The sequence below is a fragment of the Streptomyces angustmyceticus genome, assembly GCF_040701845.1.
GTDB classification, from domain to species: Bacteria; Actinomycetota; Actinomycetes; order Streptomycetales; family Streptomycetaceae; genus Streptomyces; species Streptomyces angustmyceticus_A.
The window spans coordinates 56,135-107,791 of the sequence record NZ_JBFBHQ010000024.1; the positions used below are offsets into that span (position 1 = coordinate 56,135).

Here is a 51,657-nt window from a genome sequence, read left to right on the forward strand (position 1 = left end):
CCCGGGCAGCGGTGCGGTGGAGGCGTAGGTGACGGCCGGCGGGCAGCCGAAGGCGATGGCGACCGGCAGCTTCTCCCCGCGCTTGGCGGCGACCTGGTAGTGGTTGCGGCTGTCCTTGTGGATCTGCCAGTGCATGCCGATGGTGCGCTTGTCGTGGCGCTGCAGGCGGTAGAGGCCCAGGTTGCGCACGCCGGTCTCGGGGTGCTTGGTGTGCGTGAGGCCCAGGTTGAAGAAGGAGCCGCCGTCCTCGGGCCAGGTGAACAGCGCCGGGAGCAGGTCGAGATCGACGTCGTCGCCCCGGAGCACGACCTCCTGGACGGGCGCGTCCTTGATCTTCTTGGGCGGTACGTGCGTCATCCCCGCGAGCTTCCCGAACGCCTCGCGCACGCCGACGAAGCCCTGCGGCAGTTCCGGCTTGAGCAGCCCGCCGATCTTGCCGCTGATGTCCTCGTACGCCTTCAGGCCCAGCGCCTTCAGCAGGCGGCGGTCGGTGCCGTAGACGTTCATGGCGAGCGGCATCGCCGAGCCCTTGACGTTCTCGAAGAGCAGCGCCGGGCCACCGGACTTCTGCACCCGGTCCACGATCTCGCCGACTTCCAGATACGGGTCGACCTCGGCCTTGATGCGCTTGAGGTCGCCTTCCCGCTCCAGTGCACGCAGGAACGAGCGAAGATCGTCGTAAGCCATGCCTTCCAGTATCGGGTACGCACTACCCTGGACGGGTCACCGGGCCCCGGCGAGGGCCCGCCGTCGTGTGCTGGGGGCTCGTTCCGCAATGCTCAGGTATCTGCCGTTCCTCCTGGTGCTGGCGCTGTGGATCTACGCGTTCATCGACTGCCTCAACACCCCCGAATCGCAGGTGCGCGGGCTGCCCAAGGTGATCTGGGTGATCATCATCCTGCTCTTCGGCGAGGTGCTGGTCGGGCCGGTCGCCTGGCTGGTGGCCGGCAAGCAGCGGCAGCCGGCGGCAGGCGGCGGCTCCACTCCCTCCGCCTGGCACCGCAACCACCGCGCCACGTTCGTCGCGCCGGACGACAACCCCGAGTTCCTCGCGTCCCTCAAGAACGAGAACACCAAGGACGAGGCGCTGCTCAAGGACTGGGAGGCCGACCTGCGCCGGCGCGAGGAGGAGCTGCGGCGCAAGAGCCACGGGGGCGAGGACGGCGGCCCGGAGGACACCCCGCCGCCCGCCCGGGGTTAGGGCGCGCCGCCCGGGGTGAGGGCGCGCCGCCCGGATCGCGGCAAGCTCGCGTGCCTCGGCCTCGGCCTCGGCCCCGCCACCCGCCTGCCGCCGGCCCGTCACCCGCCCGTCCGCGCCGGGCAGGCCCCGGCCCGTCCGCCCGGCGTACGGTGAGCGCATGGACCGTACGCAGGACTGGGACCAGGGCCGCGACGCGTTCCGGCTGCACGGTCACGCCGACGGCGCCGGGGGCCCGAGCGGCCACCCCGCCCATGTCCAGGAGCAGGCCCGCGCCATGCTGGCCACGGCGCTCGCCGAGGCCCGCACCGGTCTCGCCGAGGGCGGCATCCCCGTCGGCGCGGCGCTCTACGGCCCGGACGGCTCCCTGCTCGGCCGCGGCCACAACCGCCGCGTCCAGGACGACGACCCGACCCTGCACGCCGAAACCGCGGCCTTCCGCGCGGCCGGCCGCCGCCCCGGCTACCACGGCACGACGATGGTCACGACCCTCTCCCCCTGCTGGTACTGCAGCGGCCTGGTCCGCCAGTTCGGCATCTCCCGCGTCGTCATCGGCGAGGCCCGCACCTTCCACGGCGGCCACGACTGGCTGGCCCAGAACGGCGTCCGCATCGTCCTCCTGGACGACCCCGAGTGCGCGGCGCTGATGCGGGACTTCATCGGGGCCCGCCCTGAGCTGTGGCACGAGGACATCGGGGGCGAGTGAGCGGCTGCCGGCGGCACGGGCGCTCAGCGCGGTCCGCCGGCCCGCAATTCGGTGGCCCGCGCCCTGGCCCTCCGCCAGGATGATCGCCCATGAGCACCGCCCCCGAAGCCCCCGAAGCCACTCCCGTCCACCCCGCCGAACCCCTCCGCCGTATTCGCGCCCGGTACACCGATACGACCGTGACCGTCTATCAGGCCTACTCCCCCGCGCTGGGGCTGCCGGCCGCGCGGGACGGGCGGTTTCCGGCTGCCTGGAAGCGGGAGCGGATGACCTGGGTCAAGCCGTCGTTCCTGTGGATGATGTATCGCTGCGGGTGGGGGCAGAAGACGGATCAGGAGACCGTGCTGGCGATCGAGATCGGGCGGGACGGGTTCGACTGGGCGTTGGGGCAGGCCTGTCTGTCGCACCATGACCCGGACGAGCATGCCGACCGTGGTGTCTGGCGGCGGGAGTTGAAGGGGGCGCCGGCGCGGGTGCAGTGGGATCCGGAGCGGGATCTGATGTTGCGGGCGCTGCCGTACCGGTCGTTGCAGCTGGGGCTGGCGGGGGAGGCGTCGCGGCGGTACGCGGACGAGTGGACGGTGTCGATCACGGATGTCACGCCGCTGGCCCACGAGGTCCGTGCGCGGGTGGGTGCCGGGGACCTCGCGGCGGCCGCCGAGCTGCTGCCGCGGGAGCGCCCCTACCCGGCACCCGGGGGAACTCCGGGGCTCGGCCGCGTGTCCTGACGGACCTGCTCAAACGCGTAAATCCCGGCCCCGCGCGGTCCGCCGGGCACTGCTTCGTGTGACGTACGGGACGTAGGGGTGATCGGCCAACTGACGTCCGTTCACAGCCAATTGATGCATCGTTCAGCAACCTCCCCCTGCCCGGGAAACTCGGCCGCCGCCACAGTCATGTCGGCCCACTGAGGGCTCACGCGACTCAGGGAGAGTGGCACATATGCCCGACATGACCCGACGCAGACTCCTCGGCTCGGCGGCCGGCGCGGTCGGCGGCGCCGCCGCGCTGTCGCTGCTGCCGCCCAGCGTGCAGAAGGCCGTCGCCGCCGGACCGGCACGTCACGGCTCGCTGCACGACGTCGAGCACGTCGTGATGCTGATGCAGGAGAACCGGTCGTTCGACCACTACTTCGGCACCCTGCGCGGGGTCCGCGGCTTCGCCGACCCGGACGCGCTGACGCTGCCGGACGGCCGGTCGGTCTTCCATCAGCCGGACGCGGAGAACCCGGACGGCTATCTGCTGCCGTTCCGCCTCAACACGCACACCACCAGCGCCCAGGCCATCCCCTCCACCAGCCATGCCTGGTCGGTGCAGCACGAGGCGTGGAACGGCGGCAAGATGGACCGCTGGCTGCCCGCGCACCGCAAGGCCGACGGGGTCAACGGGCCGTACGTCATGGGCTATCACACGCGGGCGGACATCCCCTTCCAGTTCGCTCTCGCCGAGGCGTTCACGCTGTGCGACAACTACTTCTGTTCGGTGTTCGGGCCGACCTGGCCCAACCGGCTGTACTGGATGACCGGGACCCTCGACCCGGGCGGCACCCGGGGCGGTCCGGTGCTGAACAACACCGCGCCCAAGCCGTACCGCTGGACGACGTATGCCGAGCGGCTGGAGGCGGCGGGCATCAGCTGGAAGGTCTACCAGGAGGAGGACGACTACGGCTGCAACCTCCTGGAGCAGTTCCAGACGTTCCGGGACGCCAAGCCCGGGGAGCCGCTGTACGAGCGCGGGATGCGGGCGCAGCCGGCCGGGACGTTCGAGGACGATGCCCGGGCCGACCGGCTGCCGGCGGTGTCGTGGCTGATCCCCACCAGTCACCAGTCCGAGCACCCGGACTACCTGCCGGCCGCCGGCGCCGACTATGTCGCGCAGAAGATCGAGGCGATCGCGTCCAACCCGAAGGTGTGGGCCAAGACCGTCTTCATCCTGAACTACGACGAGAACGACGGGCTCTTCGATCATGTGCCGCCGCCGGTGCCGCCCGCGGGGACGAAGGACGAGTTCGTGCGGGGCCTGCCGATCGGCGGCGGTTTCCGGGTGCCGTGCCTGATCATCTCGCCGTGGACGGTGGGCGGCTGGGCGGCGGGCGACCCGTTCGACCACACCTCGGTGCTGCAGTTCCTGGAGCGCTGGACGGGCGTGGCGGAGCCCAACATCAGCGACTGGCGGCGGTCGGCGTTCGGCGACCTGACGTCGGCGTTCGGCTTCCGGCACCGGGCGCACCGGCCGCCGCGGCTGCCGCACGACACCGCCGAGCGGCTGGTGGAGGCGCAGTGGGAGGTGGCCCATCTGCCGAAGCCGACGCTGCCGGGTGGCGGGCAGCGGCCGCCGCGGCAGGAGCACGGCCGGCGCCGGCGGCGGTAGCCGGCCGGATGTCCTTCTCTCCCCGGGAAACGACGGTGCCGTACGGGCCGGCCTCGTGTGGAGGCGTCCCGTACGGCACCGGGGGTGTGCGGATCAGACTCCCGCGTAGGAGTGCAGGCCCGTCACGAAGATGTTCACGCCGTAGTAGTTGAAGAGGTAGCAGGCGAAGCCGATCAGGCCCAGGTAGGCGGCCTTGCGGCCCTTCCAGCCGGCGGTGGCGCGGGCGTGCAGGTAGCAGGCGTAGGCGACCCAGGTGATGAAGGCCCAGACCTCCTTGGGGTCCCAGCCCCAGTAGCGGCCCCATGCGGCCTCGGCCCAGATGGCGCCCGCGATGATGGTGAACGTCCACAGCGGGAAGACGGTGGCGTTGACGCGGTAGGCGAACTTGTCGAGCGAGGCGGCGGAGGGCAGCCGCTCCAGTACGGACGAGGCGAAGGCGCCGGGCTGCTTGCCCGCGGGGTCGGCGAGCTTGCTCTCGTAGGAGTCGCGGAAGAGGAAGAGCAGGGTGGAGACGGCGCCGAGGTAGAGCGCCGCGCCGGAGATGATCGCGCAGCTGACGTGGATCCACAGCCAGTACGAGTGCAGTGCGGGCACCAGCTGGTCGCTGGCGGTGTAGAGCACCGAGACGGCCAGCCCGAGGTCGAGCAGGACGGTGGTGACCAGGGGCAGCCCGATCCAGCGGACCTTCTTCTTGAGCGCGAGCAGCAGCAGGTAGAGGCCCACGGCGACGGCGGCGAAGGTCGTGGAGAACTCGTACATGTTGCCCCAGGGGGCACGCTGTACGGACAGGGCGCGGGTGAGGACGCCGCCGACGTGCAGCGCCCAGGCCAGGACGGTCAGCGAGATGGCGATCCGCCCGTAGAGGTCGCCCTTCTCGGTGTCGCCGGCGGCGCCGGGGCCGTCGGGGACGTCGCGGCTGCCGGGGACGGACTTGGTGACGACCGCGGGCCGCTCTAGGACGGCCGTGCCGCCGGCGGCGGAGGAGGTCTGCACGGGGACCGTCGCGGGCGCCGTGGACCGTGCGGTCAGGGCGGCGGCGGTACGGCCGACCTTGCTGCGGCTGCCGAACACCCACTCGGCCATGTGCGCGAGGAAGGCGAGCGTATAGACCGCCATCGCGGAATAGACCAGCAGGTTGCTGTTGTGCGCCAGTGTCTCGTTGGCTGCGGCAGCGATGTTCACGCGCGCGCTCCTTCGGAGGGGTCAGCAGGTCCGTCAGAGTCAGTGGGCTCCGCGGGGTCTTCGGTGTCGGGGGCGGGGTCCGGGGCGGGCGGGGCGTCGGGCCACAGCTCCCCGGCGAGCTGGGCGAGTTCCTCCGGCAGCCGGGCGGACTCGCTGCGGCCGAGGGCGGCCATCTCGACGACGGTGACGCCGTCGGCGCCCGTCTCGGCACGGACCCACACCCGGCGGCGCTGGATGAACAGCGACGCGGCCAGGCCCAGCAGGGCGCCGACGGCGCCGGTCAGCGCCAGGCCGTTGCCGGGCTGGTGGGAGACCTTGAAGCTGGCCCAGCTCTTGACGCCCTCGAAGGTGATGGAGCCCTCGCCGTTCGGCAGCTTCATCGTGGTCTGTGCTTCGGCGGCGCGGACGGCGGCCTTGTTCTTGGCGCCCGCGTGCCGGTCCACGCGGTCCTTGGGCAGCAGCATCTTCTTCAGGATGTCGCCCTTGTCGTCCTGGTACTTCTTCAGGCGCTTGGTGTCGAGCTTGTAGACGCTCTGCGGCAGGCCGGAGTCGAGGCCGAGATCGCCGTGGTACGCGTTCACCGACAGCACGGGGAAGTCCAGCGCCGGGAACTGCGAGAACATCGAGCCGGTGCCGCGGCCGCCGAAGGTCGGCACGAACATGGCCTGGAAGCCGAGCTGGTTGCGCTTGCCGTCCTCGGTCTGCGCGCCGGGCACCTTCACCACGCCGGTCGAGGTGAGGTTCTTGGGGTCGGCCGGCAGGAAGGCCGTCGCGCCGTGGTAGACGGTCTTGCCGCGGCCGTCCTTGACGGTGACGACGGGCGAGTAGCCGTGCGAGAGCAGGTAGACCTTGTTGCCCGCGATGTCGAGGGGCTTGTTGACCTCGATGGCGGTGCGGTGCTGCTTGCCGTCCGCGCCCAGGAAGTAGGAGATCTGCGCGCGGTAGGTGCGCGGGGTGCCGCGCTGGGGTCCGGTGCGCTCGTAGGTCGCGTCGAAGCGGTCGAGCTTGAAGCCGAAGGGCTCCATGTCGTCGGTGTCGTAGAACGGTCCCGACTTGAACTCGTCGTACTGCGTGAGGCTGTTGGCGAAGCCGTCGCCCTCGGTGACGAGCTTGTTGCCCTCGGCCTTCCACAGGCCGCCGACGGCGAACGCCACCAGCATCACGATCAGCGCGACGTGGAAGACGAGGTTGCCGACCTCGCGGAGGTAGCCCTTCTCGGCGGCGACCGCGGTGGCGTCCCGGTGGGCGCGGAAGTGCCGCTTCTTCAGCAGCCGCCCGGCGGCGCCGAGGACGTCCTCGGGCGCCGCGGCGGTGCGCCAGGTGGTGTACGCGGGCAGCCGGGTCAGGCGGCGCGGGGCGGCCGGCGGGCGGCCGCGGAGCTGTCCGACGAACTGCCAGCTGCGCGGCACGATGCAGCCGATCAGGGAGATGAACAGCAGCAGGTAGATCGCGGAGAACCACACCGAGCTGTAGACGTGGAACATCCCGAGCTTGTCGTAGATGCCCGCGAGGGTGGAGTGGTCGGCCTTGAACTGGTCGACCTTGACGGGGTCGACGCTGGTCTGCGGGATCAGCGAGCCGGGGATCGCGCCGATGGACAGCAGGAAGAGCAGCAGCAGCGCCACCCGCATCGAGGTCAGCTGCCGCCAGAACCAGCGCACCCAGCCGAGGGGGCCGAGCGAGGGGAAGGTGATGTCTTCCGTGGGCGCGGTGGAGAGCTGGGATCCGGCCGCGCCGAGATCGCTGCCCGCGTCGGCGGAGCCCGGGTCGCGGGGGGTGTCGGTCTTGGTGGACATCAATCAGATCCCAACGGTGGAGCTTTGCGTCCAGCTCTGGAGCTCGGACATCAGGCTGTCCCAGATGCCGGTGACGAGGAGGAGGCCGAGGGCGACCATCATCCCGCCGCCGATCCGCATCACCCACAGATAGTGCCGCTTGACCCAGCCGAACGCGCCGAGCGCCCGGCGGAAGGCCAGGGCGACGGCGATGAACGGGACGCCCAGGCCCAGGCAGTACGCCACGGTGAGCAGGGCGCCGCGGCCGGCGCTGGCGTCGTAGTAGGCGAGGGCGTTGACGGCGGCGAAGGTGGGGCCCAGGCACGGCGTCCAGCCGACGCCGAAGAGCACCCCGAGCACCGGCGCGCCGGCCAGTCCCATGGCGGGCTTCATGTGGAAGCGCAGTTCGCGCTGCCCGAAGCGCTTCAGGACCCCGGCGAACGCCAGCCCGAGCAGGATCATCAGCACACCGAGGACCCGGGAGATGACGTCCTTGTACTCCTGCAGGTCCCTGCCGAAGAACCCGAAGAGCGCCCCGCCGGAGACGAAGACGGCGGTGAAGCCGAGGACGAAGAGGGAGGCGCCGGCCAGCATCCGGCCGCGCCGGGCCTCGCCGAGGTCGGTGCCGGTGACGCCGGTGACGTACGACATGTAGCCCGGCACCAGGGGCAGGACGCAGGGCGAGAAGAAGGAGACGAGGCCGGCGAGGAGCGCGAGGGGAACGGCGGCGAAGAGGGTGCCGTTGAGGACGGTCTGGTTCTCGGTGGCGGCGGCGAGCGCGATCACGTGATCACTTCTCGGCGATCAGCGGGGTGATCATCTTGCGCAGCTCGTCCTCGGCGAGCGGGCCGATCGAGCGGGCGGCGATCCTGCCGTGCCGGTCGATGGCGAGGGTGGAGGGGATGGACTGCGGGTTGAGGCTGCCCTTGGGGAAGCGCAGCATCAGCCGGCCGGTCGGGTCGAAGAGGCTCGGGTAGGGCACCTTGTGCTCTTCCTCGAAGGCCGCGGCCTGCGACTTCTCGGAGTCGCGGGTGTTGATCCCGACGAACTGGACGCCCTTGGCCTTGGTCTCGTTCGCGACCTTGGCGAAGTTCGGCGCCTCGGCGATGCAGGGGCCGCACCATGATCCCCAGACGTTGAGGACGACGACCTTGCCCTTGTAGTCGGCGATGTCCAGCTTCTTGCCGTTGATGGTCTCGCCGGAGAGCTCGGGCACCGGCTGCCGCTCGTCCTTCTTGACGGTGGCGACGCCGTTCTTGCCCTGGACGAACCGGGTCTGGGACGAGCCGCCGGAGGCGCCGTCGCCGCAGGCACTGAGCGTCAGCGACGCGGCCGCCGCCCCTGCGGCGAGCAGGGTGAGGCGACGGCGGCTCGTGAGGCGGCGTGGGGCGCGGCAGGCACTCATGTGAAAAGTTTCGCATGGGCCATTTCCGGATCTTCCGCGCCCCCCTGGGGCCCGTGCGGCGCGGCGTGTCAGGCCACCGACAGAAAGGCCTTCCAGCCCGCTGCGGGCTGCCGGCCGACGGGGAGCTCCTGGAGCCTGCGCACCATCTCCGGGTCCTGTGCGTCCAGCCAGTCGGTGAGCTGCCGGAACGACACCAGGTGGACGTCCCGGTTCTGCTCGTTGGCGATGTGTTTCAGCGCGTCCTCCACGGCATCCATATAGATGCCGCCGTTCCACTCCTCGAAGTGGTTGCCGATGAAGAAGGGCGCCCGGTTGGTCTCGTAGGCGCGGCGGAAGCCGGAGATATAGGCGTCGGCGGCCTGCTGCCGCCACCCGGGATAGTTCACCGGCGGGGCGTGCGTCGAATGCTTGGACTGGTTGGCGAGGATGTTGTAGTCCATCGAGAGCACCTCGAAAGAGTGGCCCGGGAACGGAATCTGCTGGAGCGGGTAGTCCCAGAGGCCCAGCTTCTTCCTCGGCCACCGCTGCAGGCCGCCGGGCGAGCTGGCGTCGTAGCGCCAGCCGAGTTCCCTGGCGGTGGGCAGCAGGTTCCGCTGGCCGAGGAGGCATGGCGTACGGCCACCGACCAGTTCCTGTCGGTAGTCGAAGGGCAGCGGGTCCAGGTCCGTGAAGCCGGTGTTCGTGCGCCATTGGGTGACGAAGTCCATGGCCTGGTCGATCTCGGACTGCCACTGGCGGGGGGTCCAGCGCTTGACGGTGCCCGGGCCGGTGCAGAAGTGCCCGTTGAAGTGGGTGCCGATCTCGTGGCCGTCGAGCCAGGCCGCGCGGACGTTCGCCAGCGTCTCCTTGATGTGCTCGTCACTGAGGTAGCCGATGGCGGAGGCGCCGGCGGGGTTGTTCGGCGGTTCGTAGAGGTGCTTTCGGGCTTCGGGCAGGAGATAGAGCCCGGACAGGAAGAAGGTCATCGCGGCGCCGTGGTCCTTGGCGAGCTTCAGGAAACGGGGGAAGAGGCCGTTTCCGACCTCTCCGGCCCCGTCCCAGGAGAAGACCACGAACTGCGGAGGGGTCTGTCCGGGCTCCAGCCGTTCGGGTTCTTTCGGCTGTTCGGGCTGCGCGCCGTAATTCGCTGTCGAACCGTCACCGATGAGCTTGGGGCGGGCCTGTACCGAACTCCGGACGCGCTGTTCGTCCACCGCGGCGCGCGGGTCCGACGACGAGCAGCCGGCGACGCCCAGTGCCGCGGCGGCACCGACTCCCATGCCCAGCAGGTCTCGCCGACTGATCGCGCGCATACCCTCGACCCCATCCGTGCTCGCCGAACTCAATATCCATATAAACGGACATTGGAGAGGAGGGCATGTCGAACGTGGGGGCACCGGGCGGTTCGCCTGACGGTGTCATCTCGGGCGGAATTGACGTTCCGCCACGTGACACGCCGTCAGGCCCCGAAAGCCTTGGCCTTTCCCTTGACGGGTTTGGCGCCCGCCAGGAGATGGGAGGGAACCAGGTCGCGGGCGGGCTCGCTGTACCCCACCGAAACGATCTTGTCGCCGTGGAAGGTGAAGGACGTCAGCGAGGCCAGCGTGCACTGCCGCTTCCGCGGGTCGTGCCACAGCCGGCGGCGCTCCGCGAAGCTGCGCACGATCCAGATCGGCAGCTGATGGCTGACCGCCACGGCCTCGTGCCCGCGCGCCGCGTCCCGCGCCGCGCCGAGCGCCGCCATCATCCGTACGACCTGTTCGAGGTACGGCTCGCCCCAGGAGGGCCGGAACGGATTCGTCAGGTACTTCCAGTTCCCCGGCTTCTTCAGCGCGCCGTCACCGACCCCGAAGGTCTTCCCCTCGAAGACGTTGCCCGCCTCGATCAGCCGCTCGTCGGTGGCCAGCTCCAGGCCGTGCGCACCGGCGATCGGCGTCGCGGTCTCCTGCGCACGCTCCAGCGGCGAGGCGACGACATGCGTGATGTCCCGCCCCGCGAGGTGCTCCGCCACCTGGTCGGCCATCTTCCGCCCCAGGTCGGAGAGGTGGTAGCCGGGCCGGCGGCCGTAGAGCACGCCGTCGGGGTTGTGCACCTCGCCGTGCCGCATCAGATGCACCACGGTGATGTCTTCGCTGCTCATGTCACCCATTCATTCAGTCGTCGGCAGGCGGTCGCCGGTCCGTGCGCCGGTGCTCAGGCCGTCGCCGCGGCGGCGGCGCGTGCGGCGGCCGGCAGGGCGGCGGCGATGCGCTCGACGGCCGCGGCGTCGTGCGCGGTCGACAGGAACCACGACTCGAAGGCGGACGGCGGGAGGTAGACGCCCTGCGACAGCATCGAGTGGAAGAAGGCGGTGAAGCGGAAGGACTCCTGCGCCTTGGCGCCGTCGTAGTCGGTCACCTCGGCGTCCGTGAAGAAGACCGTGAACATGTTCCCGGCGGCCTGGACCCGGTGCGCCACGCCCTCCTTCTCCAGCGCGGCGGCGACCAGGCCCCGCACCTCCGCCGAGACCGCGTCGACCTTCTCGTACGCGGCGTCGTCCAGCAGCCGCAGCTGCGCGACGCCCGCGGCGGTGGCGATCGGGTTCCCGGACAGGGTGCCCGCCTGGTAGACCGGGCCGGCCGGGGCCAGATGCGCCATGACGTCCGCGCGGCCGCCGAAGGCCGCGGCCGGGAAGCCGCCGCCCATGACCTTGCCGAACGTCATCAGATCCGGACGTACCCCATCAATGCCGTACCAACCGGCCTTGCTGACGCGGAAGCCGGTCATCACCTCGTCGGAGATGTAGAGCGCCCCGTTGCCGGCGCACAGGTCCTTCAGGCCCTGGTTGAAGCCCGGCAGCGGCGGCACCACGCCCATGTTGCCCGGCGCCGCCTCCGTGATCACACAGGCGATCTCGCCCGGGTGCGCGGCGAACGCGGCCCGCACCGCCTCGATGTCGTTGTACGGCAGCACGATCGTGTCGCCGGCCTGCGCGCCCGTCACGCCCGGCGTGTCGGGCAGCCCGAGGGTCGCCACGCCCGAACCGGCCGCGGCCAGCAGCGCGTCCACGTGGCCGTGGTAGCAGCCCGCGAACTTGATCACCTTCGGCCGGCCGGTGAACCCGCGCGCCAGCCGGATCGCCGACATCGTCGCCTCGGTGCCGCTGGAGACCAGCCGCACCTGCTCGACCGGCTCGATCCGGGCCACGATCTCCTCGGCCAGCTCGACCTCGCCCGCGCCGGGCGTGCCGAAGGACGTGCCGTGGGCGACCGCCTCCTGGACGGCGGCGATCACCTCGGGGTGCGAGTGCCCGAGGATCATCGGCCCCCAGGAGCACACGAGGTCGACGTACTCGCGGCCGTCGGCGTCGGTGAGGTACGGACCGGTGCCGGACACCATGAACCGGGGCGTACCGCCCACGGCCCGGAAGGCCCGCACCGGAGAATTGACGCCGCCCGGCGTCACGGCGGACGCACGGTCGAACAGCGACTGCGAAACAGGGGCTTCATAGGGAAAAGACACTGGGATCCTGACCTGCATAAACGGCGGGCGGGCGGCGTACGGACACGGCCCGGCTGACGACGGGTGCGGGAATCTCCCGCGCGATACGCCTGCGGGCGCCGCACGGTTCACTCTCGCTCCTTTTTTGATTCCTCTCGCTTTCGACCGGGCGTCAGCCCCCACTCGTCTGCGAAACTGGGCCGACGTACGAGTAAGTCACGCAAGCAATGGTCTCAGAGGCGCACGGGGGCGTGCGGCCGGGCGTTTCACGCGCCGGTGACGGGGGAGGTCTCTGAGACGATGATCGGGTTGCGCGGCTGGGGCTGCGAGTGGTCGGGTGGAGATATGCATCGCGGTGGCGAACTGGGCGAGGGAACCAATGACCGGGGTCCCGAGCGCGCCCAGCGCGGCCGTCACCGGCGCGAGGAATCCACGGGTGACCGGACCACGCGCGAGGAAACCACGGGCCACGAGAGCACGGGCGGGGAAATCAGAGGCGGCCGCATGGGGGTGACGTACAGGTACTTCGGCGCGCCGAACGGCGCGACCGCGGCCCGGGTCCCGGTCTCCATGCGTCCCGAGGAGCTCGGCGGTGACGAGCTCGGCATGGGCGGCATGTTCAGCAAGATCAAGCCGGAGACGATGGCCGCCATGGTCCTCACCGGTATAGAGGGCATACCGCTCCATAAGGTTCCGCCGCTCGAACTTGTCGTCCTCCACCCCGACTACGCCGTCGTCAAGCTCCCGATGACCGTGGTCGACCCGCTGCGCGGCGTCGGTGAGGAGTCGGTCGGCGCGGCCGCCTTCATCTGGTCCACCGTCCCCGACCGCGGCGGTCCGCGCGACGCCTTCACCGTCTACCAGCTGCTGCACGAGTGGCAGGACTTCAGCCACCGGCTGCACGAGGCAGGGCACCAGGCGTACTGCCTGGTCTGGCCGTAACGGTTCAGCGGGGCCCCGGGGCGCGGTGTACGGCCGCGCCCCGGCGGCACGGACTCCCCGGGTCACCACGTGGGCCGGGCCGAGACACCGCCGTCCACCACCAGCTCGTGCCCGGTGATCCAGGACGCCATCGGCGAGGCGAGGAAGACACAGGCATCGCCCACGTCCTCGGGCCTGCCCAACCGCCCCGCGGGCGCCGCCGCTTGCCAGCGGCGCACCCCCTCCGGCCAGTCCCCGGCCAGGCCGGGACGGTCGATCAGGCCCGGCGAGACGCTGTTGACGCGGATGCCGTCCGCCCCGTACTCCAGCGCCGCCGCGCGCGCATGCATCACCACCGCCGCCTTCGACGCGCAGTAGTGGGCGTGCTGCGGCGCGGGCCGGTCCGCCTCGATCGAGGCGATATGCGTCACCGACCCTCCCGAGCCCGCCCGCATCACGGCCGCCGCGGCCTGGGTGCAGGCGAAGACGCTGTGCACGTTCACGTCCGCCACCGCCCGCCAGTCGGCGAGCGACATCCCCGCCAGCTCCTGCGTCGGCTGCACCCCCGCGTTGTTCACCAGCGCGGTCAGCCGCCCGCGCCAGCCGGCCGCCTCGGCCACCAGCCGGTGGCACTCCTCCTCGACGGCCAGATCGGCGGCCAGCGCCAGCGCGCTCCCGCCGTCCGCCTCGATCCGCTCGACCAGGTCCCGCGCCGCCCCCGCGCCCGTGCGGTAGTGCGCCACGACCGCGGCTCCCGCGGCGGCGAACCGCAGGGCGATGCCCCGGCCGAGGCCGCCGGCGGCGCCGGTGACGAGGGCGACCTGTCCGCTGAGGTCGGGGAGCGCGGAGCGGCGGGTGGGGCCGGGCCCGTTCTCGGTCATGGGCGGCTCAGCGCGGCGATCCGCGCTGCCTCCTGGGGAAAGCGCGCGGCCAGTTCGGCGGCGTCCCCGTGCTCGTAGTCCGCGAAGGTGAAACCGGGCGCCATCGTGCAGCCGAACAGCGTCCAGGAGCCGCCCTCGGCGACCTCCGCGGCCATCCACGTACCGGCCGGCACCGTGAACTGGACGTGCTGGCCGGCGAGGATGTCGGGGCCGAGGAGGACGGTACGGGCGGGGGTGGGGGTGTCGGCAGGGGCAGGGGTGGTCGCGGGGGTGCCGGCGGCTGAGGCGTGGGCGCCCGGGGTGTCGGCGTCCGGGGAGCCGGCGTCCGGGGAGTCGGCGTCCGGGGAGCCGGCCTCTTCCGAGAGGAGGAGCAGGGTGAGCGGATCGCCGCGGTAGTAGTGCCAGATCTCGTCGGTGGGCAGCCGGTGCAGGGCGGAGAAGTCGCCCGGCTCGGCGGTCAGCAGCATCACGATCGCCGAGCCCTCGGGCCGTCCGTCGGGGCGCATCGGGCCCGCCCAGGTACGCCGGAACCGCCCGCCCTCACGGGGCAGTGGCGCCAGCCCGTAGAAATCGATCAGTGCTTCCGGGAGCCGGTCGCGGGGCGTCCGACGGTCGCGGGGCATCCGACGCTCGTCCATCCGCGGGCCGCCTTCCCGTCGTGTGCCGTGCGCCGGTCCTGGGGGCCGGGGCCGGTCTCCTGCACCGGTCTCGTGCGCTGTAGGCCGGTCTCGTGTGCCGTAGGCCGGTCTCGTGCGCCGTGTGCCCGTGGCGATCGAGACCGTGACCGTGACCGAGCCTAGGGGCGATGGCGGCGCGGCGCGGGCGGCATCAGGCCATCTGTCGGAGCGGGCGGCCGACGGCCCGTCAGGAGCCCGTCCAGTGCGGGTCGCGGCCGGTCTCCGCCAGCAGCGCGTCGAGGGCGCAGGCGCCGGGCGGGAGGGGGAACGGGTCGGCGAAGACGTTCATCTTCCGGGCGGTCGGGGCCATCTGGGCGACCAGCGCCCGCAGCTCGGCCACACAGCCGGCAGCCGGCGCGTACGGCAGGCCGGTCGCCCGCGCCACGTCCCAGGCGTGCACCGTCAGATCCAGCAGCACCATCGCGCCGACGGTCCGGGCCGGCAGGTTCATCCCGCCGGTCAGGCCCTCCTCCGCGCCCGGCGCCGCCCACGCCTCGACCAGCCGCGTGGTCTCCTCCGCGAACCGGTCCGGCCACCGCGCCCCGTACGCCCCGAGCCGGTCGGGGGTGGTGCTGAAGTCGACGTCCTTCTTGGCGGCCAGCTCCTGGAAGGCGACGACCACATGGAAGAGGTGGTTGAGCAGCGCCCGTACGTCGTACTCCGCGCACGGCGTCGGCAGCCCCAGCTGGTCGTCGCGCACCCCGCGCAGTACGGGGAGCGCCGCGGCGGCCGCGGCGTCGAGCAACGCGCTGATCGGTGGCGCGGGGGCCGGACCGGCGGGATCCGGGGCTGCGGCGGCAGCGTCCGGCCCGCCCGCGCGGGCCGGCGCACCTGGGAGGTTTTCATCCGTATTGTCTCGTCTGTCGGTCATGGCGACGACGCTACGGACCGGTGCCGGGGGTGGCTTGAAAAAACGCGACAGGCCCGGCACGCCCTGCGCCCCTAAAATTCCGGCATGGCCGCTCCACGGCGCGACACCCGGGGCATCGTCGATGCCCCCGGACTCTTCACGCGGGTGCAGTTCCGACGCCGTACCCCCGCCGTACCGCTGCGCCCCTACGTCGAGCACTACTGGCTGATCGACTGGGACCTCTCCGAGCCGTACGCCACGCATGTCGTTCCCCACCCGTGCGTGAACCTCGTCTTCCAGCGGTACGCCGACCGCCCCGGCTTCGGCGAGGTCACGGGCGCCGGGCGGGAGCTGTTCGCCCAGAAGCTGACGGGGCGCGGGCGGGTGTGCGGGGTGCAGTTCCGGCCGGGCGGGTTCCGGCCGTTCACCCCGGAGCGGCCCGCCACGGACTGGACGGACCGCCGGCTGCCGCTGGCGGCGGTGTTCGGGGCCGGCGAGGCAGCGGGTGCCGTAGCGGAGCCCCCGGACGCCGCGGCCGCCGTACTGGAGCCCGAGGACGAGGACGCCCGGGTGGCCGCGCTCGACGCCTTCCTGATCCCTCGCCTGCGGGCCGAGCCCCACACCCTGGCCCAGGCCGGCCTCGCCATGGCGCTGGCCGACCGGATCCGCACGGACCGCACGATCCGCCGGGTCGCGGACTTCGCGGCGTCCGAGGGCCTGACCGTACGGGCCCTGCAGCGGCTGTTCGCCGGGTACGTCGGGGTCAGCCCCAAGTGGGTGCTGCTGCGCTACCGGGTGCACGAGGCCCTGGAGCGCGCCGCGTCCGACGCGGAGGTCGACTGGGCCGCGCTCGCCGCCGAGCTGGGCTACAGCGATCAGGCGCATCTGATCCGCGAGGTCACCGCCACGGTCGGGGTCCCGCCGACCGCCTACGCACGCTGACCGCGGCCGAGCCGGCGCCCACGCCGGCGCCGGCAGCCCTGAGGGCCGCCCCCTCCGAGCAGTCCCGCCGTCAGGGCTGTTCCGCCGTCAGATAGCGCTGGACGGTGGGGGCCAGCCAGGCGACGAGTTCGTCGTGGCCGAGGTCCACGGCCGGCGGAATGTGCAGCACATAGCGGCACAGCGCCATGCCGAGTATCTGGGAGGCGATCAGCGCGGCCCGCGTCGGCGCCTCCTCGGGCACCGGACAGACCGCCGCCAGGACCGGCTTGATCTGCTCAGCGAACACACCGCGCATCCGCTGCGCGCCCGCCTCGTTGGTGACGCCGACGCGCATCATGCCGGTCAGCGTCTCGTCGCACTCCCAGCGCTCCAGGAAGTGGCGTACGAGCCGGGCACCGGCCTCCTCGCGCGGTACGTGGCTGAGGTCCGGGGCGTGCACCTCGATCTCGGAGGCGGCCGCGAAGAGGCCGGCCTTGTTGCCGTAGTAGCGCATCACCATCGACGGATCGATGTCCGCGTCCCTGGCGATGGCGCGGATGGTGGCGCGCTCGTAGCCGTCCGCGGCGAAGCGGTCCCGGGCCGCGGCCAGGATCGCGGCGCGGGTCGCGGCGGAGCGGCGGGGGCGCGCGGGATCCGCGGGGCCGCGGGGCGCGGCGTCGGTGGCGCTCCCGGACGGCACGTCGGACGCGTCGGACGCGGCGGGAACGGCGGTCACGGCAGGCGCGGCATCGGCGGCGGAGGGAGCATGTTCGGCCATGTCAACAACTGTAGGCCAACAATCGTTGACACACCAGAGCCGCGCGCCTTACGCTTGCCAACAAGCGTTGACCCACATGCGTTGACACGAGCACCGACACCGGCCCAGGCGCAGGCGCAGGAACAAGCACAGGCACGAGCAAGGGCACTGCTGCAGACCCAGACAGAGCCCGGCCCAGGCCCCGCACGGAACAGGCAACACACGGCACGACTAGGCGCAGGAGGCGGACAGCATGGATGCCACGAAGCACCGGACCGGCCACGGCGGCCCCGAGGAGGGCGAGGCGCCCGCGGCCCGCGAAACGGACGTCATCGTCGTCGGCGCCGGCCCCACCGGCCTGCTGCTCGCCGGGGACCTCGCCGAGGCCGGGCTCGGCGTCACGCTCCTGGAGCGCCGCCCCGCCACGATCAGCAACCTCACCCGCGCCCTGGCCGTCCACGCCCGCACCCTGGAGCAGCTGGACGCCCGCGGCCTCGCCGACGAGCTGGTCGCCGGCGGCCACCGGCTCTCCGCCCTCCGCCTCTTCGGGGACGCCGCCTTCGACGCGACCCGGCTCCGCTCCCGCTTCCCGTTCGTGCTGATCACTCCGCAGTTCGAGGTCGAGCGGCTGCTGGAGCGGCGGGCCCGCCGGGCCGGGGTCGCCTTCCGCTACGACTCCGAGGTGCTCGGCCTGGACCAGGACGCCGACGGCGTGACGGTGCGCTTCCGCACCGCCGAGGGCCTGGGCAGCCTCCGTGCCGTGTACGCCGTCGGCACCGACGGCGTACACAGCACCATCCGTGAGGCCATCGGCCTGCCGTTCCCCGGCAAGTCCGTGATCCGCTCCCTGGTCCTCGCCGATGTCCGGCTGGCCCAGGAGCCCGAGTCCCCCTTCACCGTCGACGCCAACGACGACGCCTTCGCCCTGATCGGCTCGTTCGGCGACGGCTGGTACCGCGCCATCGGCTGGAACCGCCACCGCCAGGCCGACGACGACGCGCCCGCCGACCTCGCCGAGGTCCGCGAGTGCGCCCGGCTCGCCCTCGGCAGGGACTACGGCATGTACGACGCCCGCTGGGTCTCCCGCTTCCACAGCGACGAGCGCCAGGCCCCCGAGTACCGCGTGGGCCGCGTCTTCCTCGCCGGCGACGCCGCGCATGTGCACTCCCCCGCCGGCGGCCAGGGCATGAACACCGGCCTCCAGGACGCCGCCAACCTCAGCTGGAAACTCGCCGCGGTGCTCCGGGGCCACTCCCCCGAAAGCCTGCTGGACAGCTATCAGGCCGAGCGCCACCCGGTGGGCAAGCAGGTCCTGCGCAGCAGCGGCGCGCTCATCCGGGTCGCCCTGCTGCACACCGCCCCCTGGCGCGTCGTCCGCACGCTCGGCGCCCGGCTCTTCAACCACCTGGGGCCGCTGGCCCGCCGCGCGATGCGCACCGTCTCCGGCATCGGCATCGCCTACGCGGCCGGGCCCGGCGCCCACCCCCTCGCCGGCCGGCGCGCCCCCGACCTCCACCTGGCCGACGGCAGCCGCCTCTACGCACTCCTCCGCCAGGGCAAGTTCGTCCTGATCACCCCCGCCGACGAGGCCGGCGGCCTGCGGCCCGCCGCCGACCGTGTGGTGACCGCCTCCTGGCGAAGCGACCGCCGTACGGCGCTCCTCGTCCGCCCCGACGGCTATATCGCCTGGGCCACCGATGCCACGGCCCCGGCCGAGCGCGCCACGGCCCTACGCTCCGCCCTCCTGCAGTGGACCGGCGCCGCGCCCGAGGACGGCGGCTCCATAGGCACCACCCGGACCGCCGCCCTCACCGCGCCAGCACATGCCGCAGATACGCCCGGGGGTCGTTGAGATAGCGCCGCCAGTGGTCGACGAGCCCCAGCTCCGCCCACTCCACGCGCCGCATCCCGTGCTCGCCGACCTCCACGATCGCCGCACCGGGCAGCGCCGTCAGCAGCGGCGAGTGGGTGGCGCAGACGATCTGTGCCCCGCTGCGCCCCAACTCGTCCATCAGCCCGACCAGTTCCAGGCAGGAGGAGAAGGACAGTGCCGCCTCCGGCTCGTCCAGCACATACAGGCCCCGCTGCAGGAACCGCTCCCGGAAGGCCAGCAGAAAGCCCTCCCCGTGACTGAGCTCGTCCGGGGACCGGGACAGCCGATTCGACCTCCGCTCCCCGTTCAACGCCTCCAGCGCCGTCTCGGCCCGCAGGAAGAACCCCCGCCGGCGGACCCTCGGCCCGCGCACCATCTGCCGCCCCTCCCGCGTCGGATCGAACCGCATCAGACCGCCGAGCAGCGAGGCCTCCCGCGAACTCGCGTACTTGTATCCCGCCGAGCCGCCGTACGAATCCAGCCCGAAGCCTTCCGCCAGCGCCTCGGCCAGCGTCGATTTGCCCGAACCGTTCTCCCCCACCAGAAAGGTCACCGGGGCGGGGAAGGTCAGCCCCTCCTCGGCGAGCTGGCGCACACACGGCACCGTCCAGGGCCAGCCGCTCCCGGCCGTCCCCTCCCCCTGCGGAACGTCCACGTAAGCCCGTTCGATCAGCATGCCCCGAAGCTCTCACACCCCACTGACAGCCACCCCCACGCGCGCCGCCGGCCGCCCCAGCCGGCTCCGGGCCCCGGTTCCGTAGGCTTCCCCCATGCTGTTCGCCCGGTCCGCCGCCCTCTTCGTCCTCGCCGGCCTCTTCGAGATCGGCGGCGCCTGGCTGGTCTGGCAGGGCGTCCGCGAGCACAAGGGCTGGGTGTGGATCGGTGCCGGAGTGATCGCGCTCGGGGTGTACGGCTGGGTCGCCACCCTCCAGCCGGACGCCGCCTTCGGCCGGATCCTCGCCGCGTACGGCGGCGTCTTCGTCGCCGGCTCGCTGGCGTGGGGCGCGGTCGCGGACGGCTACCGCCCCGACCGCTGGGACGTGACCGGGGCCCTGATCTGCCTGGCCGGAATGGCCGTGATCATGTACGCCCCCAGGGGCCGCTGACCACGCCTGCATATCCTGGCCGCGGACCACCCTCCCCCGGCCCTCGCGGCGCAGGGGGCCCCACCGCCCTGAGGAGTGTCATGACCGCCGAGGCCCGTACCGCCGTCGTCACCGGAGCGAGCAGCGGCATCGGAGCCGCCACCGCGCGCGCACTGGCCGCCGCCGGCTACCGCGTGGTGCTCACCGCCCGCCGCAAGGACCGGATCGAGGCGCTCGCCGCCGAGCTGCCGAACGCCGAGGCCCACGCGCTCGACGTCACCGACCGCGCCGCCGTCGACGCCTTCGCGGCCGCGCTCGACCGCTACCCCTCGATCGACGTCCTGGTCAACAACGCCGGCGGGGCCTACGGCGCGGAGCCGGTGGCCACCGGCGACCCCGCCGACTGGCGCGCCATGTACGAGGTCAACGTGCTGGGCGTGCTCCACATGACCCAGGCGCTGCTGCCCGCCCTCACCGCCTCCGGCGACGGCACGGTCGTCGTGCTCTCCTCCACCGCCGGCCACGGCACGTACGAGGGCGGCGGCGGTTATGTCGCCGCCAAGCACGGTGCCCATGTCATCGCCGAGACGCTCCGTCTGGAGCTGTGCGGCGAGCCGGTGCGCGTCATCGAGGTCGCCCCGGGCATGGTCAAGACCGACGAGTTCGCCACCACCCGCTTCCGCGGCGACACCACCAAGGCCGCCAAGGTCTACGAGGGCGTCGACCGGCCGCTGAGCGCGGAGGACGTCGCCGACACCATCACCTGGGCGATCACCCGCCCCTCCCACGTCAACGTCGACCTGCTGGTGGTCCGCCCCCGCGCCCAGGCCTCCAACTCCAAGGTGCACCGCACCACCTGAGCCCCCGGACGCGCGACCCGGCGCGCGGGACTCCGGGGCCCGCCCGGAGTCCCGCCCCCGCCCACGCACAAGGAGCGGCCCGCCACGCACCAAGGGCGGCCCGGCGCACACCGCGCCGGACCGCCCCGGGTATCAGCCCGCCGAACTCCCGCTCAGCCCTTCACACACACCACCTGCTTGAGCTTGGCCACGACCTCGACCAGGTCCCGCTGCTGGTCGATGACCTTCTCGATCGGCTTGTAGGCGCCGGGGATCTCGTCCACCACACCGGAGTCCTTACGGCACTCCACACCCCGCGTCTGGTCCTCCAGGTCCCGGGTGGAGAACCGCTTCTTCGCGGCGTTCCGGCTCATCTTGCGGCCGGCGCCGTGGGAGGCGGAGTTGAAGGACGCGGCGTTGCCCAGTCCCCTGACGATGTACGAGCCGGTGCCCATGGAGCCCGGGATGATGCCGTACTCGCCGCTGCCCGCCCGGATCGCGCCCTTACGGGTCACCAGCAGGTCCATGCCGTCGTACCGCTCCTCCGCCACATAGTTGTGGTGGCAGGAGATCACCGGCTCGAACGTCGGCCTGGCCTTGCTGAACTCCTTGCGGACGACGTCCTGGAAGAGCGCCATCATCACGGCCCGGTTGTGCTTGGCGTACTCCTGCGCCCAGAACAGGTCGTTGCGGTACGCCGCCATCGGCGGGGTGTCCGCGATGAAGACGGCGAGGTCGCGGTCGACCAGGCCCTGGTTGTGCGGCAGCTTCTGCGCCTGCCCCATGTGGAACTCGGCGAGCTCCTTGCCGATGTTCCGGGAGCCGGAGTGCAGCATCAGCCAGACCGCGCCGGTGTCGTCGAGGCAGAACTCGATGAAGTGGTTGCCGCTGCCCAGCGAACCCATCTGCTTCGTGGCGCGCTCCTGACGGAACTTGACCGCGTCGGCCACCCCGTCGAACCGCGACCAGAAGTCTCCCCATCCCGCCGTCGGGTAGCCGTGCAGCCGTCCCGGGTCGACCGGATCGTCGTGCATCCCGCGCCCCACCGGAATCGCCTGCTCGATCTTCGAGCGGAGCCGGGAGAGGTCGCCGGGCAGGTCGTTCGCGGTGAGCGAGGTCTTGACCGCGCTCATCCCGCAGCCGATGTCCACACCGACCGCCGCCGGGCAGACCGCGCCGTGCATGGCGATCACCGAACCGACCGTGGCGCCCTTGCCGTAGTGGACGTCCGGCATCACGGCGAGGCCCTTGATCCACGGCAGGGTGGCGACATTGCGCAGCTGCTGCATCGCGACGCCCTCGACCGTGGCCGGATCCGTCCACATCCGGATCGGCACCTGCGCGCCGGGCACCTCGACGTACGACATGACTTCCCCATTCCCCCGAATTTATGAAAAACGCAAAAGCCGGACAATTTATCCGATCTTGGACGGCGAACCGGCGTTTGCGGCAAGACGTGCGATAGACATTGTGTCCATCGGCCGCCGACCGGCGGCAACCGCATTTCACAGGGGAAGGAGCCGCGAACGATGCCACGGAAGCCGTTCACACCCGGTGCCGCACTGGTCGTGGCCGTGGCGCTGGCCGCCGGTCTCGCCGGCTGCAGCGACGACTCCGGCCCCGACGGCAGCGCCGCCGACGCCAAGGGCGGCACCGCCGCCTCGTCGAGCCAGGCGGCCGAGCCGGGCCGCTACCAGACCCTGCCGGAGGCCTGCGGACTGCCCTCGCGCCGCGCCATCCGCGGCATGCTGCCCGGCGACGGCCAGCCCCTGTCGAGCGCCGACGCCAAGAAGATCTACGGCGGCCAGGCCGACATCACCTATGACACCGACCGCCGCGTCGGCTGCCACTGGACCCGCGAGACGACCGCGGGCACCCGCCACCTGAGCCTGGACATCCAGCGCGTGGTCTCCTACGACTCCGCCGTCAGCGACGACGACAAGGCGCAGGGGATCTACGACAAGAAGGAGCTGGCCGCGCAGATACCGTCCGGCGGCGCCGGCTCCCCCTCGCCCGCCGCCCCGTCCCCGTCCGCCTCCAAGGGCAAGGACAAGGGCGAAGGAGCCGTCGCGAACGGCTCGAAGGACAAGGACGCGAAGGGCAAGAGCTCCTCGGACAGTGTGGGCAAGGCCCCCTCCGGGAGCCCCTCGCAGGCGTCCGGCCCGAGCACGGACCCCGACGGCTCCACCGCCCCGCGCGTCCTGGACGACCTCGGTGACGCGGCCTTCCTCAATGACAAATTGGTCACAGCGGACTCCGGAGTGCACCGTGACGTCACTGTGGTCTTTCGCACGTCGAACGTCATCGTGCAGCTCACCTACGACCAGTGGTCCACGGACAAGTCGATGTTGCCGGACAGCCAGGAACTGCAGGACAAGGCCCGTTCGCTGGCCACCGAGCTGACCGACAGCCTCAGCGAATAGTCCGGTTCGGGCCTATTGACCGCTTTGCCGGTCCCGGGCGGGAAACGGCCGATTCACCCGGTGCGCTCATCGACATGAATCGGTCACCCACCTCGCCACGCCGCGTACCGTGCCGTCTAGCCCTGCCCCGTACGCGAGGCGGGGCGGGTCCCACGGCCACCACCCCCGGCCGTGCCCGCCGACAAGACGACGACGAACAGCGAAGGAACCATGCACCGTTCAGCCAAGCGACTCGCCAGCCTTCTCACCTGCGCAGCAGTACCGGTGCTGCTCGTCGCCGGCTGCTCCGGCTCGGACAGCGACAGCTCCGGTGACGCCTCCTCCGCCGCCTCCAGCAGCGCCAAGCCGTCGCCGACCGTCGCACCCGCGAAGTTCAAGACGCTGCCGAACCCGTGCGAGGCGTTCTCCAAGGACACCATCAAGAAGATGCTGCCCAAGGCGAAGGACGCCTCCGGGGACCGCGGCAAGTCCACGGACAACGCCTCCCACGGCACCTGCTCGTGGACCAGCTCGGACGAGAAGGGCGTCGACGGCACCCAGTGGCGCTGGCTGGACATCGGCTACCAGCGCTACGACTCCGACCCGGGCGTCGGCAGCGGCGACAAGCGCGCCACGGACTTCGCCACCAAGCAGATAGCCGAGGCGAAGGCCACCAAGGGCGCCAAGAAGCTCTCGACCGTCCGGACCTCCGGCACCGGCGACGAGGCGACCGCGATCACCTATGACGTGAAGCGCGACGGCACCAACTTCAAGAACACCACCGTCGTCGCCCGGACCGCCAACATCGTCGTGACGATCAACTACAACGGCGCGGGCCTGGCCGGCGCGGACGCCCCCAAGAGCGCCGACCTGCTCAAGCAGACCCAGGCCGCCGCCAAGGAAGCGGTCACCGCCGCCGCCAAGGCCAACAGCTGACCGAACCCCCAGCGCCCGGGCCCGTCTCGGCCCGGGCTCCGGGCCGCCGCCCAGGGGCCTTCACCGGGCTCCGCCCGTACCGGCACACGTCCGCCCGCCGGCATGTGCCAGGCTGTCGCTCGCAACAGACCGACTGGGAGGGGTCCTCGGGTGGCCGCGCCACTGAAGCTGACACGCACACACCGGATACTCATCGGCGTGGTCATCACCGGCGCGGTGGCCATCGCCGCCATCGGCTTCGCCGGCTCCTACGCGGCCGTGCGCGAACTCGCCCTGAAGAAGGGCTTCGGCACCTTCGCCTACTTCTTCCCGCTCGGCATCGACGCGGGCATCTGCGTGCTGCTGGCCCTGGATCTGCTGCTGACCTGGATCCGCATGCCCTTCCCGCTGCTGCGGCAGACGGCGTGGCTGCTGACGGTCGCGACGGTGGCGTTCAACGCCGCGGCGGCGTCCGATCCGCTGGGCATGGGCATGCATGCCGTCATTCCGGTGCTGTTCGTCGTCACCGTCGAGGCCGCCCGGCACGCCGTCGGGCGGATCGCCGACATCACGGCGGACAAGCACATGGAGGGCGTGCGCCTCACGCGCTGGCTGCTGGCGCCCGTCCCGACGTTCCTGTTGTGGCGGCGGATGAAGCTGTGGGAGCTGCGGTCCTACGACGCGGTGATCAAGCTGGAGCAGGAACGGCTCGTGTACCAGGCACGCCTGCGTTCGCGGTTCGGGCGGAGCTGGCGCCGCAAGGCTCCCGTGGAGTCCCTGATGCCGCTGCGGCTCGCGCGCTACGGGGTGCCGCTGGCGGAGACCGCTCCGGCGGGGCTTGCCGCCGCGGGCATCGAACCACAGCTGCTGCCGGCGCCACGGCAGTTGATGACACCCGCCGTGGAGCCGAAGGCCCAGGGGCCGGAGCAGGAGCCGGAGCCGAGGGCCCAGGAACCGGCCGGGGCCGAGGAGTTGCCGAGCCAGTGGTTCGCGGCCCCGCAGCAGGTGACGTACCGGGGCGACTACGACCCGGCGTACCTCCCCGAACAGGAGCATCGAGCCTCGTCCGACGAGCACCAGCAGGTGCCGGCGCACGAGCAGGCCCCGGTACCCGCGCCGCGCCCGCCGGAGCCCGAGCCACAGGTCCCGGTGCCGAACGGTGCAGGTGGGACGCGCCCGCTCGGCAAGGGCACCCCGCAGGCGGGGCCGCAGCCCGCTCCGGCACCGGCCGCGGCCCCGACCGACGAGGACCTCTACCAGGTGTTCCGCCACTCGATAGAGGGCGAAGGCATGCCGACCCCGGGCGCGTTCGCGGCGAACCTGGAGGCCCAGTACGGGATCCGGCTGCGGTCGCGGGACCTGAACCGCCGCATGGACCAGTTCAGCGACCGCCTCAACGCGGAGCTGATGGACGAGCACATCGCGTGACGCACCCGCCGGGCACCTCGCAGACCGGGTGTCCGGTGCACGGCAGCGTGTCAGTGCCCTTGCCGTATCCCGCCCGGTGGCGAAGTCCTCGACCGGAAACCAGAATGGAAGGGGGTTGCCGACGAGCGATCACTTGCCCCCGCGCGAGGAGTGACGCTTCGTCTTAGGCAAAGCAGCACTCTCTCTCCTCAAGACGACGCCTCGCTCCCGTGGCCCAGCAGCCGCTGGTCGAAGCCGAGCGGAAGCAGCGAGTTTTGAGGTGACAGTATGTTCCGAATCATCACGCAACTACTTCTGGCCGCAGCCGTTTCCACGTCGATCGCGCTAGGTGTGGCACCAGCAGCGTCAGCGAGCGCGCCCGGCAGCGCAGCGGCCTCGGCATCGCAACTGCCCGGCGCACCCTGCCCCGATGCCTCCGGCCGCGACTGCACTTCCCCCGGCACGGGCACGTGCCCCCCGAATGACCCGAGCGGGCGGGGACCGGAAAATCCGGGCTGTACCGCATACCCGTGGCTTCGTTCATGAGCGGCGTTCGTCGGCGGGTTCCGGAGGCAGTGGGCGAGGAGGCGGTGGCGGGCAACCGGCTCCTGGGCATCGAGGAGAAGTGACAGCACTGACGTGACCGCGAACGCGGAACGGCCGGCCGCCCGTCGGGAAGACCACCCGCCGGGAGGACCGGCCGTCGAGGCAGGTGCCCGAACCGCTGTGCCTGCGCGGCGTCGGCGTCGGCCGCTTGGCCCCTCCCCGCCGAACGCCCCCTAGACCGCCCCGGCCCCCGTCTGCTTCCCCTGCTTCGCCTTGCGCTTGGTGTCCACGTCCCCCCATACGGCCAGCGCCGCACCGGCCGCGAAGAGGCCGGCATAGGCGACCGACGGCAGATCGAACCAGTGCGGCAGAAGTCCCCAGGCGTGGTCGAAGAAGACCTGACCGATGAATCCCATGACGCCCTGGATCATGATGACGAAACCTAAGATTCCCCTCATGGCTCCAGCGTGAAGGGTCCGGCCCCGGGAGTCCTCGTTCCCGGGGCCGAACCCTTCTCATCCCTCGGTCGGAGACCACACCGGGGTGTCTACGACTCCACGGCAACGGCGCTCCGACGGCCCGTCATCCGCCGAGCAGCTTGCGCACCCGGTCGGCGCCGACGGCCAGCAGCAGGGTGGGCAGCCGCGGACCGGTGTCCCGGCCCACCAGCAGGTTGTAGAGCAGGGCGAAGAAGGCCCGCTGCGCGACCTTCAGCTCCGGGGTCGGCTTGGCGTCCGGCTCCAGGCCCGCCTGGACCTTCGGGACGCCGTAGACCAGGGTGGTCAGGCCGTCCAGCGACCAGTGCTCGTCGAGGCCGTCGAGCAGCAGCCGCAGCGAACCGCGGGCCTGCTCGTCGAGGGTGCCGAGCAGCTCCTCGTCGGGCTCGCCGCGGACGATGGTGCGCTGCTCGGCCGGGACCTGGGTGTTGATCCAGTACTCGGCCTTGGCCAGCCGCGGCCGGGTCTCCTCCAGCGAGGTGACGGGGTTGTCCGGGTCCAGCTCGCTCAGGATGCGCAGCGTCTGCTCGTCGTGGCCCGCGGTGATGTCCGCGACCGAGGCGAGCGTGCGGTACGGCAGCGGGCGCGGGGTGCGGGGCAGCTCGCCGGCGGCGGTGCGGGCCGCGCGGGAGTACGCCGCGGCGTCGGCCGGCAGCGCCGTGTCGTCCGCGACCTTGGCCTCCAGCTTGTCCCACTCGTCGTAGAGCCGCTGGATCTCCTGGTCGAAGGCGATCTTGAAGGACTGGTTGGGCTTGCGGCGGGCGTACAGCCAGCGCAGCAGCGGCGCCTCCATGATCTTCAGCGCGTCGCCGGGGGTCGGCACCCCGCCGCGCGACGACGACATCTTGGCCATGCCGCTGATGCCGACGAAGGCGTACATGGGCCCGATGGGCTGCGCGCCGTCGAAGATCTGCCGGACGATCTGGCCGCCGACGACGAAGGACGAGCCCGGCGAGGAGTGGTCGACACCGGACGGCTCGAAGATCACGCCCTCGTAGGCCCACCGCATCGGCCAGTCGACCTTCCAGACCAGCTTGCCGCGGTTGAACTCGCTCAGCCGGACCGTTTCGCCGAAGCCGCACGCGGTGCAGGTGTAGGCGAGCTCGGTGGTCTCGTCGTCGTAGGAGGTGACCGTGGTCAGGTCCTTCTCGCACTGCCCGCAGTAGGGCTTGTACGGGAAGTAGCCGGCCGAGCCGCCGCTGCCGTCGTCCTCGGCGGCCGCGCCCGAGCCCTCGGCGGCCTCCAGCTCGGCCTCGTCGACGGGCTTCTGCGACTTCTTGGCCGGGGCCTTCTTCGTGCGGTACTGGCCGAGGATCGCGTCGATGTCCGCGCGGTGCTTCATCGCGTGCAGGATCTGCTCGCGGTAGACGCCGGAGGTGTACTGCGCGGTCTGGCTGATGCCGTCGTACTCGACCCCCAGCTCGGCGAGCGCCTCGGCCATGGCGGCCTTGAAGTGCTCCGCCCAGTTCGGGTACGCCGAACCGGCCGGGGCCGGCACCGCGGTCAGCGGCTTGCCGATGTGCTCGGCCCAGGCCTCCTTGTCGACGCCCGCGACGCCGTCCGGAACCTTGCGGTAGCGGTCGTAGTCGTCCCACGAGATGAGGTGACGGACCTCGTAGCCGCGGCGGCGGATCTCATCGGCGACGAGGTGCGGGGTCATGACCTCGCGGAGGTTGCCGAGGTGGATCGGGCCGGACGGGCTCAGGCCCGAGGCGCAGACGACCGGTTTGCCCGGGGCGCGGCGCTCCGCCTCGGCAATGACCTCGTCCGCGAACCTGGAGACCCAGTCGGTCTCGGTGCTCTGCTGAGCCACGATCGGCCTTCCTCTTCCTGATGATCCTTATTGCGCCGTCTTGCGCGTTCGACGCCCAAAAGCCTGACGGTGCCCATTCTCCCAGACGAAAAATCAGTGGTAGTGCCGTGGGATACTCATTGGCAAACCCTTTCCCCTCCGACGACACCTCCCTCTGGAAGAGAGCTCTTTCCATGGCCTCGGTCACTTCTCTCGCAGCTTCGGTCCACCAGCGCGTCGCGGACGCCCTCTCGGCAGCCCTGCCGGAGGCCGGCACCGCCGACCCGCTGCTGCGCCGAAGCGACCGGGCGGATTTCCAGGCCAACGGCATGCTGGCGCTCGCCAAGAAGCTCAAGGGCAACCCGCGGGAGCTGGCCGCCCAGGTGGTCGCCGGCATCCCGACGGGCGACAGCGGCGCGGTGATCAAGGAGATCGAGGTCTCCGGCCCCGGCTTCCTCAACATCACCATCGCCGACGAGGCGATCATCAAGACCCTCGCCGAGCGCGCCGCCGACGACCGGCTGGGCGTGCCGTACGCCGCCGGCGCCGGGACGACCGTCATCGACTACGCCCAGCCGAACGTGGCGAAGGAGATGCACGTCGGCCACCTGCGGTCCGCGGTGATCGGCGCGGCGATGGTCGAGATCCTGGAGTTCACCGGCGAGAAGGTGATCCGCAGGCACCACATCGGCGACTGGGGCACCCAGTTCGGCATGCTCATCCAGTTCCTCATCGAGCACCCGCACGAGCTGGACCACAAGGGCGGCGAGGTCTCCGGCGAGGAGGCCATGTCGAACCTCAACCGGCTCTACAAGGCGTCGCGCGCGCTCTTCGACTCCGACGAGGAGTTCAAGGAGCGGGCCCGGCAGCGGGTCGTCGACCTCCAGGCCGGCGACGCGGAGACGCGGGCCCTGTGGCAGCGGTTCGTCGACGAGTCGAAGATCTACTTCTACTCCGTCTTCAACAAGCTGGACATGGACATCCAGGACCCCGACGTCGTCGGCGAGTCCGGCTACAACGACATGCTGGAGGAGACCTGCCGGCTGCTGGAGGAGTCCGGCGTCGCGGTGCGCTCCGAGGGCGCCCTCTGCGTGTTCTTCGACGACGTCAAGGGCCCGGACGGCAACCCCGTCCCGCTGATCGTCAAGAAGTCCAACGGCGGCTACGGCTACGCCGCCACCGACCTCTCCGCGATCCGCGACCGGGTGCAGAACCTCTCCGCCGACACCCTGCTGTACGTCGTCGACGCCCGGCAGTCGCTGCACTTCAAGATGGTCTTCGAGACCGCCCGCCGGGCCGGCTGGCTGAACGACAAGACGCATGCCGTCCAGCTGGCCTTCGGCACGGTCCTCGGCAAGGACGGCAAGCCGTTCAAGACCCGTGAGGGCGAGACGGTGCGGCTGGTGGACCTGCTCGACGAGGCCATCGACCGGGCGACCGCGGTGGTCCGGGAGAAGGGCGAGCCGATCGGCCTGACCGAGGAGGAGATCACCGGCAACGGCGCGCAGGTCGGCATCGGCGCCGTGAAGTACGCGGACCTGTCGACGTCGGCCAGCCGGGACTACAAGTTCGACCTGGACCAGATGGTGTCGCTGAACGGCGACACGTCGGTGTACCTCCAGTACGCCTACGCCCGGATCCGGTCGATCTTCCGCAAGGCCGGTGACACGGCCCCCGCGGCGCACCCGGAGCTGCCGCTGGCCCCGGCCGAGCGGGCCCTGGGCCTGCACCTCGACCAGTTCGGCGAGACCGTCGCCGAGGCCGCCGCGTCGTACGAGCCGCACAAGCTCGCCGCGTACCTCTACGGCCTGGCCTCGCTGTTCACGACCTTCTACGACCAGTGCCCGGTCCTGAAGGCCGAGGGCGGCCCGGACCAGATCGCGAACCGGCTGTTCCTGTGCGAGCTGACCGCCCGCACCCTCCACCAGGGCATGGCGCTGCTCGGCATCCGGACGCCCGAGCGGCTCTGACCCGCGCGCGTCGTCCGGCCGCCGCCGCGTCCCGCCGTCGCCTACGCTCCTGCCACAACGGCCCCGTACTCCACAGGTGTTGTACGGGGCCGTTCAGGTCTCACGGGAGGGGCAGCGATGCAGCGAGCAGCACACCAGAGCGGCCGGCCGGCCACGCCCGCCGGCGGCCCGCCCCGGCGCGCCGCGCTGGGCACCGGAGCCGGACTGCTGGCGGCGGGCCTCCTGGCGTCCGCCACCCCGCCCGCGGCCGCGCGGTCCCGCACCGCCCGCACGCCGTACGCGGCGCTGCGCCGGCTGGAGCACGCGCACCGGGCACGGGTCGGCGCCTTCGCCCACAACACCGTCACCGGCGCGACGGTCGCCTACCGCGCCCACGCCCGCGTCCCCCTCTGCTCGGTCTTCAAGACCCTCGCCGTCGCCGCGGTGCTGCGCGACCTCGCCCGCCACGGGGAGACGCCGGCCCGCCTCATCCGCTACACCGGCGCCGATCTCGTCGACAATTCGCCCGTCACCGAGCAGCACGTCACCACCGGCATGACGGTCGCCGGCCTGTGCGCCGCCGCCCTCCAGCGCAGCGACAACACGGCCGCCAACCTCCTGCTGCGCGAACTCGGCGGTCCGGCCGCCGTCACCGCCTTCGCCCGCTCCCTCGGCGACCGCACCACCCGCCTCGACCGCTGGGAGCCGGACCTGAACTCGGCCGAGCCGTGGCGGACGACGGACACCACCAGCCCCGCCGCCATCGGCACCGCCTACGCCCGGCTGCTGGTCGGCGACGCGCTCCCGCCGTCGGACCGGGGCCGGCTGACGGCCTGGATGACGGCCAACGAGACCAGCACGAACCGCTTCCGCGCCGCCCTGGACGAGGACTGGACCGTCGCCGACAAGACGGGCACCGGCTCCTACGGCACCGGCAACGACGTGGGGGTGGCCTGGACACCGGACGGCACCCCGATCGTGCTGGCCGTGCTCACGGGCAAGACGGAGCAGGCCGCGGACGCCGACGATCCGCTGATCGCGAGCGTGACACGGGTGCTCGCGCAGGCCGTCACCGGCTGAGCGGGCCGCGGGGCCGGATCGGCCGGCGCGTCAGTGCTGCCAGGGCCTGCGCACCGCGTCCTTGACCTTCTCGCTCGCGTCCAGCCCGTGCCCGGCGGTCTTCTCGGCCTTGCCCTCCGCCTCCAGCTTGCGGTTGTGCGTGGCCCGGCCGACGACTTCCTTCATGGCGCCGATGACCTGCGCGCCCTTGGCCTGCATCTTGCGCTTGGCAGTCATGGTTACCCGCTCCTCTGCCGGTCGGGGTCTTCCTTGACAACCGGTCCGTGCCCGGCGTGCGGCGGACAAAACCCGGTACGTGCGACGAAGCTCCCGCCCCGGGGCCCGGGACGGGAGCTTCGGCAACGGCGCGGGCGGCCGGGGCGGCTCACAGCCCCCGCGCGACCTCCGTCGCCCAGTACGTGAGGATCATGTCGGCACCGGCCCGCTTGATGCCGGTCAGCGCCTCCAGGATCGCCTTGTCCCGGTCGATCCAGCCCTTCTCGGCGGCCGCCTCGATCATCGCGTACTCACCCGAGATCTGGTACGCGGCGACGGGCACGTCCACCGTCTCCGCGACCTTCGCCAGCACGTCGAGGTACGGCAGCGCCGGCTTGACCATGACCATGTCGGCGCCCTCCTCCAGGTCGAGCGCCAGCTCGCGCAGCGACTCGCGGAGGTTGGCCGGGTCCTGCTGGTAGGTCTTGCGGTCGCCCTTGAGCGACGAGCCGACGGCCTCCCGGAAGGGCCCGTAGAAGGCCGAGGAGTACTTCGCCGTGTAGGCGAGGATCGAGACGTCCTCGTGGCCGGTCTGGTCGAGCGCGTCACGGGCGACGCCGACCTGCCCGTCCATCATGCCGCTGGGGGCCACGACATGGACGCCCGCGTCGGCCTGGACCTGCGCCATCTCGGCGTAGCGCTCCAGCGTCGCGTCGTTGTCGACCCGCCCCTCGGCGTCCAGGACCCCGCAGTGGCCGTGATCGGTGTACTCGTCCAGGCACAGGTCCGACATGATGACGAGGTCGTCGCCGACCTCGTCCCGCACGTCACGGATGGCGACCTGCAAGATCCCGTCCGGGTCGGTGCCCGCCGTACCGGCAGCGTCCTTCTTGGCGTCCTCCGGCACCCCGAACAGCATGATCCCGGCGACCCCGGCGTCGACCGCCTCCGCGGCGGCCTTACGGAGCGTGTCGCGGGTGTGCTGGACGACGCCCGGCATCGCGGAGATCGGCACCGGCTCGCCGATGCCCTCCCGCACGAACGCGGGAAGGATCAGGTCGGCGGGGTGCAGCCGGTGCTCGGCCACCATCCGCCGCATCGCGGGCGTGGTACGCAGCCGCCGCGGCCGCGCACCGGGAAAGCTTCCGTACGTCGTCATACCGCCCACGCTACGCCCGCTTTGCCCGTGCCTTTGCCGACGCTCAGTCGGCCATGGCCCGTCCGGCACGTCGGCGCCGTCCTGCGCCCGCACGCCGTCACCAGGGGAGCGAGGGAGCCGGCGAAAGCCTCAGGTCCCGCCGTGCGTACGTCGATACTGATCCCGTTCTTCCCGGGCCTGGATCGTCCAGGGATGCTTCGGCCCCAGCGTTCTGGTCCGGCCCTCGACAAGGGCCTCCGCATGCTCGACCGCCTCCCCGTACTGACCGAGTGCAGCCAGCGCGCGACTCAAGTTGAGTCGCGCGCTCAACGCGATGGGGTACTCATGGCCGAAACGTCGTACATAGCCGGCGAAGGCCGCACGGGCGTGGGGGAGGGCATCCTTTGCCCTCCCCGCGACACGGAGGGCGCGCGCATACGCGAGTTCCGCCCCGAGCGTGATGGAGTGATGCTCCCCGAGCACGCGATGGCAGTCACCGACCAGACTTTCCCCCGCGGCAATCTCGTCCGGCGTCGTGGTCAGTTCCAGGAGAGCCGACCGCGCGAGAAGCGTCAGAGGATGATCGGGCCCGAACAGCCGGTGGCGCCCTTCCGCTGCTCGGCGGAGAAGTGAGACGGCATCTCCGTCGTGGCCGAGGTTGAAGAGTGGACTGGCCAGTTTGATGCAGACTTCCAGGGTCTCCGGTGCCCCGGGGCCCAGCGTCCGTTCGCAGTCCTCCAGCACCTGCCGGTGGAGCGCTTCGGATTCCTGGAACCGTCCGAGCCGGTAAAGAGCGTGCCCCACGCGCTGGCGCAGCCCGATGACCAGGACATTGTCGTTGCCGAGCCGGGGAGACACGAGCTCCACGGCCTCGCTGCCGAGGGTGTGTGCCGCGGAGTAGTCGCCGGACAGATGGACGGCGGCGACGAGCCGACGGGCGCATTCCGCCGCGGCTTCCACTGTCGCCCGACCGGTCTCCCAGACAACCGCTCTCCGCAGGAGGGCGATCACATGGGGCGCGAGCAGGGTCACATGGGGTTCTTGCGCCCCGCGGTCGGGGACCTCCGGCAGCGCGGCAAGGAGCAGGCGGGAAGCGGTGGCGGCGAGCCGCTCCCGTTGGCCGGCGGGGGTGGTGCGGGCGACGCTGTCGAGGAGGACGCCGTGCGTGCGCAGGCAGCGGAGCTCGCGGGATACCAGCTCGGTGAGGGAGTGGTCGAGGAGCCCGCGGAGAGCTGTTTCCACGCGGGAAGCGGGGAGTTCGGGCCCGAGTTCGGCGCCGGAGAGGATCGCGAGGGGCAGCGGGTCGTTGGCCCAGCAGGCAAGGAGGCGCAGGACGTGACCTGCTTCGGGGAGCCCTTGGCCGGTGAGGGTGTCGAGGGAGAGCTGCCAGGTGCGGCTGAGCAGGTGGCGGGAGTCGTTGCCGACGGCCGTGGCCCCTTGGTCGAGGAGTTCGATGGGGTCGGGGCCGGTGCCGCTGTCGAGCCGGCGGCCGTAGTCGGCGAGGGTCCATGGGTCGATGACCTGGTGGGCGAGGAATCCGCCGGCGAGGGTGAGGGCCAGGGGAAGACGTCCAAGGCGGTCGGCGACCTCCCCTGCGTCCTCCACCGACCCCGCGTGCGGTGCCAGGTCGCGGAGGACGAGGGCGGCGTCTTCTCGTGGGAGCACGCCGAATTGGAGGAGTTCGGCGCCGGGCCACCAGTGAGCCGCCGCCTGCCGGGTGGTGACGACGACGGTGCCGGTGGGGCTGGTGCGGAGCCAGCCGCCGTCGCGGAGGATGGCGGGGGCGTCGGCGTTGTCGAGGACCAGGAGCCAGGGCCGGTCGGAGCGGTCGAGGTAGTGCCACACGAGATCGGCGGCGGGGCGCAGCCCGCTGCGCGCTCCCATCAGCTCGCCGTCCGAAGCCCCTCGGTCGGCTGCGACGGCAAGCATGCCGGCGCGTAAGGAGGCGGGGTCGGAGGCGTTCACCCACAGGCCGACGCGACCGGCCCGACCGGTGGCGTGATGGAAGAGGGTGTAGGCGACGGCGGTCTTGCCGCAGCCGCCCATGCCGTGGAGGACGTAGACGCGGTTGCCGGCGCCGGGTTCGACGGCGGCACGCAGGCGGTCCATCTCTCCGGCACGGTCGCGCAGGACAACCGGAGCCCGGCCGACCGCGGGACGGCGTACGGAGTCGGGGCCCGTCCAGTCGGGGCCGTGATGGTGGTGCTCGGTGATGTGCTGGTCGCCGGAGGCTTGGTAGATGCGGCCCTCCCCCTCGGCCCGGGCGTCGTAGCTGCCGCTCATGCTTCCCCCCGGTACCGGTCACGACCGGCCACGATGCGCTGCGGCGCCGCGGGCACCCATAAGGTCCCCGAGTGCGCTCCTGCCGCGCCCGCCGGCGCGACCGTCTGCGGTTTCACGAGCCCGCCCCTCCCCCAACTGCCACTCGGTGACTCCACACTAGCCAGCCGTCCGACTGCCCGGAACGCAGAAGGGCGCCCCGAAAGGCGCCCTTCCTACGTTCCGTGCGAGGTGCGGATCCGCTCAGCTACGAGCCCGTCTCCGCGCACCGGGTCGCCGCTCGCTGGGGCGGGTGACCGGGTCGCCGGACTCGATCGCGGCGTCGCGTCGCGCCGCGCCGAAGTCCGCGAGGGCCTCGGCCAGCTTGTGCACCGACGGCTCGGGCGACATGACGTCCACCCGCAGCCCGTGCTCCTCGGCGGTCTTGGCGGTGGCCGGGCCGATGCAGGCGATCACGGTCACGTTGTGCGGCTTGCCGGCGATACCGACCAGGTTCCGCACGGTGCTCGACGACGTGAACAGCACGGCGTCGAACCCGCCGCCCTTGATCGCCTCACGGGTCTCGGCCGGCGGCGGCGAGGCGCGCACGGTCCGGTAGGCCGTGACGTCGTCGACCTCCCAGCCCAGCTCGATCAGCCCGGCGACCAGGGTCTCGGTGGCGATGTCGGCGCGCGGCAGGAAGACGCGGTCGATCGGGTCGAAGACCGGGTCGTAGGGCGGCCAGTCCTCCAGCAGGCCGGCGGCCGACTGCTCACCGCTCGGCACCAGGTCGGGCTTCACACCGAAGGCGACCAGCGCCTTGGCGGTCTGCTCGCCGACCGCGGCGACCTTGATTCCCGCGAAGGCGCGGGCGTCCAGGCCGTACTCCTCGAACTTCTCCCGGACGGCCTTGACGGCGTTGACCGAGGTGAAGGCGATCCACTCGTAGCGGCCGGTGACCAGGCCCTTGACCGCGCGCTCCATCTGCTGCGGGGTACGCGGCGGTTCGACGGCGATGGTCGGGACCTCGTGCGGCACCGCGCCGTACGACACGAGCTGGTCGGAGAGCGACGCGGCCTGCTCCTTCGTCCGCGGCACGAGCACCCGCCAGCCGAACAGCGGCTTGGACTCGAACCACGACAGACGGTCGCGCTGGGCCGCGGCACTGCGCTCACCGACCACGGCTATGACCGGCTGGCCGCCGTCCGGCGAGGGCAGCACCTTGGCGGCCTTGAGCACCTGGGCGACCGACCCGAGGGTGGCGGTCCAGGTGCGCTGGCGGGTGGTGGTGCCGGCGACGGTGACGGTCAGCGGGGTGTCCGGCTTGCGGCCGGCCGACACCAGCTCCCCGGCGGCCGCGGCCACCGAGTCGAGGGAGGTGGAGACGACGGCGGTGGCGTCGCTGGCACCCACCTCGGACCAGCAGCGCGCGTCGGCGGTGCGGGCATCGATGAAGCGGACGTCGGTGCCCTCGGCGTCGCGCAGCGGGACACCGGCGTACGCGGGCACGCCGACGGCCGCGGCGATGCCGGGCACCACCTCGAAGACGATGCCTTCGGCGGCGCAGGCCAGCATCTCCTCGGCGACGTAGCCGTCGAGACCGGGATCCCCGGTGACGGCACGCACGACCCGCTTGCCCGCACGGGCGGCCGCCATGACAAGATTGGCGGTGTCCCGAAGGGCTGGCACGTCGGCGGGGATTGACGCCTCGTCAGCTGATGCCTGCAGTGGTGTGTCCACCTGTGCGCGGGCATGCACGCGCACGACGTCCAGCACCTGCGGGTCGGCGATCAGTACGTCCGCGGAGGCCAGCGCCTCCACGGCACGCAGCGTCAGCAGACCCGGGTCTCCCGGCCCGGCACCCAGGAAGGTGACCTGACCGGAGGCGGAGTGGTTTGGGGCGGTGGGGTTCAAAGTGCTCGCTCCCCCATAAGACCGGCCGCACCCTTTGCGAGCATCTCGGCGGCGAGCTCACGACCCATGTGCAGCGGGGTCGACGCGTCGTCGGGAGAGGCGGGTACGTGCCCGGTGGTGGACAGTTGCACCAGCGTGCTGCCGTCGGTCGTGCCGACGACACCGCGCAGATGCAATTCGGTGACAACCTGCTCGTCGGCCTTGGGGCCTCCCCTGCTCGAGCGATGTCGAGAGCTTGGGGAAAGGTCGGCCAGTGCTCCGACGGGTGCGGAACAGCCGGCCTCCAGGGCGGCGAGCAGGGAACGCTCGGCGGTCACGGCGGCCCGGGTGTCCGGGTCGTCGAGCTCGGCGAGCCGGGCGATGAGGTCCACGTTGACCGCGGCGCACTCGATCGCCAGTGCCCCCTGGCCGGGGGCGGGCAAAACCACGTCGGGCGACAGCAGCTGCGTCGCCTCGTCGATCCGGCCGATCCGGGTGAGTCCGGCGGCGGCCAGTACGACCGCGTCCAGTTCCCCCTTCTCGACGAAGCCGATGCGGGTGTCGATGTTCCCGCGTATCGGCACGGTCTCCACACGCCGGCCCAGCGACCTGGCCCAGGCGTTGAGCTGCGCCATCCGCCGGGGCGAGCCGGTGCCGATACGGGCCACCCGGTCCTCGTCGGCGGTCAGCTGCTCGAAGGTGAGCCCGTCCCTGGCGATCAGCGCGTCCCGGGGGTCTTCCCGTACGGGTATCGCGGCCAGCGTCAGGTCGTCGGGCTGCGTGGTGGGCAGGTCCTTGAGGGAGTGGACGGCGAAGTCGATCTCCCCTGCGAGCAGCGCGTCGCGCAGCGCGGAGACGAAGACGCCGGTGCCGCCGATCTGTGCGAGGTGCTCACGGGAGGTGTCGCCGTAGGTGGTGATCTCCACCAGTTCGACGGGGCGGCCCGTCAGCGCGCGCACCGCCTCGGCGATCTGCCCGGACTGGGCCATGGCGAGCTTGCTGCGCCGCGTGCCCAGCCGCAGTGCTCTCGTCGTGCTGTCGGTCATGCCCGCTCCCGTGCATCGTGCCTGTCGGCGCGCGTGTCGGCCCGGCTGACGGCGGCGACCGTCTGGGGGTCGAGGTCGAAGAGTTCCCGCAGGGCGTCCGCGTACCCGGCGCCGCCGGGCTCGCTGGCGAGCTGCTTGACCCGGACAGTGGGCGCGTGCAGGAGTTTGTCGACGACGCGGCGCACGGTCTGGGTGATCTCGGCGCGCTGCTTGTCGTCCAGGTCGGGGAGCCGGCCGTCGAGCCGGGCGATCTCACCGGCGACGACATCGGCGGCCATGGTGCGCAGGGCCACCACGGTGGGGGTGATGTGCGCGGCCCGCTGGGCGGCGCCGAACGCGGCCACCTCGTCGGAGACGATGCCGCGCACCTTGTCCACGTCGGCCGCCATCGGCGCGTCCGCGGACGCGTCGGCCAGCGACTCGATGTCGACGAGGTGCGCGCCCTCGATCCGGTGGACCGCGGCGTCTATGTCCCGCGGCATCGCGAGGTCCAGCAGCGCCAGCGGCGCCGTGTTCCCCTCGCGTGCGGCCGCGACCATCTCGCCGGCCAGGACCAGGCCGGTCGCGCCGGTACAGGAGACGACGATGTCGGCGAGCCCCAGCTCGGCCGGGACGGAGGTCATGGCGGCCGCGCGGGCGGCGAGCCCGTTCGCGGCGCCGGGGCCGCCCGGCTCGCTGAGGATCCGCACGAGCCGCTCGGCGCGCTCGACGGTGCGGTTGGCGACGGCCAGCTCGCCGACACCGGCCCGGACGAGGGTGGTGGCGGCCAGCGACGACATCGAACCGGCGCCGATGACCAGCGCCCGCTTGCCGCGCGCCCAGGTCTCGACGTCCCGGCCGCCCGCGAGCTGCTCCAGCCCGAAGGTGACCAGCGACTGCCCGGCCTTGTCGATACCGGTCTCGCTGTGGGCGCGCTTGCCGACCCGCAGCGCCTGCTGGAACAGGTCGTTCAGCAGCCGTCCGGCGGTGTGCAGCTCCTGGGCGACGGCCAGCGCGTCCTTGATCTGCCCGAGGATCTGGCCCTCGCCGACGACCATCGAGTCCAGGCCGCAGGCCACCGAGAAGAGGTGGTGGACCGCGCGGTCCTCGTAGTGGACGTAGAGATAAGGGGTCAGCTCCTCCAGGCCGGCGCCGCTGTGGCGGGCCAGGAGGGTGGAGAGCTCGGCGACACCGGCGTGGAACTTGTCCACGTCGGCGTAGAGCTCGATGCGGTTGCAGGTGGAGAGCACCGCGGACTCGGTGACCGGCTCGGCCGACACCGCGTCCTGCAGCAGCTTGCCGCGCGCCTCGGGGGCGAGCGCGGCCCGCTCCAGCACGCTCACCGGCGCGCTGCGATGGCTCAGTCCGACGACCAGGAGGGTCATGCCGGCATCACGGCGGGCATGTCCCCGTCAGGTCCCTTGCGGTCGCCGGCCACGGCGGCAGCGGCACGGGCGGCGGCGGCCGGGGCGCCGCCGTCGGGCCCGGCCTCCTCGCCCGCCTTGCGCTGCTCGTGGAAGGCGAGAATCTGCAGCTCTATCGACAGGTCGACCTTGCGCACGTCCACCCCGTCGGGGACGGTCAGCACGGTCGGCGCGAAGTTGAGGATCGAGGTGACACCGGCGGCGACCAGCCGGTCGCAGACCTGCTGGGCGGCCCCGGCCGGCGTCGCGATGACGCCGATCGAGACGCCGTTGCTCTCGATGATGTGCTCCAGCTCGTCCGTGTGCTGGACCCCGATGCCCGCGACGGGCTTGCCGGCCATGGCCGGGTCGGCGTCGATCAGCGCGGCGACCCGGAAGCCGCGGGAGGCGAAGCCGCCGTAGTTGGCGAGCGCGGCGCCGAGGTTACCGATACCGACGATCACAACCGGCCAATCCTGCGTCAGCCCCAGCTCGCGCGAGATCTGGTAGACGAGATACTCCACGTCGTAGCCGACACCGCGGGTCCCGTAGGAGCCGAGGTAGGAAAAGTCCTTGCGCAGCTTGGCGGAGTTGACCCCGGCCGCGGCCGCGAGTTCCTCGGAGGAGACCGTGGGGACCGAGCGCTCGGACAGCGCGGTCAGTGCACGCAGATACAGCGGAAGCCGGGCGACGGTGGCCTCGGGAATGCCTCGGCTGCGGGTCGCCGGTCGGTGAGTTCGGCCAGTTGCCACGGTGCTCCTGCGGGTAGAGCGGGGCTGCGGGCGACCGCATGGAACCCGACCGCCCTGTCTTCTGCAGGCTATGTCTTTGTGAACGCGTGCACAAAGATGGTGTCCGGTTTGTCCGCCCAAAGTGACCGGGGTCACGCGCCTATTACAGGCCTCCGCGGAACCAACTCCCACGGCACACCGTTCGCTCGCGCCGCCCGCGAAACGCGGCAGCACCCACGGGAGCACGGGCCCTCACTCCTCACCGCTATACCCCCGGAAACCTACAAATCGCCCACCGATGGTAATCGAACCGGACGACCGCGGGCGCGCCCCGCCGTCCCGCCGGCGCCCCGGATCCGGCCCGTACGCCGCGCCCGCCCGCCGCGGCGACCCGGCACAATGGCCCCATGGCCCCCTTGTTCAGCCGCAGCCCCCGCAAGAACCCCGCCGACCGGGTGGTCACCCTCGTCGGCAAGCCCGGCTGCCACCTCTGCGACGACGCCCAGGCCGTGATCGAGAAGGTGTGCGCGGAGACCGGCGCGTCCTGGGAGAAGAAGGACATCACCGAGGACGCGGAGCTGCACCGCAAGTACTGGGAGCAGATTCCGGTCATCCTCGTCGACGGCGCCCAGCACGATTTCTGGCGCGTCGACCCGAAACGCCTGCGCACGGCACTGGGCGCATGATCCGTTCCCGCTCCGCCGGGCCGCGCGAGGCACCCTCGCGCACGCCGCCGCGGATGGCCGTAACGCAACCGTCCACCGCCGCGGGCCGTCCGGACACGCGCCCGTAACCGGCTGCACCGAACAAACTGGCTACGCTAGCGCCATGGCCCGCCCGTCGCCCGCTCACCGCCCCCGCCGCAGTCCCACCGGGGCACTGCTGTCCCTGGGTTGGTTCCCCCGCCGCAGACGCCCCGCCACGGCCCGCAGCGTGCTGGCCGGCGAGGCCGCGGCCGAGGCCGCCCGGAAGTCCTCCCAGGAAGCACCGCCCCCCGAGGAGACCGAGACCCCGGCGGAGCCGGACTTCCCGGTCGTCGGGGACACGGCGGCCGCCGCCTTCTTCGACCTGGACAACACCGTCATGCAGGGCGCCGCGCTGTTCCACTTCGGCCGCGGCCTGTACAAGCGGCACTTCTTCCACAAGCGCGACCTGGCCCGCTTCGCCTGGCAGCAGATCTACTTCCGGCTGGCCGGCTCGGAGAACCCCGAGCACATGGCGGACGTCCGCAACAGCGCGCTGTCCATCGTCCAGGGCCACCGCGTCGCCGAGCTGATGTCCATCGGCGAGGAGATCTACGACGAGTACATGGCCGAGCGGGTCTGGCCCGGCACCCGGGCCCTCGCCCAGGCGCACCTCGACGCAGGCCAGAAGGTGTGGCTGGTGACCGCGGCCCCGGTCGAGACGGCGACGATCATCGCCCGCCGGCTCGGCCTGACCGGCGCGCTGGGCACCGTCGCCGAGTCCGTCGGCGGGGTCTACACGGGCAAACTGGTCGGCGAGCCGCTGCACGGCCCGGCCAAGGCCGAGGCGGTCCGCGCCCTGGCCTCCGCGGAGGGCCTGGACCTCTCGCACTGCGCCGCCTACAGCGACTCCGCCAACGACATCCCGATGCTCTCGCTCGTCGGGCACCCCTATGCGATCAATCCTGACAGCCGGCTGCGCAAGCACGCCCGGGAGCAGGGGTGGCGGCTGCGCGACTACCGGACCGGCCGCAAGGCCGCCAAGATCGGCATCCCCGCGGCGGCCGGCGTGGGCGCCCTCGCGGGCGGCGCGGCGGCCGCGGTCGCGCTGCAGCGCCGACGCCGCTGACCAGGCCTGATAGCCGTACGGGACGGCGGGCCATCCTCACTCCCTACCCCCTCCGCCGTCCCCTCAGTCGTGCTGCTTCCGGTCAGCCACAACACGCCCTCCAACCAGGCAGATTGCGTTTCCTTCCGATCAAAAGTTGCTCAGTAATCGATACTGAATCTGCCACGAACCCGGCACGGAACGTAACTAATCGATGATTTGAGCAACTGGGTGTAGCGCTGCCTTTACGAAGCGTTATTCTCCTCAGACGCAATCCGGAACCCACACGTCCCTACGACGAGTGAACGGTCCCGCACTGCACGTGATGGAAGCTCTGCCTCTGGGAGTCCCGTGTACCCACACGTCGGGGTTGACGCCTCGGGCCTGGCTACGCTGCGTACGACACTCGTCGACCACCTGCGCAGTTTTGTCCCCACCGCGTACGCCGTCCCCGCATTCGCCTCAGCCGTCCCCGCCGCCGGACCCTGCTACGCCCTGGCCGACGGGAGTGCTGCGGTCGGCAAGGCCGCCGGCAGAACCCGCCGCTCCGGCACCGGCACGACCACCGCCCGTCGCCCCGCCGACAGCGACAGCCGTCGCATGATGGACCTCGTCGAACGAGCCCAGGCGGGCGAGGCCGACGCCTTCGGCCGCCTCTACGACCAGTACGCCGACACCGTCTACCGGTACATCTACTACCGCGTGGGCGGCCGCGCCACGGCCGAGGACCTCACCAGCGAGACCTTTCTGCGCGCCCTGCGCCGCATCGGCACCTTCACCTGGCAGGGCCGCGACTTCGGCGCCTGGCTCGTGACCATCGCCCGCAACCTCGTCGCCGACCACTTCAAGTCCTCGCGCTTCCGCCTGGAAGTCACCACCGGAGAGATGCTCGACGCCAACGAGGTCGAGCGCAGCCCCGAGGACTCGGTCCTCGAATCCCTCTCCAACGCCGCCCTGCTGGAGGCGGTGCGCAAGCTCAACCCCCAGCAGCAGGAGTGCGTCACACTGCGCTTCCTGCAGGGCCTCTCGGTCGCCGAGACCGCCCGCGTCATGGGCAAGAACGAGGGCGCGATCAAGACCCTCCAGTACCGCGCCGTACGCACCCTGGCGCGGCTGCTGCCCGAAGACGCCCGCTGACCCGACCGCCCCCCTGTCCACGGATTCCGATGCCGCCCCCATGCCGCATGCGCTCACTCCCGGTGACCTTCCCTACCCGGTCGGTCAGATCATCGTGAGTGCGTAACCCGAGTGCCGCGCCGCTCGTTGTGCGGGATGCAGGCTCCATACGGTCATGCCTTGCCCGCCACCTCTCACTCGATCGAGTGGTCGCGGACGACGGCGTGCAACCGTCCGGTCCGTCTGGACAGTCAAAGCCAGCCCGGGGAGTCGAGCGGATGACGAGAGGAGGTGCCGCCCGTGATCGCGAATGTCTCGGTGCACCGGCGGGCCAACGCCTTCGCCCAGGCCCTTGAGGAGCAGGTCCTCGAGGGCACGGCGGCCGAGGAACAGGTCGATCCGGCGCAAGAGCCGGGCGAAGCACGGCTGTTGGCGGTCGCCGACGGCCTCGGGAAACTCCCGAGGCCGGAGATGGCAGCCGAGGTCAAGACTGTCCAGCGTGCCCAGCTCATCGCCGCGATGGAGGCCGCCTTCGCCGAAGGCGCCCCGTCGGACGGTGCCAGGGTGCCCGAGCAGCGCGAACACAAGGGCGCGCACCGCGCCACGAAATCGATCGGCAGGCTGCGCCCGCGCTCCCGCCTCACCAAGGGACTGGCCGCGGGCGGGCTGACGGTGGGCGTCGCCGCCGGCGCGTTCACCGGCGTCGCCGCGGCCAGCTCCGACGCCCTGCCCGGCGACTCCCTCTACGGTCTCAAGCGCGGCATGGAGGACCTGCGGCTCGGCATGGCCGACGACGACTCCGACCGCGGCCGGCTCTATCTCGACCAGGCCGCCATCCGCATGATGGAGGCGCGCCGCCTGATGGAGCGCGCCCGGGTCGCCGACCTCGACCACGAAGCGCTCGGCGAGGTCCGCAAGGCGCTCGCCGGCGTCACCCACGACGCGGGCGAGGGCCACCGCCTCCTGCACCAGGCGTACGAGCGCGACGGCTCGCTCGACCCCATCCAGGCGCTGAACTCCTTCACCAGGTCCCACCGCCGTACCTGGTCGCAGTTGCGCGACAAGCTGCCGGTACAGCTCATGGACGTCCGCGACCAGGTCAGTTCGGTCTTCGACGCCATAGACAAAGAGGTCGGTCCGCTCCGCCCGCTGCTGCCGCGCCCGCCGGAAGGCCGCAGCCACCACCGGCACACGCCCGCCTCCGCGGGCACCGGCTCCGGGTCCGCCGGGCACCCCGCGCCGTCCGGCAGCAAGTCCGGCCCCGGCAAGCACGCCCCGGGCTCGCACGCCCCGCGCCCGTCGGCTTCGCCCTCCCAGGAGGACGGCCTGCTCGGCGGCAACACGGGCGGCCTGCTCGACCCGCCGTCCAAGGGCGGCAGCCCGTCGCCGCACGACCGCGGCCGCCACCACAGCGGCCGGGACACCGGCGGCCAGCCCGACGTCACCCTCCCGCCGCTGATCCCGGGGCTGCTTCCCGGCCTGGGCATCGACGGCGAGGATCTCCCGAAGTAGCGAAGCGGTCCTCCGGCGCTCGGTGTTCTTCTGGTCCTTCCCTCAGAAGAACACCGAGCGTCGCTGTACCAGCAGCTTGTAGAGGGTGTGCTGAATCGTTTCCCGCACCTGGTCGGTCAGGTTGAACATCAGCATCGGATCGTCCGCCGCCTCCGGCGGATAGCCGGCCGTCGGGATCGGCTCGCCGAACTGAATCGTCCACTTCGTCGGCAGCGGCAGCGCCCCCAGCGGCCCCAGCCACGGGAAGGTCGGCGTGAGGGGGAAGTACGGCAGCCCCAGCACCCGCGCCAGCGTCTTGGCGTTCCCGATCATCGGGTAGATCTCCTCCGCGCCCACGATCGAGCACGGCACGATCGGCACCCCGGCCTTCAGCGCCGTCGAGACGAAGCCGCCGCGCCCGAAGCGCTGGAGCTTGTAGCGGTCCGCGAAGGGCTTGCCGATGCCCTTGAAGCCCTCCGGCATCACCCCGACGATCTCACCACGCTCCAGCAGCCGCTGGGCGTCCTCCGCGCAGGCGAGGGTGTGCCCGGCCTTGCGCGCCAGCTCGTTTATCACCGGCAGGACGAACACCAAATCGGCCGCCAGCAGCCGAAGATGACGCTGCGCCGGGTGGTTGTCGTGCACCCCGACCTGCAGCATCAGGCCGTCCAGCGGCAGCGTCCCGGAGTGGTTGGCGACGATCAACGCCCCGCCGTCGGAGGGGATGTTCTCGACGCCCTTCACCTCCACCCGGAAGTACTTCTCGTAGAAGGGCCGCAGCAGCGACATCAGGACCTGGTCGGTGAGCTCCTCGTCGTACCCGAAGTCGTCGACCTCGTAGTCGCCGGTGATCCGCCGGCGCAGGAACGCCAGCCCGCCCGCGATCCGCTCGTCCAGGGTCCGCCCGGTGCCCTCCCGCGGGGGCACCGCCGGCGGGTGCTCGGCCCGGGCCTCGGGCACGGGCACCAGCGGCGTACCGCGCCCCGCGCGCCCGGCCCTCCTGGCCTTCCTGCGCGCCCTGGGCTCCTCGCCGAAGGGGATGACCTTGGCGTCCGCCATCGTGGGTGAACTCCTCACTGGGTCGGGCCGCCGCGTGCGGGCAGCACGCCGGCGAGCCGGTCGACGGTGCGGGCGAGGGACTCGGGCGGCAGCAGCCCGGGTCCGCGGCTGCGGGCGAATTCCTCGAAGGTCTCCGCCGTCGTGTACTTCGGGTGGAACCCCAGTGTCTCGCGCATCTGGGTCGTTTCCACGACCCTGCCGTGCGTGAGCAGCCGGATCTGTTCCGGCGAGAAGTCCGTGATGCCGATGGACCGCAGCGCCGTACCTGCCCAGGTCACGGTCGGCAGCAGGAGCGGCACGGTGGGCCGCCCCAGCCGCCGGGAGGTCTGCGACAGCAGCAGGACGCCGTCCCCGGCGATGTTGAAGGTGCCGCTGTTGAGCGTGCCGCGGCGCGGCGCGGCGGCGGCCATCCGCAGCACCTCGATGGCGTCGCCCTCGTGGACGAACTGCAGCCGCGGGTCGTAACCGAGGACGGTGGGCCACACCGGCAGCGAGAAGTACTCGGCGAGCGGGGAGTCCGCACACGGCCCGAGGATGTTGGCGAAGCGCAGCACGCACACCGCCACGTCGGGCCGGCGCCGGGCGAAGCCCCGTACGTACCCCTCGACCTCCACGACGTCCTTGGCGAAGCCGCCGCTGGGCAGGGACTTCGGGGTGGTGGTCTCGGTGAAGACGGCGGGGTCCCGGGGCGCGGAGCCGTAGACGCTGGTGCTGGACTTGATGACCAGGCGCTGCACGTTCGGGGCCTTCTGGCAGGCGCCGAGCAGTTGCATCGTCCCGATGACGTTGGTTTCCTTCACCCCGGCGCGGCCGCCCCGCTTGCCCAACGGCGTGCCGTTGATGTCCATATGGACGACGGTGTCGACGCCCGTCTCGGCCAGGACCCTGGCGATCGCCGGATGCCGGATATCGGCCTTGAGGAATTCGGCGCCGCCCAGGTGGTGGTCCGGCGCCACCGCATCGACCCCGATCACCCGGTCGACGTCGGGATCGCGCTGGATACGGCGGACGAACCGGCCGCCCAGCTGCCGTGCGACTCCCGTGACGAGCACGACCTTGCCCAAGATCAGCCCTTCCTTCCCGCCGCGACCGCCGTGGCCGAGCTGTCCCGACCACGCTATCGGGTAGGTGTTGCGCTGTGATGACCGCAGGATGCCCAAGGACGCATTTCCGTCCGACCACCGTCCATACGGCCCACAACGCACCGCAGCCCCCGATCGCACAGGGCGATGGGGGGCTGCGAATTCGCGATCAGCGTCGCTTACTTCTTGTTACGACGCTGAACACGGGTGCGCTTGAGCAGCTTGCGGTGCTTCTTCTTCGCCATCCGCTTGCGCCGCTTCTTGATAACAGAGCCCACGACTACCCTCGCTCACTTCGAATCACTCGGTGCGGGGCGTCCGAGCCCACACTACCTACATCGGGCCAGCCTACCCGGCGACGGGCGAACGGCGTAATCCGAGGGTCGGCGAATCTCCGTCAGGCTGATTCCACCCCCACAAAGGACTCCCGGAGATAGTCGTGAACCGCTTGCTCCGGGACCCGGAAGGACCTCCCCACGCGGATCGCGGGCAGATGACCACTGTGCACCAGGCGGTACACGGTCATCTTCGACACTCGCATCACCGTGGCGACCTCCGCCACTGTCAGGAACACGACCTCGTTCAGAGGCCTCTGGTCTGCAGCCATGCCACACCTGCACCTTCCGCATAAGACGGTCACCGGCTTCCCCTCCGGTGACTCTTCGTCGCTATGCGCTCACTCCCCAGATTAGGGGCGGGTGATGCGAGTGGGGAAGAGGAGCAGCGAACAGCCTCCTATCGGGACAGACATGCCCGTTTAAGCACATAGCGGGCCAGCGGCTGGTAGGACGCGCTCGGCGCGCCGTCGTCGAGCGGCACCGCCACCGACACCCGTCCCTCGGCCTGCCCGACGAACAGCGCCGGGTCGTCCGTATCCGCCAGCCCGATCGCCTCGATGCCCAGCTGACCTGCCCCGCAGACCCATCCGTGGTCCCCGATCACCAACTCCGGCAGCGGCCCCGCACCGTCCCCCGCGACGGCCAGAGCGGTGCGTACCGGGAGCGGCGAATGGGTGTGCACGCCCCCCGTCCCCGGCGCGCCCCGCACGCCCGTTTCTCGCATCAGCGCGACTCCCCGTACGTAGGCGAGAGTGCAGGTACGTACTCCGAACCGGGTCGCTATGTCGACACGGGCGCCATACGCCGGGGTGAGGACGAGGCAACCCGCCGACGAGAGAGCGTCTGCCAGAGCGGCGTAGAACGCCGTCAGCCGGTGCGGGTGGCCGGTGCCGATCAGCACCGGCGCCCGGCGTCCCGCCGCCTCTCCGACCCGTTCGGCGAACCGGTCCAGCGCCGCGACGGTGCGGTCGGGGTCAATCTCATCCAGGCCGGAAACATGTGCGGGATCGGCCGAAACGCCGCACTCCTGCCCCATCAGTCGCAGTACTTCACCGATCTGCCAGTCCCCGTCGGGCTCCAGCCCCAGCAGCGCCCGGGGATCGCGGGCCGCGAAGAGCCGGTAGCGCGCCAGGCTCTTCTCCCGCGTCGTCGCGATCGTCCCCGCGAGCCGCGCCTCGATCAGGTGCGCCCGCAGCGCCCCGGTGCCCAACACGCGTCCCATACTGTCCGGTTGGTCGGCCTACGGGTGCCCTGACCGACGAGTAGTCACACCTTCGGGGCACGGCGCCGGAGACGGCCGTACGGAGCCGGGCCGCACGGGGCCGTACGGGGCCTCACACGCCCCGCTGCGGCCCCCGCCCCACCCGGACTACGGCAGCAGCCCGTGCGCCGGGAACACCGCCCGGCGGGTGGCCAGCACCGCCTGGTCCAGCCGGTCGGCCGGGTCGTAGCCGTCCTCGACGAAGTCCCGCCACTGCGGCGTACGGCCGTCCGTCATCCGCTGCGGCGCCAACTGCCGCGTCCTGCGGAACACTTCGTGCCGCCACGACTCCGGCACCATGGAGGCCGGCTCGATGGGCCGGCCCGCCGCGATCGCGGCCAGATGCGTCCAGCTGCGCGGAACCACGTCCACCACCGCATAGCCGCCCCCGCCGAGCGCGACCCAGCGCCCGTCCGCGTGCCGGTGTGCCAGGTCGTGGCAGGCCTCCGCCACCGCGCGCTGCGCGTCCAGGCTCACCGCGAGGTGCGCCAGCGGGTCCTCGAAGTGGGTGTCCGCGCCGTGCTGCGTCACGATCACCTGCGGCCGGAAGGCGCCCAGCAGCTCCGGCACCACCGCGTGGAAGGCCCGCAGCCACCCCTCGTCGCCGGTCCCGGCCGGCAGCGCCACGTTCACCGCGCTGCCCTCCGCGCCCTCGCCGCCGGTCTCCTCCGGCCAGCCGGTCTGCGGAAAGAGCGTCCGGGGATGCTCGTGCAGCGAGATCGTCAGTACCCGCGGGTCCTCCCAGAACGACGCCTGCACCCCGTCCCCGTGGTGCACATCCACATCGACGTACGCGACTCGCTCGGCCCCCAGCTCCAGCAGGCGGGCGACGGCCAGCGCCGCGTCGTTGTAGATGCAGAACCCGGCCGCCCCGCCCGGCATCGCGTGGTGCAGCCCGCCGGCGAAGTTCACCGCGTGCGCCGCGTCGCCGCGCCAGACGGCCTCCGCCGCGCCCACCGACTGCCCGGCGATCAGCGCGGACGCCTCGTGCATCCCCGCGAACGCCGGGTCGTCCGCCGTCCCCAGCCCGTACGAGAGATCCGCGGCGGCGGGGTCCGCCGAGGCCCTGCGGACCGCGCCGATGTAGTCCTCGCGATGCACCAGCCGCAGGGTGGAGTCCCCGGCAGGCTTGGCCGCGACCACCTCCAGCGGCCCGCGGTCCAGCTCGTACGCCTCCACCAAACGCATGGTCAGCGCGAGCCGGACCGGGTCCATCGGATGCCCGGACCCGAAGTCGTAGCCCGTTACTGCCTCATCCCACATCAGCTGTGCGCGGCCGCTCATGTCCGTCACCGTATCGGGCCTTCGGCGCCCCGAACGATCGGGCATACACCAACGTCACCAGCACCAGGCCCATCGGTACGAGCATCGCCCCCCGATAACTCCAGGCATCACCGAGCGCACCGACCAGCGGAGAGCCGATCAGGAAGCCCACATAGTTGAAAATGTTCAGCCGGGCGACGGCCACGTCCGAGGCCCCGGGGCCGTGCTGCTCGTAGGCGAACCGCCCCGCCGCCGCGAACGTCTGCGGCACGATCACACACAGCCCGAGCCCCAGCAGCGTGAACCCCGCCATCCCGGCCCAGGCCCCGGGAGCCGCCGCCACCACCGCGAATCCGCCCGCCGCGACCACCGTCCCGGTCCGCACCACCGCGACCGCCCCGAACCGCCGCACGCCCAGGTCGCCGACCGCCCGCCCGAGCAGCGTGGTGACCATGTAGACGTTGTACGGGACGGTGGCGAGCTGCTCCGAGCTCCCCAGGACGTCCTGCAGATACTTGGCGCTCCAGTTGGAGACCGTCGAGTCCCCGATGTACGCACAGGCCATCACCAGGCACAGCGGCAGCAGCAGCCGCATCGCGAGGGGCGCGGCGGCCGCCTCCGGCCCCGCCGCGCCCTCCCCCGGCGCCCCTCGGTCCCGGTCCACGAACCAGCGGCCCACGACCAGCGCCAACGGCACCAGGACGGCCACCACCGGCCCGTACAGCAGCGCGAGCGACAGCTTCCAGTGCGCACCCGCCCAGGCCAGCGAGGCGCCCACGATGCCGCCCAGGCTGTACGCCGCGTGGAACCCGAGCATGATGCTCCGCCCGTACGCCCGCTGGAGACTCACCCCGAGCATGTTCATCGAGGCGTCCAGGGCCCCCACCGACAGCCCGAAGACCCCCAGCGCCACGGCGACCTGCGCCATCGATCCGACGGAGCCCACCGCCAGCAGCGCCAGGCACACCACGGGCTGCGCACACCGCAGCACCAGACCGGCCCGCACCCGCTTCACCAGCTGCTCGGTCCCGACACTGCCGGCCCCCGCCAGGACGGGCACCGCCGCCAGGAAGACCGGCAGCAGCCCGTCGGAGATCCCGTACCGCTGCTGGATCGCGGGTATCCGGGTCACGAGGAGCGCGAAGACCGCCCCCTGGACGAAGAAGCTGAGGGCGAGCGAGACCCGGCCGTGCCGCAGCTGCGCTCCTGGTACCCGAGGGGCCGTCATGGCCGCTGAGCCTAGAACTCCCCACTACCGCTGGGTAGATGGATCTCGCCGCCAATTCCGGCGCAGGGCGTGCTCGCCGGCGACGCCGCTACTGCAGCAGCCCCAACAGCTCCGCCATCCGGCCGAACAGCGCGGTGGCCCCGGCCTCCGTCAGCTTCGCCGCCGGCGTCATCGCCGTGAAGCCGTAGACGTCCATCCCCGCGGCGACCGCGGCCCGCACCCCCAGCGGGCTGTCCTCGACCACCGCACACCGCTCCGGCGCCACGCCCATCTCCCGTGCCGCATGCAGAAACAGGTCCGGCGCCGGCTTCCCGCGCCCCACATCCTGCGAGGAGAAGAGGCGCGTACCGCCCCCGTTCCGCTCCTCGGCGAACCGCTCGATCAGCCCCGTCGTCGTCAGCGCCACCCGGATCCGCTCATGGCTCCCCGACGACCCGACGCAATACGGCACCCCGTCGGCGGCCAGCTTCTCCAGTACCTCGACCACACCCGTCACGGGTTCCAGCCGCCGGCGGAACTCCTCGAAGACCCGCCCGTGAAAGGCCTCGTCGAACCCGGCCGGCAGCCGCTCGCCGGACCGCTCCAGCACCGCCTCGTGAATACGGTGCATCGCACCGCCCATGTAGTCGCGCAACGACTCTTCATACGTGGTCGGATGGCCCAGCTCGGTGAGGTAGGCGGCAAGGATCCGATTGGAGATCGGCTCGCTGTCCACCAGTACGCCATCGTTATCAAAGATGACCAAGTCATAGCGCATGCTCACGAGCGTACCGAGCGGCCCTCTGCCGCTTTCCGGTCCGTAAACGCGGAAAAGCCCCGCACCATACGGTGCGGGGCTTCCCACAAAGATTGTTCGGCGGCGTCCTACTCTCCCACAGGGTCCCCCCTGCAGTACCA

General features: G+C 71.7%; 49 protein-coding genes (1 of these 49 running past the window's edge). 18 read left to right on the top strand and 31 right to left on the bottom strand.

Annotated features, from left to right (window positions below):
• Positions 1-687 carry the beginning of a menaquinone biosynthesis decarboxylase gene (locus AB0411_RS31005; RefSeq protein WP_366420586.1) on the bottom strand. Its footprint begins 768 nt before the window's first position, so 687 of the gene's 1,455 nt are visible here — the first part of the coding sequence; it begins with the start codon at positions 685-687; its stop codon lies beyond the left edge, outside the window.
• Positions 688-775: 88 nt separating this feature from the next.
• On the opposite strand from AB0411_RS31005, the gene AB0411_RS31010 reads away from it, so the two are divergent.
• The 4 genes from AB0411_RS31010 to AB0411_RS31025 all read left to right on the top strand — a co-directional run bounded on the left by AB0411_RS31010 (position 776) and on the right by AB0411_RS31025 (position 4,274).
• Entirely contained in the window at positions 776-1,201 is a 426-nt protein-coding gene (locus AB0411_RS31010) for a PLD nuclease N-terminal domain-containing protein (protein WP_366420587.1), read from the top strand.
• Positions 1,202-1,358: 157 nt separating this feature from the next.
• Positions 1,359-1,904, top strand: a complete 546-nt coding sequence (locus tag AB0411_RS31015) for a nucleoside deaminase (RefSeq protein ID WP_366420588.1) — start codon at positions 1,359-1,361, stop codon at positions 1,902-1,904.
• A gap of 89 nt (positions 1,905-1,993) precedes the next feature.
• Entirely contained in the window at positions 1,994-2,632 is a 639-nt protein-coding gene (locus AB0411_RS31020) for a DUF4291 domain-containing protein (protein WP_366420589.1), read from the top strand.
• A 214-nt stretch (positions 2,633-2,846) separates the two neighbouring features.
• Complete coding sequence (locus AB0411_RS31025; RefSeq protein ID WP_366420590.1) at positions 2,847-4,274, top strand: alkaline phosphatase family protein; 1,428 nt, start codon at positions 2,847-2,849, stop codon at positions 4,272-4,274.
• 93 nt (positions 4,275-4,367) lie between these two features.
• Here AB0411_RS31025 and ccsB read toward each other — a convergent pair whose 3' ends face one another.
• The 7 genes from ccsB to hemL form a co-directional block, all read right to left on the bottom strand.
• Positions 4,368-5,456, bottom strand: a complete 1,089-nt coding sequence (ccsB, locus tag AB0411_RS31030) for a c-type cytochrome biogenesis protein CcsB (RefSeq protein WP_152105008.1) — start codon at positions 5,454-5,456, stop codon at positions 4,368-4,370.
• Positions 5,453-7,252, bottom strand: a complete 1,800-nt coding sequence (gene resB, locus AB0411_RS31035; protein WP_366420591.1) for a cytochrome c biogenesis protein ResB — start codon at positions 7,250-7,252, stop codon at positions 5,453-5,455. Before resB ends, ccsB begins: the two co-directional genes overlap by 4 nt.
• 3 nt (positions 7,253-7,255) lie before the next feature.
• Entirely contained in the window at positions 7,256-8,017 is a 762-nt protein-coding gene (locus AB0411_RS31040) for a cytochrome c biogenesis CcdA family protein (protein ID WP_366420592.1), read from the bottom strand.
• A 4-nt stretch (positions 8,018-8,021) separates the two neighbouring features.
• The gene (locus AB0411_RS31045; RefSeq protein WP_366420593.1) at positions 8,022-8,636 is read right to left on the bottom strand and encodes a TlpA family protein disulfide reductase; all 615 of its coding nucleotides are present in this window, start codon (positions 8,634-8,636) and stop codon (positions 8,022-8,024) included.
• A gap of 68 nt (positions 8,637-8,704) precedes the next feature.
• Positions 8,705-9,928 (bottom strand): hypothetical protein, encoded by a 1,224-nt coding sequence (locus AB0411_RS31050; protein WP_366420594.1) that lies wholly within the window; start codon positions 9,926-9,928, stop codon positions 8,705-8,707.
• A 146-nt stretch (positions 9,929-10,074) separates the two neighbouring features.
• A complete protein-coding gene (locus AB0411_RS31055) occupies positions 10,075-10,755 on the bottom strand; it encodes a histidine phosphatase family protein (RefSeq protein ID WP_366420595.1) in 681 nt (226 codons plus the stop codon).
• A 53-nt stretch (positions 10,756-10,808) separates the two neighbouring features.
• The gene (gene hemL, locus AB0411_RS31060; RefSeq protein ID WP_366420596.1) at positions 10,809-12,116 is read right to left on the bottom strand and encodes a glutamate-1-semialdehyde 2,1-aminomutase; all 1,308 of its coding nucleotides are present in this window, start codon (positions 12,114-12,116) and stop codon (positions 10,809-10,811) included.
• A 324-nt stretch (positions 12,117-12,440) separates the two neighbouring features.
• Between hemL and AB0411_RS31065 the strand changes: the two genes are divergently transcribed.
• Positions 12,441-13,037 (top strand): hypothetical protein, encoded by a 597-nt coding sequence (locus AB0411_RS31065; RefSeq protein WP_350256872.1) that lies wholly within the window; start codon positions 12,441-12,443, stop codon positions 13,035-13,037.
• Positions 13,038-13,099: 62 nt separating this feature from the next.
• Here the strand turns inward: AB0411_RS31065 and AB0411_RS31070 are convergent, their stop codons facing one another.
• The 3 genes from AB0411_RS31070 to AB0411_RS31080 form a co-directional block, all read right to left on the bottom strand.
• Positions 13,100-13,897 carry an SDR family NAD(P)-dependent oxidoreductase gene (locus tag AB0411_RS31070; RefSeq protein WP_366420597.1) on the bottom strand — a complete coding sequence of 266 codons (798 nt, stop codon included), beginning with the start codon at positions 13,895-13,897 and terminating at the stop codon, positions 13,100-13,102.
• Complete coding sequence (locus tag AB0411_RS31075) at positions 13,894-14,535, bottom strand: cupin domain-containing protein (RefSeq protein ID WP_366420598.1); 642 nt, start codon at positions 14,533-14,535, stop codon at positions 13,894-13,896. Before AB0411_RS31075 ends, AB0411_RS31070 begins: the two co-directional genes overlap by 4 nt.
• A gap of 226 nt (positions 14,536-14,761) precedes the next feature.
• The gene (locus tag AB0411_RS31080) at positions 14,762-15,445 is read right to left on the bottom strand and encodes a TIGR03086 family metal-binding protein (RefSeq protein WP_366420599.1); all 684 of its coding nucleotides are present in this window, start codon (positions 15,443-15,445) and stop codon (positions 14,762-14,764) included.
• A gap of 84 nt (positions 15,446-15,529) precedes the next feature.
• On the opposite strand from AB0411_RS31080, the gene AB0411_RS31085 reads away from it, so the two are divergent.
• The gene (locus AB0411_RS31085; RefSeq protein WP_366420600.1) at positions 15,530-16,366 is read left to right on the top strand and encodes a helix-turn-helix domain-containing protein; all 837 of its coding nucleotides are present in this window, start codon (positions 15,530-15,532) and stop codon (positions 16,364-16,366) included.
• Between the two features lie 70 nt (positions 16,367-16,436).
• On the opposite strand, the gene AB0411_RS31090 is transcribed toward AB0411_RS31085, so the two are convergent.
• Positions 16,437-17,123, bottom strand: a complete 687-nt coding sequence (locus AB0411_RS31090) for a TetR family transcriptional regulator (protein WP_366420601.1) — start codon at positions 17,121-17,123, stop codon at positions 16,437-16,439.
• 232 nt (positions 17,124-17,355) lie between these two features.
• On the opposite strand from AB0411_RS31090, the gene AB0411_RS31095 reads away from it, so the two are divergent.
• Positions 17,356-18,954 (top strand): FAD-dependent monooxygenase, encoded by a 1,599-nt coding sequence (locus AB0411_RS31095; RefSeq protein WP_366420602.1) that lies wholly within the window; start codon positions 17,356-17,358, stop codon positions 18,952-18,954.
• Here AB0411_RS31095 and AB0411_RS31100 read toward each other — a convergent pair.
• Positions 18,911-19,651: an AAA family ATPase gene (locus AB0411_RS31100; protein ID WP_366420603.1), complete on the bottom strand. Its 741-nt coding sequence runs from the start codon at positions 19,649-19,651 to the stop codon at positions 18,911-18,913. The genes AB0411_RS31095 and AB0411_RS31100 overlap by 44 nt on opposite strands.
• Positions 19,652-19,745: 94 nt before the next feature.
• Between AB0411_RS31100 and AB0411_RS31105 the strand changes: the two genes are divergently transcribed.
• Both AB0411_RS31105 and AB0411_RS31110 read left to right on the top strand, forming a co-directional pair.
• Entirely contained in the window at positions 19,746-20,081 is a 336-nt protein-coding gene (locus AB0411_RS31105) for a YnfA family protein (protein WP_152105011.1), read from the top strand.
• Between the two features lie 80 nt (positions 20,082-20,161).
• Positions 20,162-20,920, top strand: a complete 759-nt coding sequence (locus AB0411_RS31110; RefSeq protein WP_366420604.1) for an SDR family oxidoreductase — start codon at positions 20,162-20,164, stop codon at positions 20,918-20,920.
• A gap of 152 nt (positions 20,921-21,072) precedes the next feature.
• On the opposite strand, the gene AB0411_RS31115 is transcribed toward AB0411_RS31110, so the two are convergent.
• A complete protein-coding gene (locus AB0411_RS31115) occupies positions 21,073-22,266 on the bottom strand; it encodes an RtcB family protein (RefSeq protein WP_366420605.1) in 1,194 nt (397 codons plus the stop codon).
• 162 nt (positions 22,267-22,428) lie between these two features.
• Between AB0411_RS31115 and AB0411_RS31120 the strand changes: the two genes are divergently transcribed.
• The 3 genes from AB0411_RS31120 (at position 22,429) to AB0411_RS31130 (ending at position 25,644) form a co-directional block, all read left to right on the top strand.
• Positions 22,429-23,322 (top strand): hypothetical protein, encoded by an 894-nt coding sequence (locus AB0411_RS31120; RefSeq protein ID WP_366420606.1) that lies wholly within the window; start codon positions 22,429-22,431, stop codon positions 23,320-23,322.
• 210 nt (positions 23,323-23,532) lie between these two features.
• Positions 23,533-24,237 carry a DUF3558 domain-containing protein gene (locus AB0411_RS31125; protein WP_366420607.1) on the top strand — a complete coding sequence of 235 codons (705 nt, stop codon included), beginning with the start codon at positions 23,533-23,535 and terminating at the stop codon, positions 24,235-24,237.
• 150 nt (positions 24,238-24,387) lie between these two features.
• Entirely contained in the window at positions 24,388-25,644 is a 1,257-nt protein-coding gene (locus tag AB0411_RS31130) for a DUF2637 domain-containing protein (RefSeq protein ID WP_366420608.1), read from the top strand.
• A 758-nt stretch (positions 25,645-26,402) separates the two neighbouring features.
• Here AB0411_RS31130 and AB0411_RS31135 read toward each other — a convergent pair.
• Both AB0411_RS31135 and lysS read right to left on the bottom strand, forming a co-directional pair.
• Positions 26,403-26,627, bottom strand: a complete 225-nt coding sequence (locus AB0411_RS31135; RefSeq protein WP_366420609.1) for a hypothetical protein — start codon at positions 26,625-26,627, stop codon at positions 26,403-26,405.
• Between the two features lie 124 nt (positions 26,628-26,751).
• A complete protein-coding gene (lysS, locus tag AB0411_RS31140; protein ID WP_366420610.1) occupies positions 26,752-28,479 on the bottom strand; it encodes a lysine--tRNA ligase in 1,728 nt (575 codons plus the stop codon).
• A 173-nt stretch (positions 28,480-28,652) separates the two neighbouring features.
• Here lysS and argS point away from each other — a divergent pair, with 173 nt between their 5' ends.
• On the top strand, positions 28,653-30,428 hold the full coding sequence (gene argS / locus AB0411_RS31145; RefSeq protein ID WP_366420611.1) for an arginine--tRNA ligase: 1,776 nt from the start codon (positions 28,653-28,655) through the stop codon (positions 30,426-30,428).
• A gap of 117 nt (positions 30,429-30,545) precedes the next feature.
• Positions 30,546-31,487 (top strand): class A beta-lactamase, encoded by a 942-nt coding sequence (gene bla, locus AB0411_RS31150; protein ID WP_366420612.1) that lies wholly within the window; start codon positions 30,546-30,548, stop codon positions 31,485-31,487.
• 30 nt (positions 31,488-31,517) lie between these two features.
• Here bla and AB0411_RS31155 read toward each other — a convergent pair whose 3' ends face one another.
• The 7 genes from AB0411_RS31155 to AB0411_RS31185 form a co-directional block, all read right to left on the bottom strand.
• Complete coding sequence (locus AB0411_RS31155; RefSeq protein ID WP_336054505.1) at positions 31,518-31,703, bottom strand: CsbD family protein; 186 nt, start codon at positions 31,701-31,703, stop codon at positions 31,518-31,520.
• Between the two features lie 148 nt (positions 31,704-31,851).
• The gene (gene hemB / locus AB0411_RS31160; protein ID WP_366420613.1) at positions 31,852-32,841 is read right to left on the bottom strand and encodes a porphobilinogen synthase; all 990 of its coding nucleotides are present in this window, start codon (positions 32,839-32,841) and stop codon (positions 31,852-31,854) included.
• 129 nt (positions 32,842-32,970) lie between these two features.
• A complete protein-coding gene (locus AB0411_RS31165; protein ID WP_366420614.1) occupies positions 32,971-35,103 on the bottom strand; it encodes a tetratricopeptide repeat protein in 2,133 nt (710 codons plus the stop codon).
• Between the two features lie 240 nt (positions 35,104-35,343).
• Positions 35,344-36,993, bottom strand: a complete 1,650-nt coding sequence (locus AB0411_RS31170) for a bifunctional uroporphyrinogen-III C-methyltransferase/uroporphyrinogen-III synthase (protein WP_366420615.1) — start codon at positions 36,991-36,993, stop codon at positions 35,344-35,346.
• Positions 36,990-38,018, bottom strand: a complete 1,029-nt coding sequence (hemC, locus tag AB0411_RS31175; RefSeq protein WP_366420616.1) for a hydroxymethylbilane synthase — start codon at positions 38,016-38,018, stop codon at positions 36,990-36,992. The genes AB0411_RS31170 and hemC overlap by 4 nt, the downstream gene beginning before the upstream one ends.
• Positions 38,015-39,382: a glutamyl-tRNA reductase gene (locus tag AB0411_RS31180; protein ID WP_366420617.1), complete on the bottom strand. Its 1,368-nt coding sequence runs from the start codon at positions 39,380-39,382 to the stop codon at positions 38,015-38,017. The genes hemC and AB0411_RS31180 overlap by 4 nt, the downstream gene beginning before the upstream one ends.
• Positions 39,379-40,152, bottom strand: a complete 774-nt coding sequence (locus AB0411_RS31185) for a redox-sensing transcriptional repressor Rex (RefSeq protein ID WP_366420618.1) — start codon at positions 40,150-40,152, stop codon at positions 39,379-39,381. The genes AB0411_RS31180 and AB0411_RS31185 overlap by 4 nt, the downstream gene beginning before the upstream one ends.
• A 386-nt stretch (positions 40,153-40,538) precedes the next feature.
• On the opposite strand from AB0411_RS31185, the gene AB0411_RS31190 reads away from it, so the two are divergent.
• From AB0411_RS31190 to AB0411_RS31205, 4 genes are all read left to right on the top strand, one after another.
• Positions 40,539-40,817, top strand: a complete 279-nt coding sequence (locus AB0411_RS31190) for a glutaredoxin family protein (RefSeq protein ID WP_366420619.1) — start codon at positions 40,539-40,541, stop codon at positions 40,815-40,817.
• 193 nt (positions 40,818-41,010) lie between these two features.
• A complete protein-coding gene (locus AB0411_RS31195) occupies positions 41,011-41,943 on the top strand; it encodes an HAD family hydrolase (RefSeq protein ID WP_366420631.1) in 933 nt (310 codons plus the stop codon).
• A gap of 330 nt (positions 41,944-42,273) precedes the next feature.
• Complete coding sequence (locus AB0411_RS31200; protein ID WP_088798525.1) at positions 42,274-43,059, top strand: ECF subfamily RNA polymerase sigma factor, BldN family; 786 nt, start codon at positions 42,274-42,276, stop codon at positions 43,057-43,059.
• Between the two features lie 279 nt (positions 43,060-43,338).
• A complete protein-coding gene (locus AB0411_RS31205) occupies positions 43,339-44,550 on the top strand; it encodes a DUF5667 domain-containing protein (RefSeq protein WP_366420620.1) in 1,212 nt (403 codons plus the stop codon).
• Between the two features lie 42 nt (positions 44,551-44,592).
• Here AB0411_RS31205 and AB0411_RS31210 read toward each other — a convergent pair whose 3' ends face one another.
• From AB0411_RS31210 to AB0411_RS31245, 8 genes are all read right to left on the bottom strand, one after another.
• Positions 44,593-45,588, bottom strand: coding sequence for a lysophospholipid acyltransferase family protein (locus AB0411_RS31210; RefSeq protein ID WP_366420621.1), 996 nt, complete (start codon positions 45,586-45,588; stop codon positions 44,593-44,595).
• Positions 45,589-45,602: 14 nt separating this feature from the next.
• Positions 45,603-46,652 carry an NAD-dependent epimerase/dehydratase family protein gene (locus AB0411_RS31215; RefSeq protein WP_366420632.1) on the bottom strand — a complete coding sequence of 350 codons (1,050 nt, stop codon included), beginning with the start codon at positions 46,650-46,652 and terminating at the stop codon, positions 45,603-45,605.
• 197 nt (positions 46,653-46,849) lie between these two features.
• Positions 46,850-46,948, bottom strand: coding sequence for a 30S ribosomal protein bS22 (locus tag AB0411_RS31220; protein WP_003948845.1), 99 nt, complete (start codon positions 46,946-46,948; stop codon positions 46,850-46,852).
• A 119-nt stretch (positions 46,949-47,067) separates the two neighbouring features.
• Positions 47,068-47,277: a helix-turn-helix domain-containing protein gene (locus AB0411_RS31225; protein ID WP_006604741.1), complete on the bottom strand. Its 210-nt coding sequence runs from the start codon at positions 47,275-47,277 to the stop codon at positions 47,068-47,070.
• A 128-nt stretch (positions 47,278-47,405) separates the two neighbouring features.
• Positions 47,406-48,221 carry a phosphatase gene (locus AB0411_RS31230; RefSeq protein WP_366420622.1) on the bottom strand — a complete coding sequence of 272 codons (816 nt, stop codon included), beginning with the start codon at positions 48,219-48,221 and terminating at the stop codon, positions 47,406-47,408.
• Between the two features lie 156 nt (positions 48,222-48,377).
• Positions 48,378-49,553, bottom strand: a complete 1,176-nt coding sequence (locus AB0411_RS31235) for an acetoin utilization protein AcuC (RefSeq protein ID WP_366420623.1) — start codon at positions 49,551-49,553, stop codon at positions 48,378-48,380.
• A complete protein-coding gene (locus AB0411_RS31240; RefSeq protein ID WP_366420624.1) occupies positions 49,522-50,760 on the bottom strand; it encodes an MFS transporter in 1,239 nt (412 codons plus the stop codon). The genes AB0411_RS31235 and AB0411_RS31240 overlap by 32 nt, the downstream gene beginning before the upstream one ends.
• 88 nt (positions 50,761-50,848) lie before the next feature.
• Complete coding sequence (locus tag AB0411_RS31245) at positions 50,849-51,517, bottom strand: HAD family hydrolase (protein ID WP_366420625.1); 669 nt, start codon at positions 51,515-51,517, stop codon at positions 50,849-50,851.
• Positions 51,518-51,657: the final 140 nt, after the last annotated feature.

Bases quoted from the DNA above. Each gene is read 5' to 3' on its own strand.
- AB0411_RS31015 (WP_366420588.1), top strand. From the start codon at position 1,359: ATGGACCGTACGCAGGACTGGGACCAGGGCCGCGACGCGTTCCGGCTG.
- AB0411_RS31115 (WP_366420605.1), bottom strand. From the start codon at position 22,266: ATGTCGTACGTCGAGGTGCCCGGCGCGCAGGTGCCGATCCGGATGTGG.
- AB0411_RS31245 (WP_366420625.1), bottom strand. From the start codon at position 51,517: ATGCGCTATGACTTGGTCATCTTTGATAACGATGGCGTACTGGTGGAC.
- AB0411_RS31240 (WP_366420624.1), bottom strand. From the start codon at position 50,760: ATGACGGCCCCTCGGGTACCAGGAGCGCAGCTGCGGCACGGCCGGGTC.
- AB0411_RS31100 (WP_366420603.1), bottom strand. From the start codon at position 19,651: ATGCTGATCGAACGGGCTTACGTGGACGTTCCGCAGGGGGAGGGGACG.
- AB0411_RS31210 (WP_366420621.1), bottom strand. From the start codon at position 45,588: ATGGCGGACGCCAAGGTCATCCCCTTCGGCGAGGAGCCCAGGGCGCGC.
- AB0411_RS31135 (WP_366420609.1), bottom strand. From the start codon at position 26,627: ATGAGGGGAATCTTAGGTTTCGTCATCATGATCCAGGGCGTCATGGGA.
- AB0411_RS31045 (WP_366420593.1), bottom strand. From the start codon at position 8,636: ATGAGTGCCTGCCGCGCCCCACGCCGCCTCACGAGCCGCCGTCGCCTC.
- AB0411_RS31050 (WP_366420594.1), bottom strand. From the start codon at position 9,928: ATGCGCGCGATCAGTCGGCGAGACCTGCTGGGCATGGGAGTCGGTGCC.
- AB0411_RS31065 (WP_350256872.1), top strand. From the start codon at position 12,441: ATGCATCGCGGTGGCGAACTGGGCGAGGGAACCAATGACCGGGGTCCC.
- AB0411_RS31025 (WP_366420590.1), top strand. From the start codon at position 2,847: ATGCCCGACATGACCCGACGCAGACTCCTCGGCTCGGCGGCCGGCGCG.
- AB0411_RS31110 (WP_366420604.1), top strand. From the start codon at position 20,162: ATGACCGCCGAGGCCCGTACCGCCGTCGTCACCGGAGCGAGCAGCGGC.
- AB0411_RS31125 (WP_366420607.1), top strand. From the start codon at position 23,533: ATGCACCGTTCAGCCAAGCGACTCGCCAGCCTTCTCACCTGCGCAGCA.
- AB0411_RS31010 (WP_366420587.1), top strand. From the start codon at position 776: ATGCTCAGGTATCTGCCGTTCCTCCTGGTGCTGGCGCTGTGGATCTAC.
- AB0411_RS31120 (WP_366420606.1), top strand. From the start codon at position 22,429: ATGCCACGGAAGCCGTTCACACCCGGTGCCGCACTGGTCGTGGCCGTG.
- resB (WP_366420591.1), bottom strand. From the start codon at position 7,252: ATGTCCACCAAGACCGACACCCCCCGCGACCCGGGCTCCGCCGACGCG.
- AB0411_RS31070 (WP_366420597.1), bottom strand. From the start codon at position 13,897: ATGACCGAGAACGGGCCCGGCCCCACCCGCCGCTCCGCGCTCCCCGAC.
- hemC (WP_366420616.1), bottom strand. From the start codon at position 38,018: ATGACCGACAGCACGACGAGAGCACTGCGGCTGGGCACGCGGCGCAGC.
- AB0411_RS31080 (WP_366420599.1), bottom strand. From the start codon at position 15,445: ATGACCGACAGACGAGACAATACGGATGAAAACCTCCCAGGTGCGCCG.
- AB0411_RS31020 (WP_366420589.1), top strand. From the start codon at position 1,994: ATGAGCACCGCCCCCGAAGCCCCCGAAGCCACTCCCGTCCACCCCGCC.
- AB0411_RS31095 (WP_366420602.1), top strand. From the start codon at position 17,356: ATGGATGCCACGAAGCACCGGACCGGCCACGGCGGCCCCGAGGAGGGC.
- argS (WP_366420611.1), top strand. From the start codon at position 28,653: ATGGCCTCGGTCACTTCTCTCGCAGCTTCGGTCCACCAGCGCGTCGCG.
- AB0411_RS31190 (WP_366420619.1), top strand. From the start codon at position 40,539: ATGGCCCCCTTGTTCAGCCGCAGCCCCCGCAAGAACCCCGCCGACCGG.
- AB0411_RS31235 (WP_366420623.1), bottom strand. From the start codon at position 49,553: ATGAGCGGCCGCGCACAGCTGATGTGGGATGAGGCAGTAACGGGCTAC.
- AB0411_RS31225 (WP_006604741.1), bottom strand. From the start codon at position 47,277: ATGGCTGCAGACCAGAGGCCTCTGAACGAGGTCGTGTTCCTGACAGTG.
- hemB (WP_366420613.1), bottom strand. From the start codon at position 32,841: ATGACGACGTACGGAAGCTTTCCCGGTGCGCGGCCGCGGCGGCTGCGT.
- AB0411_RS31155 (WP_336054505.1), bottom strand. From the start codon at position 31,703: ATGACTGCCAAGCGCAAGATGCAGGCCAAGGGCGCGCAGGTCATCGGC.
- AB0411_RS31085 (WP_366420600.1), top strand. From the start codon at position 15,530: ATGGCCGCTCCACGGCGCGACACCCGGGGCATCGTCGATGCCCCCGGA.
- AB0411_RS31105 (WP_152105011.1), top strand. From the start codon at position 19,746: ATGCTGTTCGCCCGGTCCGCCGCCCTCTTCGTCCTCGCCGGCCTCTTC.
- AB0411_RS31180 (WP_366420617.1), bottom strand. From the start codon at position 39,382: ATGACCCTCCTGGTCGTCGGACTGAGCCATCGCAGCGCGCCGGTGAGC.
- AB0411_RS31165 (WP_366420614.1), bottom strand. From the start codon at position 35,103: ATGAGCGGCAGCTACGACGCCCGGGCCGAGGGGGAGGGCCGCATCTAC.
- AB0411_RS31075 (WP_366420598.1), bottom strand. From the start codon at position 14,535: ATGGACGAGCGTCGGATGCCCCGCGACCGTCGGACGCCCCGCGACCGG.
- AB0411_RS31090 (WP_366420601.1), bottom strand. From the start codon at position 17,123: ATGGCCGAACATGCTCCCTCCGCCGCCGATGCCGCGCCTGCCGTGACC.
- AB0411_RS31055 (WP_366420595.1), bottom strand. From the start codon at position 10,755: ATGAGCAGCGAAGACATCACCGTGGTGCATCTGATGCGGCACGGCGAG.
- bla (WP_366420612.1), top strand. From the start codon at position 30,546: ATGCAGCGAGCAGCACACCAGAGCGGCCGGCCGGCCACGCCCGCCGGC.